52 protein-coding genes and 2 pseudogenes (1 of these 54 only partly in view) are annotated in these 55,203 nt (G+C 73.1%); 32 read left to right on the top strand and 22 right to left on the bottom strand.

Features of this window, described 5'->3' with window-relative positions; genetic code table 11:
- The 3 genes and pseudogenes from ABZ714_RS19625 to ABZ714_RS19635 all read right to left on the bottom strand — a co-directional run.
- A partial coding sequence (locus ABZ714_RS19625) for a transposase (RefSeq protein WP_358826598.1) occupies positions 1-283 on the bottom strand: 283 nt, incomplete at its 3' end.
- A 137-nt stretch (positions 284-420) separates the two neighbouring features.
- A complete protein-coding gene (locus ABZ714_RS19630; RefSeq protein WP_358826527.1) occupies positions 421-861 on the bottom strand; it encodes a hypothetical protein in 441 nt (146 codons plus the stop codon).
- Between the two features lie 140 nt (positions 862-1,001).
- A pseudogene (locus ABZ714_RS19635) lies at positions 1,002-1,404 on the bottom strand (transposase); the annotation flags it as partial.
- On the opposite strand from ABZ714_RS19635, the gene ABZ714_RS19640 reads away from it, so the two are divergent.
- The 6 genes and pseudogenes from ABZ714_RS19640 to ABZ714_RS19665 form a co-directional block, all read left to right on the top strand.
- The gene (locus ABZ714_RS19640; protein ID WP_358826528.1) at positions 1,367-1,741 is read left to right on the top strand and encodes a DUF6000 family protein; all 375 of its coding nucleotides are present in this window, start codon (positions 1,367-1,369) and stop codon (positions 1,739-1,741) included. The pseudogene ABZ714_RS19635 and the gene ABZ714_RS19640 sit on opposite strands and share 38 nt — an antisense overlap.
- 59 nt (positions 1,742-1,800) lie before the next feature.
- Complete coding sequence (locus ABZ714_RS19645; RefSeq protein WP_358826529.1) at positions 1,801-2,076, top strand: hypothetical protein; 276 nt, start codon at positions 1,801-1,803, stop codon at positions 2,074-2,076.
- A gap of 436 nt (positions 2,077-2,512) precedes the next feature.
- The gene (locus ABZ714_RS19650; protein ID WP_358826530.1) at positions 2,513-2,797 is read left to right on the top strand and encodes a hypothetical protein; all 285 of its coding nucleotides are present in this window, start codon (positions 2,513-2,515) and stop codon (positions 2,795-2,797) included.
- Between the two features lie 654 nt (positions 2,798-3,451).
- Positions 3,452-4,567, top strand: coding sequence for a hypothetical protein (locus ABZ714_RS19655; protein ID WP_358826531.1), 1,116 nt, complete (start codon positions 3,452-3,454; stop codon positions 4,565-4,567).
- A gap of 206 nt (positions 4,568-4,773) precedes the next feature.
- Positions 4,774-5,547 carry a hypothetical protein gene (locus ABZ714_RS19660; protein WP_358826532.1) on the top strand — a complete coding sequence of 258 codons (774 nt, stop codon included), beginning with the start codon at positions 4,774-4,776 and terminating at the stop codon, positions 5,545-5,547.
- Positions 5,548-5,926: 379 nt separating this feature from the next.
- Positions 5,927-6,184: pseudogene (locus ABZ714_RS19665) on the top strand (nuclear transport factor 2 family protein); the annotation flags it as partial.
- A 47-nt stretch (positions 6,185-6,231) separates the two neighbouring features.
- Here the strand turns inward: ABZ714_RS19665 and ABZ714_RS19670 are convergent.
- Together ABZ714_RS19670 and ABZ714_RS19675 are read right to left on the bottom strand one after the other, a co-directional pair.
- Complete coding sequence (locus ABZ714_RS19670; RefSeq protein WP_358826605.1) at positions 6,232-6,510, bottom strand: hypothetical protein; 279 nt, start codon at positions 6,508-6,510, stop codon at positions 6,232-6,234.
- 112 nt (positions 6,511-6,622) lie between these two features.
- Positions 6,623-8,095, bottom strand: a complete 1,473-nt coding sequence (locus ABZ714_RS19675; protein WP_358826533.1) for an MFS transporter — start codon at positions 8,093-8,095, stop codon at positions 6,623-6,625.
- 171 nt (positions 8,096-8,266) lie between these two features.
- Between ABZ714_RS19675 and ABZ714_RS19680 the strand changes: the two genes are divergently transcribed.
- Positions 8,267-8,623 (top strand): helix-turn-helix transcriptional regulator, encoded by a 357-nt coding sequence (locus ABZ714_RS19680; RefSeq protein ID WP_358826534.1) that lies wholly within the window; start codon positions 8,267-8,269, stop codon positions 8,621-8,623.
- Between the two features lie 184 nt (positions 8,624-8,807).
- On the opposite strand, the gene ABZ714_RS19685 is transcribed toward ABZ714_RS19680, so the two are convergent.
- Positions 8,808-9,320, bottom strand: coding sequence for a DUF642 domain-containing protein (locus ABZ714_RS19685; protein ID WP_358826599.1), 513 nt, complete (start codon positions 9,318-9,320; stop codon positions 8,808-8,810).
- Positions 9,321-9,673: 353 nt separating this feature from the next.
- Here ABZ714_RS19685 and ABZ714_RS19690 point away from each other — a divergent pair, with 353 nt between their 5' ends.
- On the top strand, positions 9,674-10,507 hold the full coding sequence (locus ABZ714_RS19690) for an aldo/keto reductase (RefSeq protein WP_358826535.1): 834 nt from the start codon (positions 9,674-9,676) through the stop codon (positions 10,505-10,507).
- A 143-nt stretch (positions 10,508-10,650) separates the two neighbouring features.
- Here ABZ714_RS19690 and ABZ714_RS19695 read toward each other — a convergent pair whose 3' ends face one another.
- The gene (locus ABZ714_RS19695) at positions 10,651-11,259 is read right to left on the bottom strand and encodes a hypothetical protein (RefSeq protein WP_358826536.1); all 609 of its coding nucleotides are present in this window, start codon (positions 11,257-11,259) and stop codon (positions 10,651-10,653) included.
- Positions 11,260-11,447: 188 nt separating this feature from the next.
- Here ABZ714_RS19695 and ABZ714_RS19700 point away from each other — a divergent pair, with 188 nt between their 5' ends.
- On the top strand, positions 11,448-11,936 hold the full coding sequence (locus ABZ714_RS19700; RefSeq protein WP_358826537.1) for a GNAT family N-acetyltransferase: 489 nt from the start codon (positions 11,448-11,450) through the stop codon (positions 11,934-11,936).
- 233 nt (positions 11,937-12,169) lie between these two features.
- On the opposite strand, the gene ABZ714_RS19705 is transcribed toward ABZ714_RS19700, so the two are convergent.
- The 3 genes from ABZ714_RS19705 to ABZ714_RS19715 all read right to left on the bottom strand — a co-directional run bounded on the left by ABZ714_RS19705 (position 12,170) and on the right by ABZ714_RS19715 (position 17,415).
- The gene (locus tag ABZ714_RS19705; RefSeq protein ID WP_358826538.1) at positions 12,170-13,015 is read right to left on the bottom strand and encodes a hypothetical protein; all 846 of its coding nucleotides are present in this window, start codon (positions 13,013-13,015) and stop codon (positions 12,170-12,172) included.
- Positions 12,931-13,509 (bottom strand): AAA family ATPase, encoded by a 579-nt coding sequence (locus ABZ714_RS19710; protein WP_358826600.1) that lies wholly within the window; start codon positions 13,507-13,509, stop codon positions 12,931-12,933. Before ABZ714_RS19710 ends, ABZ714_RS19705 begins: the two co-directional genes overlap by 85 nt.
- A gap of 105 nt (positions 13,510-13,614) precedes the next feature.
- Positions 13,615-17,415 carry a helix-turn-helix domain-containing protein gene (locus ABZ714_RS19715; protein ID WP_358826539.1) on the bottom strand — a complete coding sequence of 1,267 codons (3,801 nt, stop codon included), beginning with the start codon at positions 17,413-17,415 and terminating at the stop codon, positions 13,615-13,617.
- Between the two features lie 390 nt (positions 17,416-17,805).
- On the opposite strand from ABZ714_RS19715, the gene ABZ714_RS19720 reads away from it, so the two are divergent.
- A complete protein-coding gene (locus ABZ714_RS19720) occupies positions 17,806-18,252 on the top strand; it encodes a hypothetical protein (RefSeq protein ID WP_358826540.1) in 447 nt (148 codons plus the stop codon).
- Between the two features lie 66 nt (positions 18,253-18,318).
- Here ABZ714_RS19720 and ABZ714_RS19725 read toward each other — a convergent pair whose 3' ends face one another.
- The gene (locus ABZ714_RS19725) at positions 18,319-19,299 is read right to left on the bottom strand and encodes an alpha/beta hydrolase (RefSeq protein ID WP_358826601.1); all 981 of its coding nucleotides are present in this window, start codon (positions 19,297-19,299) and stop codon (positions 18,319-18,321) included.
- 389 nt (positions 19,300-19,688) lie between these two features.
- Here ABZ714_RS19725 and ABZ714_RS19730 point away from each other — a divergent pair, with 389 nt between their 5' ends.
- The 3 genes from ABZ714_RS19730 to ABZ714_RS19740 all read left to right on the top strand — a co-directional run bounded on the left by ABZ714_RS19730 (position 19,689) and on the right by ABZ714_RS19740 (position 21,558).
- A complete protein-coding gene (locus tag ABZ714_RS19730) occupies positions 19,689-20,021 on the top strand; it encodes a PadR family transcriptional regulator (protein WP_358826541.1) in 333 nt (110 codons plus the stop codon).
- Entirely contained in the window at positions 20,021-20,899 is an 879-nt protein-coding gene (locus ABZ714_RS19735) for a hypothetical protein (protein WP_358826542.1), read from the top strand. The genes ABZ714_RS19730 and ABZ714_RS19735 overlap by 1 nt, the downstream gene beginning before the upstream one ends.
- 71 nt (positions 20,900-20,970) lie before the next feature.
- Positions 20,971-21,558 carry a VanZ family protein gene (locus ABZ714_RS19740; RefSeq protein ID WP_358826543.1) on the top strand — a complete coding sequence of 196 codons (588 nt, stop codon included), beginning with the start codon at positions 20,971-20,973 and terminating at the stop codon, positions 21,556-21,558.
- Positions 21,559-21,579: 21 nt separating this feature from the next.
- On the opposite strand, the gene ABZ714_RS19745 is transcribed toward ABZ714_RS19740, so the two are convergent.
- Positions 21,580-22,392 carry an SAM-dependent methyltransferase gene (locus ABZ714_RS19745; RefSeq protein ID WP_358826544.1) on the bottom strand — a complete coding sequence of 271 codons (813 nt, stop codon included), beginning with the start codon at positions 22,390-22,392 and terminating at the stop codon, positions 21,580-21,582.
- Between the two features lie 99 nt (positions 22,393-22,491).
- Positions 22,492-24,126 (bottom strand): ABC-F family ATP-binding cassette domain-containing protein, encoded by a 1,635-nt coding sequence (locus ABZ714_RS19750; RefSeq protein WP_358826545.1) that lies wholly within the window; start codon positions 24,124-24,126, stop codon positions 22,492-22,494.
- 430 nt (positions 24,127-24,556) lie between these two features.
- On the opposite strand from ABZ714_RS19750, the gene ABZ714_RS19755 reads away from it, so the two are divergent.
- The 3 genes from ABZ714_RS19755 to ABZ714_RS19765 all read left to right on the top strand — a co-directional run bounded on the left by ABZ714_RS19755 (position 24,557) and on the right by ABZ714_RS19765 (position 26,188).
- Positions 24,557-24,838 carry an LD-carboxypeptidase gene (locus tag ABZ714_RS19755; RefSeq protein WP_358826546.1) on the top strand — a complete coding sequence of 94 codons (282 nt, stop codon included), beginning with the start codon at positions 24,557-24,559 and terminating at the stop codon, positions 24,836-24,838.
- Positions 24,839-24,851: 13 nt separating this feature from the next.
- Positions 24,852-25,499, top strand: coding sequence for a hypothetical protein (locus ABZ714_RS19760; protein ID WP_358826547.1), 648 nt, complete (start codon positions 24,852-24,854; stop codon positions 25,497-25,499).
- Between the two features lie 170 nt (positions 25,500-25,669).
- A complete protein-coding gene (locus ABZ714_RS19765; protein ID WP_358826548.1) occupies positions 25,670-26,188 on the top strand; it encodes an SMI1/KNR4 family protein in 519 nt (172 codons plus the stop codon).
- A 33-nt stretch (positions 26,189-26,221) separates the two neighbouring features.
- On the opposite strand, the gene ABZ714_RS19770 is transcribed toward ABZ714_RS19765, so the two are convergent.
- Complete coding sequence (locus ABZ714_RS19770) at positions 26,222-26,899, bottom strand: methyltransferase domain-containing protein (RefSeq protein ID WP_358826549.1); 678 nt, start codon at positions 26,897-26,899, stop codon at positions 26,222-26,224.
- A gap of 147 nt (positions 26,900-27,046) precedes the next feature.
- On the opposite strand from ABZ714_RS19770, the gene ABZ714_RS19775 reads away from it, so the two are divergent.
- The 3 genes from ABZ714_RS19775 to ABZ714_RS19785 all read left to right on the top strand — a co-directional run bounded on the left by ABZ714_RS19775 (position 27,047) and on the right by ABZ714_RS19785 (position 29,758).
- The gene (locus tag ABZ714_RS19775; RefSeq protein ID WP_358826550.1) at positions 27,047-27,478 is read left to right on the top strand and encodes a nuclear transport factor 2 family protein; all 432 of its coding nucleotides are present in this window, start codon (positions 27,047-27,049) and stop codon (positions 27,476-27,478) included.
- 623 nt (positions 27,479-28,101) lie between these two features.
- Positions 28,102-29,316, top strand: coding sequence for a Cmx/CmrA family chloramphenicol efflux MFS transporter (locus tag ABZ714_RS19780; protein ID WP_358826551.1), 1,215 nt, complete (start codon positions 28,102-28,104; stop codon positions 29,314-29,316).
- A gap of 220 nt (positions 29,317-29,536) precedes the next feature.
- Positions 29,537-29,758 carry a hypothetical protein gene (locus tag ABZ714_RS19785; protein ID WP_358826552.1) on the top strand — a complete coding sequence of 74 codons (222 nt, stop codon included), beginning with the start codon at positions 29,537-29,539 and terminating at the stop codon, positions 29,756-29,758.
- A gap of 66 nt (positions 29,759-29,824) precedes the next feature.
- Here ABZ714_RS19785 and ABZ714_RS19790 read toward each other — a convergent pair whose 3' ends face one another.
- From ABZ714_RS19790 to ABZ714_RS19800, 3 genes are all read right to left on the bottom strand, one after another.
- Complete coding sequence (locus tag ABZ714_RS19790) at positions 29,825-30,811, bottom strand: aldo/keto reductase (RefSeq protein WP_358826602.1); 987 nt, start codon at positions 30,809-30,811, stop codon at positions 29,825-29,827.
- Between the two features lie 164 nt (positions 30,812-30,975).
- Positions 30,976-31,317, bottom strand: a complete 342-nt coding sequence (locus tag ABZ714_RS19795) for a hypothetical protein (RefSeq protein WP_358826553.1) — start codon at positions 31,315-31,317, stop codon at positions 30,976-30,978.
- Between the two features lie 266 nt (positions 31,318-31,583).
- Positions 31,584-32,939 carry a M64 family metallopeptidase gene (locus ABZ714_RS19800; RefSeq protein ID WP_358826554.1) on the bottom strand — a complete coding sequence of 452 codons (1,356 nt, stop codon included), beginning with the start codon at positions 32,937-32,939 and terminating at the stop codon, positions 31,584-31,586.
- Positions 32,940-33,091: 152 nt separating this feature from the next.
- Between ABZ714_RS19800 and ABZ714_RS19805 the strand changes: the two genes are divergently transcribed.
- On the top strand, positions 33,092-34,432 hold the full coding sequence (locus tag ABZ714_RS19805) for a tetratricopeptide repeat protein (RefSeq protein WP_358826603.1): 1,341 nt from the start codon (positions 33,092-33,094) through the stop codon (positions 34,430-34,432).
- Between the two features lie 96 nt (positions 34,433-34,528).
- Here ABZ714_RS19805 and ABZ714_RS19810 read toward each other — a convergent pair whose 3' ends face one another.
- Together ABZ714_RS19810 and ABZ714_RS19815 are read right to left on the bottom strand one after the other, a co-directional pair.
- Positions 34,529-35,653 carry an amidohydrolase family protein gene (locus tag ABZ714_RS19810; RefSeq protein WP_358826555.1) on the bottom strand — a complete coding sequence of 375 codons (1,125 nt, stop codon included), beginning with the start codon at positions 35,651-35,653 and terminating at the stop codon, positions 34,529-34,531.
- Between the two features lie 172 nt (positions 35,654-35,825).
- Positions 35,826-37,169, bottom strand: coding sequence for a serine hydrolase domain-containing protein (locus tag ABZ714_RS19815; RefSeq protein ID WP_358826556.1), 1,344 nt, complete (start codon positions 37,167-37,169; stop codon positions 35,826-35,828).
- 143 nt (positions 37,170-37,312) lie between these two features.
- Here ABZ714_RS19815 and ABZ714_RS19820 point away from each other — a divergent pair, with 143 nt between their 5' ends.
- Positions 37,313-38,203, top strand: coding sequence for a PP2C family protein-serine/threonine phosphatase (locus ABZ714_RS19820; RefSeq protein ID WP_358826557.1), 891 nt, complete (start codon positions 37,313-37,315; stop codon positions 38,201-38,203).
- On the opposite strand, the gene ABZ714_RS19825 is transcribed toward ABZ714_RS19820, so the two are convergent.
- Positions 38,172-38,735, bottom strand: coding sequence for an ATP-binding protein (locus ABZ714_RS19825; protein ID WP_358826558.1), 564 nt, complete (start codon positions 38,733-38,735; stop codon positions 38,172-38,174). The genes ABZ714_RS19820 and ABZ714_RS19825 overlap by 32 nt on opposite strands.
- Positions 38,736-38,904: 169 nt before the next feature.
- Here ABZ714_RS19825 and ABZ714_RS19830 point away from each other — a divergent pair, with 169 nt between their 5' ends.
- Together ABZ714_RS19830 and ABZ714_RS19835 are read left to right on the top strand one after the other, a co-directional pair.
- Positions 38,905-39,141, top strand: coding sequence for a DUF397 domain-containing protein (locus ABZ714_RS19830; protein ID WP_358826559.1), 237 nt, complete (start codon positions 38,905-38,907; stop codon positions 39,139-39,141).
- A 217-nt stretch (positions 39,142-39,358) separates the two neighbouring features.
- On the top strand, positions 39,359-40,270 hold the full coding sequence (locus tag ABZ714_RS19835) for a helix-turn-helix transcriptional regulator (protein ID WP_358826560.1): 912 nt from the start codon (positions 39,359-39,361) through the stop codon (positions 40,268-40,270).
- 102 nt (positions 40,271-40,372) lie between these two features.
- Here the strand turns inward: ABZ714_RS19835 and ABZ714_RS19840 are convergent, their stop codons facing one another.
- Positions 40,373-41,185: an SAM-dependent methyltransferase gene (locus ABZ714_RS19840; protein ID WP_358826561.1), complete on the bottom strand. Its 813-nt coding sequence runs from the start codon at positions 41,183-41,185 to the stop codon at positions 40,373-40,375.
- A gap of 353 nt (positions 41,186-41,538) precedes the next feature.
- On the opposite strand from ABZ714_RS19840, the gene ABZ714_RS19845 reads away from it, so the two are divergent.
- The 6 genes from ABZ714_RS19845 (at position 41,539) to ABZ714_RS19870 (ending at position 50,742) form a co-directional block, all read left to right on the top strand.
- Positions 41,539-42,591, top strand: coding sequence for an iron-siderophore ABC transporter substrate-binding protein (locus ABZ714_RS19845; RefSeq protein WP_358826562.1), 1,053 nt, complete (start codon positions 41,539-41,541; stop codon positions 42,589-42,591).
- 15 nt (positions 42,592-42,606) lie between these two features.
- The gene (locus tag ABZ714_RS19850) at positions 42,607-43,644 is read left to right on the top strand and encodes an iron chelate uptake ABC transporter family permease subunit (protein WP_358826563.1); all 1,038 of its coding nucleotides are present in this window, start codon (positions 42,607-42,609) and stop codon (positions 43,642-43,644) included.
- Complete coding sequence (locus ABZ714_RS19855) at positions 43,641-44,759, top strand: iron chelate uptake ABC transporter family permease subunit (RefSeq protein WP_358826564.1); 1,119 nt, start codon at positions 43,641-43,643, stop codon at positions 44,757-44,759. The genes ABZ714_RS19850 and ABZ714_RS19855 overlap by 4 nt, the downstream gene beginning before the upstream one ends.
- Positions 44,760-45,209: 450 nt before the next feature.
- Complete coding sequence (locus ABZ714_RS19860; protein WP_358826565.1) at positions 45,210-47,705, top strand: SpoIIE family protein phosphatase; 2,496 nt, start codon at positions 45,210-45,212, stop codon at positions 47,703-47,705.
- 273 nt (positions 47,706-47,978) lie between these two features.
- Positions 47,979-49,235 carry an MFS transporter gene (locus ABZ714_RS19865; RefSeq protein ID WP_358826566.1) on the top strand — a complete coding sequence of 419 codons (1,257 nt, stop codon included), beginning with the start codon at positions 47,979-47,981 and terminating at the stop codon, positions 49,233-49,235.
- A 238-nt stretch (positions 49,236-49,473) separates the two neighbouring features.
- Positions 49,474-50,742: a glycosyltransferase gene (locus ABZ714_RS19870; protein WP_358826567.1), complete on the top strand. Its 1,269-nt coding sequence runs from the start codon at positions 49,474-49,476 to the stop codon at positions 50,740-50,742.
- Between the two features lie 163 nt (positions 50,743-50,905).
- On the opposite strand, the gene ABZ714_RS19875 is transcribed toward ABZ714_RS19870, so the two are convergent.
- Positions 50,906-51,742: a nitroreductase/quinone reductase family protein gene (locus ABZ714_RS19875; protein ID WP_358826568.1), complete on the bottom strand. Its 837-nt coding sequence runs from the start codon at positions 51,740-51,742 to the stop codon at positions 50,906-50,908.
- A 371-nt stretch (positions 51,743-52,113) separates the two neighbouring features.
- Between ABZ714_RS19875 and ABZ714_RS19880 the strand changes: the two genes are divergently transcribed.
- From ABZ714_RS19880 to secD, 3 genes are all read left to right on the top strand, one after another.
- Positions 52,114-52,572, top strand: coding sequence for an NUDIX domain-containing protein (locus ABZ714_RS19880; RefSeq protein ID WP_358826569.1), 459 nt, complete (start codon positions 52,114-52,116; stop codon positions 52,570-52,572).
- A 1,007-nt stretch (positions 52,573-53,579) separates the two neighbouring features.
- A complete protein-coding gene (locus tag ABZ714_RS19885; RefSeq protein WP_358826570.1) occupies positions 53,580-53,993 on the top strand; it encodes a hypothetical protein in 414 nt (137 codons plus the stop codon).
- A gap of 229 nt (positions 53,994-54,222) precedes the next feature.
- Positions 54,223-55,203 carry the start of a protein translocase subunit SecD gene (secD, locus tag ABZ714_RS19890; RefSeq protein WP_358826571.1) on the top strand. The gene runs 1,365 nt beyond the window's last position, so 981 of the gene's 2,346 nt are visible here — the first part of the coding sequence; it begins with the start codon at positions 54,223-54,225; its stop codon lies beyond the right edge, outside the window.

Here is a 55,203-nt window from a genome sequence, read left to right on the forward strand (position 1 = left end):
AGGCGGAGTCGGCCCGGACGATGGTGATCTCGGGGTGCATCAGGCGGAGACCGAAGAGGACTCCTTTCGCGGCGGCGGCATCGCGCAGGCCGGCGCGGACCGCATCCGCGTCCCAGCGGGCAGAGCGCAGGAGCCGTTGCATCGCGTCGGGATGCCGGTGTCCGCAGTGCTCGGCCAGCGACCAGCAGTTCTTGCGCTCCACGTCCGAGAGCAGTCCGGCGACGAACGCCCGGGCCGTGGTGCGTGGTTCGACCCGGGCGAACCGGCCCGCCACCTTGGCCATCACGTCCCCGAGCACCGATCGCCACCGGTCAGGGTCTATTCTGTGGCTCGCGGCCACCGTCCGATCTTGAAGAGTCCACACACCTCACCAAGATCACGCGGTGGCCGTACCGGTGCCCTCCGCCTGCCGCTGGAGCGTCAGTCCCGCCATCTGTCCCGGAACAATGAGGTCAGCCGCTCCGTGAAGTGGTGCCGCCAGAGCCACCACGGAAGCCGTCGGTGGGCAACGAAGGACCACAGGTCGTCATCGGCTTCGTTGCCACGTGGGCAACCGCGCAGGAGATCGAGAGATCGTCGATCGACGGTCCGATGCAGACGGGCGACGTGGGCCAGAGCGATGACACCTTGGCGGCGGACCTCCGGGTCCTGCGACTCCAGCGCCTTGACGACTCGGGGCAGAATCGCGTCCGCGTCCGCATAGTTGAGAGCGAGCGCGATCACAGCCACCCCGACGAGCGGCTCGCTCCGGCTGAACGCGGCATCGACCTCCTCCGGCCGATCGGTCCAGCGCAGCGTGGAGCCGTCCTGCCAGTTCAGGACGGGTGCCGGGTCGACAGGGCCGCTCTCATCAGGGTGCACGGCCCGACCCTACCGAGCCGCACCCGCAGGAGCCCCCGATAAACGAGCCACCACTCGCGCACCCGACCCACGACGCCTCAACGTCCCCATCTCGAAGTGCGACTGGAGTACTAATCCCCGTCCATGCGCACCGGCCTCCCGGCCTGGAGAAGAGGGATCAGCTGGGTGACGTCGTTGCGATTGCCGCCGGTCAGGTGGCGCCGAGCAGAATGCCGGTGGCGTCGGTGATCAGATGATGCTTACTGCCGGTTCTGCCCCGGTCGACAGGGCTTCGTCCGGTCTTGGCTCCTCCTTCAACGCCCGGATATGGGAGCCGTCGACCGCCGCGCGGGAGAAGTCCAGGGCGTTCGCGCTGCGGAGCTCGGCGAGGAGGACCTCGTGCAGCCGGGGCCACACGCCGGCCCCGGTCCACTCGGCCAGGCGACGCCAGCAGGTCATGCCCGACCCGAAGCCGAGCTCCCGCGGAAGGTGTTCCCAGGAGATCCCGGTGTGCAGGACGAACAGGATGCCCTGGAACACCAGCGAACTCCTGCTGGCCAGCGGAGGCCCCTACGGCGGGGTCATACTGCATCACTCTTGCCACTTTCGGCACCAGCGCGGACACCGATCTGGTCTGCAGATACCTGATCGCTACTTGCCTCAACCCGACCTCGTCTGGGACCAGACCTTTGCCCTCAGCACACTGCTTCACCTCGATGCCGTCCTCGGGACCGCGCGAGCATCCCGATACCTTGCCGCCGGTGGCCTGTGGCAGCAGTGGACCGATGCCACGTCGAACATGGTGCGGGATCCGCAGGAGTACCGGCAGGTCGTGGACCAGCTCTGTTCCCTCGCCAGCGAGTGCGCTGAACTCTTCGCCAGAATGGAAACCAGGCGCTGATCCTCCCAGCCTGACCGCTGGACGCCGACCGCTTCGGACCCCTCGGTAGAGTCTGGGCAATGACAGGAAACCAGGGCCGCTGGCCAAAGATCGACCAGGATGGTGGCATCGAGGACGTGACGCTGCTCATCCTGGAATGGCTGGGCGAGCAGGGCGTGAATGCCATGATCAGGGTGGACGCGGAGCGGGTGGCTGATAACGCGCCAGCGTGGACGTTCGCCGCCAGCGGAGGTCCCCTGGAGCACGGCATGCGCGCTGATGGGAGAACCGTACAGCAGTGCATGTCCGCCGCCCTCTCCCAGCTGCGCGAAGCCGGGTTGACTGTTCCGTTTTGATCTTCGTTCGCCAATTGCTTCGATCACGGCGATGCTCTCCTAGCCTCTGTGGTGCCTGCCGGCTGGCGGACGCCCGGCATACCGAGTTCGACAGCGATCGACTGTCTCTTGACGAGTGCGTCGACCTGGGCGAGCTTCTCCTCGGCGCCGGCAAGGCTGACCTTGAGTCCTTCGACCTCGCCGAGCCAGCCCTCGCGTTCGGCTCCGGCGATACGGGCGATGAGGTTGTCGCGGATCTCCTCGATGCGGGAGCGTTGGTCCGGGTCCGGCCTGAGGAGTGCACATCTGACACAAGCGTGCTCATGAACACACGGGCACCGCGCTCGAAGGGTTCGCTAGAGACGGTAGTGGCGGTACGTACTTCTTCCGCGGTGAAGGCGGTGAGGAACGTCCCATCGTCTATGCAGACTCCGAAGGACGTGCCGCTCTGGTTGCCATGGGCCTGCCCGAGCTGGTCCGGCTGCTGCTGACCGTCCCGTGGTGGCACGACTGCCAGGCCTTCACGGACGAGGAGAGCAGGGAACTCGAGGCCGAATACCTGGAAGACACACCAGATCTCGTGGTCCAGCAGAACTACGCAGCCGCGGCCCTTGGCCTCAGCCTGCCGGAACGTGCGGAGGCACTATCCCGTCTACGAGAGATCGCCACCCAGGCGGGAGACGAATTCCTTCCGATCCTCACGTCGCAGGGCCACAGCTACGAGCCGCTCTTCACGCCCTGAGACACAGACCGCGAACTCAGCCACAGCAAAATCCCACCACACAAACCAACAACTTCCGTCCAGCAGCTCGCGCCACGCCAAGGCAGGGCAAGGCGGCTGATGCCGTCATCAACTGGAGTTGCCGCCGGAGGATTCGTGCCGGCCCCGGAAGAACCAGTTGGCCAGTTCGTCGATTCGTTCCAAGCAGTCCTGGTAGTAGATTTCGGGTTTCGGCCGGGGAAAGTTCGTATGAGCGGTCCACTGCGGGCCCCACGTCGCGGTCTCGTAGAATCCGTCGACCAGCCACCGATCCAGTTTCTGGTCGCCCTGGCACTGCTCGCACGCCGATCGCATCGCCCTCTCAAGACGAGTAAGGCGGCCCGGTCCCGCACCAGATCCTCACGTAGCCGCAGCAGGAAGCTCCCTTCCTCCGCGTCGAACTCCCGCTTCAAGACCTCCATGCCCTCGTCCATGAACAAGATCATGACAGGCCCTGAACAAGGTCTCGTGACCAGCCACCCGGTCGACAGGCCGACCACTCCGGAAGCACGGCAGACGGTCATGTGATATCCGGTGTCCGGACTCGGAGCAGGATCTGATCAACGCGGTCCGCCACTCACACTCCCGGAGGGGGCGGGCGGGCCGGGGGTGCTCTGCGTCGGGGATCACGCGTGGATGGCTGATCGCGTTTCTTTCGCTGTTCCCGCGTCGGTGTTCGAGAGGCGGCGGGTGCCCGTGTTGGTCGGGGGCCCTGTGACGGGGAGTTTCGAGGTGGGAGGCGCCCGCGTCGTGATAGGACCGGCCGGAACGCTGGTCATCGTGGAGGCGGGGGACGCACCGGGCCGGAGCGGTGTGTGGAACGCCAAGGAGGTCCGGCTGATCGGGCCGGCGGCGGATGACGTCATGGATCGGCTGACGGGGCCGTTCCACGGCTGGAACGAGAATCAGTGGCCGATTCATCTGGCAGTCCGGTCGGATGAGGAGATCCTGTATCTGGGGACCGCGCGGCTGGGCAGGGCCTTCCTCTCCCAGGGTGTGCTGACCCGGTGTGAGCTGCGCTTGGACATGCCCCTGGCGACGAGTGCCCTCGACCGGGTCCGGCCGCGACTTCCGGAGGCCGGGCTTCCGGGCCTGGAATGGCTCGGGCATGTCGGCGGTGACCGTGCCACGGCGCTGGAGCTGTTCATCACGGGGTGGCATCCCGTGGGCGTGCGCACCTCCGAACCCCTCCCGGTTTCGACGGCCGCGCTGCCCGTCGGGCTGAGGCGGTTTCACCGGCTTGCCGAGGAGCGTCCGGAGGTGCTGGGTGTTCAGAACGGGATCCTGCCCGTGCCGGTGTCGCGCCCGACCTCCTTCGGGGACATGCTCGTCTTCGGGACCGAGAACCAGGGTTGCTTCGACTGGGCTGTGCGACCGGGCGACGGTGCGGAGGATCCGGTCGTCTGGTTCCTCGATCCCGACGAGGAGCCGGTAGCGGAATACGAGCCCCTGAGCGGTTTTCTGATCCAGTTCACCCTCTTCGAGGCGTCCATGGGGGCCGAGTACTCGGCTGAGGCCCGGAGCCTGACGGCCGGGCAGACCGATCGGCTGGTCCGTCCATTGAGTCCGGTGCCGCTCCGTCCGTTCTGGCCGTGGGTACCCACCCGCTTCTTCGTGGCACCGGGACTCGTTCTGCATGTCGGTGACGGAGGCGACGGAACCTTCAGTGTTTGTGCTGGCGCCACGCATCGGAGCGCTTTGGCGCCGCTGGGTGGTCACACCGGTGTCGACTGGGCCGTCTTCGACGGCTGACAGAGCGGGCGTTCCGGTGGGCGGCTCCGCTTCGGCCGCTCTCCGGGGTTCGAGGACTCGCGGTGTGTGGTGTGTGGCGGCTGAGGCGTGGGCCTGTGGGCGGGTTGTGGTGTTGCCGACCTCTGCGGCGAACCAGGTGCGGCGGCCGACGGTGAGGCGGTAGGACAAGGGCCATCGGCGAAGGAAGCGGAGGGATGGTTATGGACGTGGTGTGGCTGGTCGTGGTGGTCGCGGTCGGCTCGGGTGTGGGGGTGCTGTGGCAACGCCATCGGTACCCGGGTGGATGGGCGTTCTCGTTCAGTCGCTTGTACCGGACGGAGCGGCTGGCTTTGGCCAAGGCCCGTGGCGCCGCGCGTGAGGTCGTCCTGCGGGCCGCGCGGGCGGAGTCCGCCGCGCTGGCGGGGGTGACGTCGGCCGATGCCGCCCACGAGGCCCGTCTGCACCGGCTGGAGCAGCGGTTGGCCGGGTTGCGTCACCCCGGGTCCGGGGCGCGGCTGGGCAGTCTGGGGGAACTCGACCTGTTCCAGCACGTGGTGATGGTGAACTCCGCCGTCGGTTCGCGTGCGTTCGAGCTGGCCGGGCTTCATGTGCGTTTCGAACCGGGGCGGAAGGTCCACTCCATCTACCTCACCGACGCCGCGGGGCGAGTGCATCGCGCGAAGTACTCCCTTCAAACCCCTGCCGGGCCTGACGAGGAGCAGTTCGACGAGGTCACGGTGGGTGACTTCGCCGTTCTCGTCCAGAACGCGGTCGCCGATGAGAACATCGCGGATGCCCGCAGGCCCCGGCAGATCGAGAAGACCGAGAAGGAACTCCAGGAGGCCCGGGTGGACACCCGTGCCCTGGACGCGGCACGGGACCGGCTTCGGGACACACGCCAGCGCAACCGGCGTGATCCGCGGCGCAAGAGCGCGGAGTCGGAGCTGGAGACGGCGTCGCGGGTGTGGGAAGGGCTCACCGGTCGCGTGCCTCCCCGCTGATGTCGTGTCCCGGGGCCCGGTACTCGGATTCCGGGCGGGAAGGTGGCGGTTCGGCCTGCTGTCGGTGTACTCGTGGCGGTGCACCACGGGGGTACGGAGAGGTCCGTCCCAGCCGGGGTAGGTCAGGAATGAACAGTCTGCGGGATGGGGCCGGGCCGGCAGGCTGCACTCGTGGCCCTCAACGGTGCCTGGACGCCGGTTGGGCCGAAGCCGCCCCCGTGCAGACCAGGGAGGCTGCCGTTCTCCCGTGCTGGTGGCCTCGGAACCGGCCCCGTCTCCCCCGACTCTAGAGGCAGGGTCCGACACGCCGGGCCTCAAGCGGCAGCCTCAGGCCGCGGTCTCAGGGAAGACGGGCAGGTGGGGCTGGTAGGAAATGGAGATGACTACCGGTGGTCTCGACCCGATGGAGCGTTTCCCGCGGAACGCGCCTGTGAACGTCTGATCTTGGAACTCGTCCGTCGGCTCGACCTCGGCGAGCCGAGGTACGGTCTCCGGCCTCTTCGTTCCCGACGGGGTCTGGGACTGGCCATACGACCGGCGGCGGATCGAAGGCCGGGAGGCTCTGCGCCAGTACTTCGGCTCTCGGCCGGTGAATCGGCGGCTGTCCCGGCGCATGTGCACGAACATCCTGGTCACCGACGATCGAACCGCCGACCATGAACCACGCCCTTGTTCGCGCGACCTCTACACGTCGCGCACCGCGAGCAGTTCGATCGCCGCCCCGGATGACTCCAGCAGGGGCGATGCGGCAGAACGCCGGGGATCCGCCCGGTAGGCAGCGAGATCCTCACTGTCGGGAAAGGTTATGAGGTGCGCCTCGACCTGATCGTCCAAAGTGCGAAGCCGACGCTCAAGACTTCCTCCGTACTCGGCAAGGAGCGGCAGGACCACGCCTTCATAAGCGTCGAACGCGCCCAGGCCCCCTTCAGGCAGCCGCGCGAGCATCAAGTAGGTGACGGCCATGGCTCCCTCGTAGCGGTCCGTGACAGTGATCTTCCGAGCCTACGGGAGTACACGTCTCGACGTCGCCTGTCCGCCCACCGGCTTCGCGGGCGCGGGGGCCGGGTCCCGGTGATCAGCCGGCGGTGAGGACTTCCTCCTCTTTTGATACGGGCGTGGGCGGTGCGGCGGAGCCGCGCTTCAGGGTGAGTGCGACGAGCAGCCCGGCGGCCATCGCCGCCGCGGTCAGCAGTACGACGAGGAATTCGCCGTCGGCTGTGGCGACTCGTAGCGCCTCGCCGGTCTTTCCGTCGGTGCCGAGGTCGGCGATGACCGTGAACACCGCCAGGCCGATGGCGTTTCCGATGTTGAGTGTGGTGGAGGCGATGCCATTGGCAACGCCCTGTTCATGTGCCTGGGTCCCGGTGGCGGAGGCGATCCACATGGACGTCCAGACGATGCCCTGTCCCACGCCCGAGACCACGAGTCCGGGCACGAGCAGTCCGTATCCGGCGTCGGCTCCGAATCCGAAGGCCAGCCCGGCCGTGCCGATCACTCCGATCACGAAGCCTGTCAGCAGCGTGTTGCGTACACCGGTGCGGGTGCTGAATCGCTCACCGAGCTGGGTGCCGGCGGCGATGGCCACCGAGGGAATGAGGAAGCCGAGTCCGGTCTCCAGGGCGCTGTAGCCGTGGACGGTGTGCATCAGCACGGTGAGGAAGTACGGCAGGACTCCGAACGTCGCCATGTAGATGAAGGTGATGGTCATACCGACGGTGAGGTTGCGGTTGCGGAACAGCCGGAACGGCATCAGCGGGTCGGCGCTGCGGGCCTCTACTACGGCGAAGACCGCCAGCAGGATGACGGCGAGTGCGAAGGACCCGGCCACCACGGGGCTGTCCCAGCCCAGTTCGGGGCCCTCGACGAGCGCGAAGACGAGCAAGGTGGCGCCCATGGTGACACTGATCGAGCCGGGGAGGTCGAATGCGCGGCGCTCACCGCGGGCGGGGTCGCGCGGGATCACGTAGAGGGCGGCCAGGGCGACCAGTCCGGCGAGGGGCACATTGACGAAGAACACGGCGGGCCAGCCGAAGTTCTCGGTGAGCACACCGCCGAGGAGGGCGCCGAGGGTCAGACCGCTGGCGCCCGCGCCGCCCCAGACGGCGAGCGCCCGGTTCCGCCTGGGTCCCTCGTCGAATTGTGTGTTGATCAGCGCGAGGGTGGCCGGGAGCAGCAGTGCGCCGCCGATGCCTTGGACCGCGCGGGCGGCGATGATGACCCCCGAGCTGTTCGCCAGGCCGCCGGCCAGTGAGGAGACCGCGTAGAGGGCCAGGGCGAGCACGAACATCCGGCGCCTGCCCAGCAGGTCCGCCGCGCGCCCTCCGAAGAGCAGGAAGCCGCCGGCGAAGACTACGTAGGCGCTGATGACCAGTTGCTGGGTCTGGCCTGGGAAGCCCAGGTCCGAGCCGATTTCGGGGAGTGCGACGAACACGATGTTGAGGTCGAGCGCGTAGATCAGTTGTGCCAGGGCCAGCAGGGCCAGGGTCCGGCCCGAGCGCTTTCCGGCGTCTGTCGGGGTCTGCTCCGGTAATGCGGATGAAATGGACATGGGTGTGCGCTCCCTCTGTCGGGTCCGAGCGGTGTTCCGGGTGGATGCCGCTCCACCCGGAAAGACTGTACGTATCTTTGCGTACATACGAACAGTGGGCAAGCTCGGTCCGGCGCGCACTCCGCTTCGGCACACGGCGGCACAGTTGGACTGTCGCGGTACGGTGGGAGCATGACTCCCCGGCATCCAGACCGTGACCAGATCCGGATCGAGAGCGTGTTGTCAGCCCTGGGGAGCCGCGTGCGACTCGATGCCGTCCGGGTGCTCGACGCGGGCGGAGAGCACAACTGCGGCAGCCTCCTGGGAATCCTCGGCGTGACCGCGAAATCGACCATGACACACCACTGGCGGGTCCTGCGGGAGAGCGGTGTCATCCGGCAGCGGCCGTCCGGCCGGGAGAACCTGCTGTCCCTCCGCCGCGAGGACCTCGACGCGCGCTATCCCGGACTGCTCGACGCCGTCCTGACCGGCGCCCTCCGCGACGACACCGACGACGCGGCCACGTCTCCGGCCCCGGCCCGCCGCTGACCCGGCAACGGCCTCCGGCCACCGCCACCGCCCCACCGCGGTCACCCACAACACCCGCTCACGGAACCGCCAGCGCGCCGCCCTGGTCCGGCCGGCGAGGGCCCCCGGGGCAGGGCCCAGACGCGGCAGCGCGACGGGCACGGTCCGCGGCGCGAGACCGCGGACCGTGCCGGTCAGGCCGGCGTCATGGCGTGGCGCAGGACGAGCAGGGGGTGCCGCCTTCGACGCGGACGCCGTCGATGACGGCGCCGTTCGGGGCCGTCGCGCCGGTGGTGCTTGCGAAGGCGAGGGTCGTGGTGGGGTTGGTGGCGACGAAGGTGGGCTGCCGGCGGACGTAGCCCATGGCGGCGCAGGTCTTGCCGGTGACGCCGACGGAGAAGTCCTGGAAGTTCTGGCCGTCGACGAGGACCTTGCCCGTCTTGAGGGCCGGGGCGTCCAGGGGGTTGTAGGTGATGGTGCAGGTGGCGCCGGGGGTGGTGGTGAACGTCTGGGATACCGCGCCGATGCCGTTGAGGTCGACGGACTGGTCGCCCTCGGCCGCCTGCCGGGTTCCGGCGCCGATCAGGCCGACGGCGCCGTCGGTGACCTGCCAGGGGCCGATGAGCCGTCCCGGGAAGTAGGGGGTGAAGAAGCCGGCGGGCGCGGTGGGGCATTCGAAGCTGCCGTCGTGGAAGCGGGCCGGCTGTGTCGAGGCGATGGTGGCGGTTCCGGCTCAGGCGAGGAGGGCCAGGGCGGTCACGGCGCCAGTGGCGGTGGCGGAGAGCCGCGGGCGGGGCACGAGGTTCCTCCCTGGCACGGATACGAGTGGCGGGGCGCGCGATCGCGAGGGCGCGGGGACCCAGGCTGGGGAGCACGCGGGTTCGCGGGCAGGGCGCGGGGCAGGCCGGAAGCAGCGCCCGCGCGCACGGGAGCGGAGTGGTGTACGTCCCCGCACCCCCGGAGACGTAGACGGTGGCGGCATCGGCGGCGGGCCGGGGTCGCCGGGACGGTTTCTGGTGTCAACTCCATTGTCAGAGTGGCCTGTTGAATGAAGGGGAGTTGTTTATGGCTATGGCCGAGTTTCTTGTCGGTGGCGATCTGGAAGTGCGGCGGCTGGGGTTCGGGGCCATGCATCTGCCGACGGAGCCGGGTTGCGACCGGGAGAACTCGCTCGCGGTCGCGCGGCGGGCCGTGGAGCTAGGGGTCGGTCTGATCGACACCGCGTTCATGTACGGCGCCGGCGCCAATGAGGAGCTCCTGGCCGAGGCTCTGTACCCCTACCCGGACGGGCTGCTGGTCACCACCAAGGTCGGCGTCTCGGTCACGGAGTCGGTCGACTGGAAGCTCGACGGGCGGCCGGAGGTGCTGCGGAATCAGGTCGAGGCGGCCCTGCGGCGGCTGCGGGTCGAGCGGATCGAGCTGCTGCAGTTGCACCGGGTCGACCCGGAGACGCCGCTCGCCGACCAGGTCGGCGCGCTGCGGGAACTGCGGGCCGAGGGCAAGATCGGCCGGATCGGGCTCTCCGAGGTCACAGCCGGGGAACTCGCCCGGGCTCGGGAGATCGTGGAGATCGCGACCGTACAGAACCGCTACAACCTGCTCGACCGTGAGCACGAGCCGGTGCTCACGGCGTGCGAGGCGGCGGGGATCGCGTTCCTGCCGTGGCGGCCCGTGATGTGGGGTGATTCCGGTACGCGGGCGGAGATCGCCGCCGTGGCCGCGGAGGTCGGCGCGACGCCGACCCAGGTGGCGATCGCCTGGCTGCTGGGCCACTCGCCGGTGATGGTGCCCATTCCGGGTACCGCCCGGATTCCGCATCTGGAGGAGAACGTCGCCGCGGAGGGGCTGGTGCTGTCCGGGGCTCACCGCGATCGTCTCGACCGGTTGGCGCCGCTGCCGGGGTAGAGGCGCGCGGACGGTGGCGGGGCGGCGTTCGCGAGATCCGGGGCGGCCGGGCCGGAGGCCGGTCCGGTTGCGGGTGGGAGCCCCGGTCCGCCGTATCCGGCCGGGGTGGGCCGGTCCTCGGCCGGTCGGCTGGTGCGGGTGGGTCAGCCGCGGGTGTCGATGGTGCGGTAGCCGCCCTCGATGACGTCCGCGTCCGGTGATGCGACGGCGCACTTCCCCACTTCGGGGGTGCCCGCCGCCGTGGGGGCGGTGATGCCGATCCGGGTGGGCGCGGTGCCGTCGGCGGGGATGTGGAAGCTGAGCCCCATCCGGGCCGGCGGCCGGCGCTCCAGGAACTCCTGCCAGTACGGTCCGGCCGTGACGATCCGGCCGGTGACCGCCGCTTCGGAGCCGTCGACCCGGACGCAGTCGACCGCGAAGTCGCCCCAGTTGAAGATCGGGGGGCGGCCGTCGGACCGGGGTATGAGGTGCTGGATCCGGAAGGTGCCCCAGGAGTGTGCCGCGGCTCCGTTCTCGCTCCGCGGCCCGACGAGGCCGCGGGCGTCGACGTGGATCCGGATCTCCTCCTCCTTGATGGGGTAGTCCACCCGGGCCCATCCCCTGACGCCCACCAGAGCCGGTGCCGCGGCCGCCGTGACGGCGGGGCGTTCGGCCGGTTGTCCGGTGCCGGCGGCGGCCGGGGGGCCCGCCACGCCCATCAGCGCGACGGCGACGACGAGGGGAACCGCGAATCGCATGGGTGATGTCAGCATCGTGGCCTCTCCGAGGCTCAGCGGGTGTTCGGATATCTCGATCCTCCTGGGCGTCCGGGCCGCCGCCGTCAGACCCAGGAACGAACCACCGCTCCCCCGCGCGGCGGAGCCGCGTAGGCCGGCGCGGCGGCGGAGGCCGAAGGAAATCCCCACACGGCACGCGGGCGGCCGGAGTTAGAGTCGAACTCATGGGCGATCAAATACGGGATGTCGTGGTCCGCAGGGCCGGGCACGGGGATGTGGAGGGGCTGGTGGCGTGCAGCAGCGCGCTGTTCGCCGAGGACGCGGGGACCCGGGATCCGCAGATCGACATCGGGTGGCCCGGGGAGCACGGCGCGGCCCGGTTCACCGAGGGGGTGGACGATCCGGGGCGGCTGCTGCTGGTGGCCGATCACCTCGGTGAGGTCGTCGGACATCTCGCCGGGGCGCTGGTGGAGCCGTCGGCGATGCGGCCGGTGAGGACGGCGACCCTGGTCAGCATGTACGTACGGCCCGCGTTCCGGGGGCAGGCGGTCGGGGAGCGGCTGGCCGGGGAATTTCTGCGGTGGGCCTCGGCGGCGGGTGCCGAGACCGCGGAGGTCACGGCGTACTCGGCGAACGCCGGCGCGGTCCGGTTCTACGAGCGGCAGGGGTTCACGTCCCGGACGGTGACCCTGCGGACGGATCCGGGCCGGTAGCCGCCCGCCCGCAGCAGGCCGCGCGGCGCCTTCTCCCCGGCGGTGGACTCGTCGCGTACCGGCTCACGGTGATGACGAAGGAGTAATTCACCGGGTGATGACCCGGGGGGCGGTCCGGAGCCGCCACCGGCACCCGGTGACCGGTCCGGGCCACCTCGCCCGGTGCCGGAGGTCCGGGGCCCGTGGCCCGGGGAAGTATCGCTCCACCCCCTTCGCGATACAGGCACCGCCGGTCATAACGGTCCCCCGTCCGGCCCGGCAGCGGCACGGCCGCGGTGGGCTCGCCGGCGGCAGGCCGCGCCGCAGTAGCGGCCGGGCGGCCGGTGGGGCGGTGCGGTAGCGGGGTGCGGTAGCGGGGTGCCGCAGGCGGCGCAGCGGACGTCACGGAAGTCGGCCTGTTTCGTTACGGGTTCGGCGGGCCGGAGGGTGTCCAGGTTCCGGTGTACGAGGCGGAGGGCGGCGGCCCGGTCGGGGTGGGCGCCGAGGAGGGCGGCGCAGCCGATGGCGAGGGCGGTGATGTCGTCGGGGCCGAGGTCGGCGCGGATGCCGCCGGTGTGCTGGGCGGCGTGGAGGAGCGCGGTCAGGGTGCGGCGGAATCGCCGGGTCGAGGCGGTGAGCAGGGGGTGGGGCCAGTGTCCTTCGGCGGTGACGGCGTCGCAGACGTGCCGTCGGCCCCGGGATCGTTCGACGACGTCGTGGAGGAAGCCGAAGAGTGCCTGTACCGGCGGGTGGGTGGCGCGGTGGTGGGCGCCGCGGGCGGGCTTCGGGGCAGCGTCGGCGGGCTGATGTCGAGGTGTTGCGGATCGTGCGTCCGGGTTTGCTGACGCCGGCCGGTCGGCCGGCTGGCCGGGGCCGGTGGTCCGGGGGCGGCCGGCGGGCGCCTCGGTGTCGTGGAGCGGGGTGGGGGCGGCAGCGGTTGACGAGTGGGGTCGTCGTGTTCCGTGCGGGGCGGGGTGCGTACGGGCGCGGGGCGGTGCCCGTCCCGTACGCCGTCCTAGGTTCCGGTGGCGGCGCGCAGGCGTTGGAAGGCGGTGGGCGGGGTCCGGGTGCGGAGGTGGTGGATGATCGCCCGGGCGCATTCGTCGGCGGTGGTCTGCGAGGTGTCGCAGACGATGTCGTAGTCGCCGTGGGCGTGGACCTGTTCGATCTGGCTCGCGGCGAGGCCGGGCGGGCGGTCGCCGCGGGCTCGTTCCCGGCGTTCCAGTTCCGGCCGGGGGCAGTGGACGCCGACGAGGACGACGTCCTGGGGGCGGAAGAGGTCCAGGCAGTCGCGCAGGCGCCAGGGTTCGCTCAGGACGTGGTCGACGATGACGGTGTTGCCCGCCGCGGCCATGCCCGCGACGGCGCGGTGGTAGCCCCGCCAGGTGCGGTGGAGTACGGCGGCGAGTTCGTCCGGTGGGAGTTCGGGGGCGGAGCGCATGGCGTGGAAGGCGTCGACCGGCAGGTGGAAGCAGGGCTCGCCGAGGCGGGTGGCGAGGGCTCGGGCGATGCTGCTCTTGCCGGAGCTGGAGGTGCCGTTCAGGAAGACGATGAGGCCGCCGGGCGGTTGCGGGTGGTGTGGTGCCGTGGTGATCGCGGGTCCCCTCCTGTTGTCGCCGGGTGGCCGGGGGGCTTCCCGTGGCGGGCGCGGTGGTTTCCGGTGTGATCGTCAGTAGATCATGGCGGTCCGGCGGGCCGGTCAGTCCTTGTCGGTCTCGGGGCAGGCCGGGGTGTAGCCGCGGCCGGGCAGGTAGTTCCGGTGTTCGCGAGGGGTGAGGTCGCGGTTGACGGCGCGGCAGATCTGGCTGATGGCCTGGGTGGCGGTGGGGAAGGAGACCGCCCACAGGCGGATGGTGCCGTGGGAGCCGCCGGTGGCGAGGGTTCTGCCGTCGGGGCTGAAGGCGAGGGCGGTGAGCGCGGGGTCGGTGGTGATGAAGCTTCGGCGGGCCTGGCCGGTGGCGACGTCCCACAGGTGGACGTAGTCCTGGCCGCTGAGGGCGACGCGGAAGAGGTAGGGAGCGCGGAAGCCGTTCATGGCGAGGGTTCTGCCGTCGGGGCTGAAGGCGAGGACGACGGAGGGCTGGGTGTGGCGGAGCAGGGTGCGGCGGAGGGTTCCGGTTCTCGTGTTCCAGAGGCGGACGGATCCGCCGCCGGTGGCGAGGGTGGTGCCGTCGGGGCTGAAGACGAGGTCTCCGGTCTCGGGGACGTTGAGGGTGTGGCGGGTGGTGCCGGTGGCGAGGTCCCAGAGGCGGACGGCGCCGGCGCCGTCGGCGGCGAGGGTGGTGCCCCGGGGGTCGAAGACGAGCCGGCCCACCGAGGGGGAGGTGAGGGTGCGGCGGAGGGTTCCGGTGGCGGTGCGCCAGATTCTGACGGTGTGGCCGCTGCCGGTGGCGAGGAGGGTACCGTCGGCGCTGAGGGCGATGGCGCTCGGCGGTGGTCCGGGGTGCCGCAGGGTGCGGCGGGTGCGTCCGGTGGTGGTGTCGGTGATCCGGACGAGACCGCGGCGGTCGGCGTAGGCGAGGGTTTTCGCGTCGGAGGCGAGGGTGACGGCGGAGGCGGCGTCGAGGTCGGTGCGGATGTGACGGAGGGTGTTGGTCCGGTTGTTCCAGACGTGGATGCCGGAGGTGCGGGGTGGTTTGGCGAAGCGGCCGGGGGCGAGTCCGGTGGCGGCCACGGCGGTGTTTCCGTCGCGGGTGAAGGCGAGGCCGCCGATGCTCGTTCCGCGGGTGGGGATGGCGTGCCGCTGCTGGTTGAGGGCGCGCCAGAGGCGGACGGTGCGGTCGGTCGCGACGGTGGCGAGGGTGGTGCTGTCCCGGCTGAAGGCGAGGGCGGTGAGGCGGCCTTCGTGGCCCACCATGACGGCGTAGACCATTTCCTCCGATACGTCCCAGAGCCGAACGGTGTTGGTGAGGGTGTCGGCGATGGCGAGGGCTTTGCCGTCGGGGCTGAAGAGGTTCCACTGGGGGCTGCCGGCGAATCCGGGGAAGGTGGCGTCGATCCGGCCGGTGGTGGTGGACCAGATTCTGGTGGCGCCGTCCTGGTGTCCTACGGCGAGGGTGCGGCCGTCGGGGCTGAAGGAGAGGGGGGTGTTCCGTTCCGTTGTCACGTTGTTCCGGGGGCGGGTGGCGTCGCGGGTGAGGACGCGGGCGCGTCCGGTGCGGGTGTCGACGAGGCGGACGGTGCCGTCGGCGGTGGCGGTGGCGAGGGTGGTGCCGTTGAGGGCGAGGGCCGTGACGGGGGCCGGGTGGTCGGCGGGGCGGGGGGTGCGGACGCGTCCGGTACGGGTGTCCCAGAGGATGACGGTGCCGTCGGCGCCGGCGCCGGCCAGGGTGCGGCTGTCGGGTGAGTAGGCGAGGACCTCGACGGTCCCCCGGTGGCCGGTGAGGAGGGCGCGCTGCCGGCCCGTCGCGGTGTCCCGCAGGGCGACGGCGGGGCCGGCGGCGGTGGCGGACGTCAGGCCGTCGGGGGCGATCCGCAGGGCGGTCGCCGGGCCTGCGGGGCCGGGGTGGGTGAGGTCGCGGCGGCCGGTCCTGATCCCGTAGACGCGGGTGGTACGGGCGTCGGCGGCGTAGGTCACGGACTCCAGGTCCGGGGCGAGGGCGGCGAGGGCGGTCGGCGCGGCGTCGACCCGGCGCCGGCTCTCGAACGGGTACTCGGCGATCCGGTAGAGGCTGCCGGTGGCTTCGGCGGTCGGGCCGAGGCGGTAGGCGTGGACGGCGAGCAGGGAGGCGAGTTCGGGGTTGCTCTCGAAGAGGGCGATGGTCTGGGCCGTGAGCTGCCGGGCGAGGGCGGAGGACTGGGCGGCGATGATGTTGTCGCGCTGGCGGGCGATGTCGCGGCTCTGCTGCCAGGCGGTGAGACCGCCGGCCAGGGCGAGGACGAGGAGGACGGCGAGCATGCCGATGAGCCGCCGTAATCGGCGTTCGGCCCGGACCCTGGACCGTACCTCCTGGTCGCGGGCGGTGGTGCCGGCGGTGAGGAAGGCGTGTTCGGCGGGGGTGAGGCCGTCGTGGGGCGGGGGGAACGCCTCCTCGGCGGCGGCGAGGCGGGTGCCTCGGTAGAGGGCGTCGGGGTCGCGGCCGAGTTCCTCCCAGGCGGCGGCGTCGTCGGTGAGTCTGCGGTGGGCGACCAGGCGGGCGCGTTCCTCGTCGATCCAGGACCGCAGGCGGGGCCAGGCGGTGATGAGGGCTTCGTGGGCGAGGTCGGCGGTGTCGCCGTCGAGGGTGACGAGCCGGGCACGGGCGAGGCTTTCGAGGACGGCCGCCGCGCCGTGGGCGCCGATGTCCTCCAGTTCGGACCGGGGCGCGGGACGCCGGGTGTCCTGGGAGCCCTGGCCGGGGGTGATCAGCCGGAGCAGCATATGGCGGGCGGAGCGGCCCTGTTCGGGGGTGAGGCGGGTGTAGGTCTCCTCGGCGGTGTCGGCGACGGCGCCCCGGACGCCGCCGACGGCCTCGTAGGCGGCGAGGGTGAGGGTACGGCCCCGGCGGCGGCGCCATACTTCCTGCAGGGCGTGGGACATCAGGGGGAGGGCGCCGGGTTCGCCCGCGGTCTCCTCGACGATGCGGTCGGTGAGTTCGCGTTCGACGATCAGTCCGGCGGCGCGGGCGGGGCCGACGACGGACTGGCGCAGTTCGGTTCGGGTCATGGGTCCGACGAGGAGATGCGCCTCCCGGAGGACGTCGACGAGTTCGGGGTGTTCGGTGCAGTGGCCGTAGAAGTCGGCGCGGACGGCGACGACGGCGCGGAGTCCGCTGCCGGGGGCGCGGGCGGCGAGCAGCAGGTCGATGAAGCGGGCGCGTTCGGCGGGGTCGTGGCAGAGGGTGAAGACCTCTTCGAACTGGTCGACGACGATCACCGTGTCACCCGGTCGCGGACGGCCGGGTTCCGGTTCGCCGGGGGCGGTGGGGGGCCGCGGGGTGAGGACGGGGGCGTGGGTGGCGGCGGGCCGGGCGCCGGGGGTGAGGATCCGGATGCCGGAGCAGGAGGGGGCGGATTCGCCGTCGGAGGGCTGCCGGAGGCGGGCGATCAGGCCCGCCCGCAGGAGAGACGATTTTCCGCTGCCGGAGGCGCCGGTGACCATCACCAGCCGGTGGGCGGCGAGCAGTCCGGTGAGGCCGGTGACGAGGGTGTCACGGCCGAAGAAGAGGTCGTGGTCGCCGGGTTCGAACCGGGCGAGTCCCCGGTACGGCGCCCCGGAGGCGTCGCGGTGGACGACACGGGCGGTCCGTTCCTCGACGGCGTCGGCGGCCCGTCGCCAGTCGGCCTCCCAGGTGTCGGGGTCGCCGCCGCACACGGTGGCGTAGGCGAGGGCGACGGGGAGCGAGGGGAGTTGTTCGCCCGCGGCGGCCTGGGACAGGGTCGTGACGGAGTATCCCGCGCGGCGTGCCATGTCCCGGTAGGTCATGCGGCCGGCGGATTCCCGCAGCTTCCGTAAGTCGTACGCGAACCGCTGGACCGGGCCCGCTTCCGGGTCGACCGGTACCTCTCGGCGTCCCGCCATGACATACCCCCTTGTCAGTGGCCCGTATGCGCACGAGCCCCCCGGGGCCCATCCGACACTGCCGGGCGGGGTCTCGCCAGACCATTGTTCGGACAGCTCGAAGTCGGCTTCTCGAACAATGTGCAGGACTGTTGCATAGGTGGCGGAGCCGGGGTTCACGGCTCCGCCACGGTGCGGTGAGGACCGGACGGGGGCACGTACGGCCGGGGCGCGGGAGCGTCGTGAGATCACCGGCCGGCGCGAACGGTCGTTCCGCCGTGGGGCGTGTGAGACCACCCGGCCGCCACGGGGGCGGCCGGGTGGAACGCGTGGTGACGGGGCTCGCGGGCGCGGGCGCGGTCGGGCGCGCGGGCCGGGGGCCTCGGGGCCGCTCGGTCCGGGAAGGGGCTGATGGTCGTGAACAACCTCATGGGTCCGGAGACCGTTTCGACGCCGGAGGAGCTGGTCGCGCGGATGCGCCGGTTGAAGGACGAGTCCGGGTTGACGTACCGGCAGATCGCCGCGCGGGCGCGGGATTCGGGGGACGTCCTGCCGTCCAGTACGGCGGCGGGGGCGCTGGCCCGGGGCACCCTGCCCCGGGCGGAGCTGCTGGCCGCGTTCGTCCGGGCCTGCACCCGGGACGAGGAGGCGGTACGGGAGTGGCTGCGGGCCCGGGACGGGGTCGTGGCGGGGGTGCGTGAGGCCCCGGCGGGGGCGGGCGGCGCGGCCCGTACGGCGCGGAGGGCGGGCGGCGCGCCGGGGGCCGGGCGTTCGCGGTGGAGCCGTCCGCTGGCCGCGCTGGCCGTCACGACCGTCTGCGGTACGGCCGCCTGGCGGATTCTGGTCCACTCCGCGTGATCCCCGGGGTGGACGCGGCCCGCGAGGCGGAGTCGTGACGGGAGCCCGGCGGTCCGGCGGGCGGGGTCAGCGGGCCGGACGGGGGCGGTCGTCGCCGTCCGGCCCGGGGGTGAGGACGCGGCGCAGCCAGCGGAGCCGGGCCTCGCGGGCGTCCCGGCTGATCGCGGCCTCGGGGGCGAGGCTGTCGAAGCCGTGGCAGGCGCCGGGCCAGACGTGGAGTTCGGCCCCGCCTCCGGACCGCCAGACGGCCTGGGAGTAGGCCACGACCTCGTCGCGGAGGGTCTCGGCGGATCCGACGTCCAGATAGGCCGGGGGCAGTCCGGAGAGGTCGGTGGCGCGGGCGGGGGCGGCGTGGGGCGGCAGGTCGGGGGTGCCGTACCGGTCGCCGAGGTAGGTCTGCCAGGCGGTCGCGGCGGAGATCCGGTCCCAGGTGTCGGTACCGGCCATCTGGTGGCTGGAGAAGGTGTCGCCCCGGTCGTCGAGCATGGGGCAGAGCAGGAGCTGGCCGACGGGGGCGGGGCCGCCCCGGTCCCGGGTGAGGAGGGCGAGCGCGGCCGCGAGTCCTCCTCCGGCGCTCTTGCCGCCGATGACGATCCGCCGGGCGTCGATTCCCAGCCGGTCGGCGTGTTCGGCGCAGTGGACGAGTCCGGCGTAGCAGTCCTCCAGGGGGCCGGGGTAGCGGGTCCGGGGGGCCAGCCGGTACTCGGCGGAGACGACGGCGAGTCCCAGCGGGGCGGCCCAGGCGCGGAGGACCGCGGGGAGGACGGAGCGGGCATTGCCCATGATCAGTCCGCCGCCGTGCAGGTAGTACAGAAGCGGCCGGGGGCCGGTGAGTCCGGCGGGGCGGGCGATGACCAGGGGGACGTCGGGGGCGCCGGACGGTCCGGGGGCCTGGATCTCCTCGACGGTGAAGAGGCCGTCGGCGCGGAGGTCCCGGAGGGTGGGTGCCGGGCGGGTCGCGGCGTCCCGTTCCTGGCGGGCCGCGAGGTTCTCGGGGGTGACCGGTTCGGTGGTCCGCTCCCCCGGCGCCGCGAGGGCGGCGGACAGTTCGGGGTCGAGGGGCGGCGGCGCGTGGGGCTTTCCCGGCGGGAAGGGGCTGTTCCGGGTCTCCGCCACGGCCCGGGGGCCGGGCGCGGGTATGTCGGCGGGCACTTCCGTTCCTTTCGCTCGGCAACCGGCGACCGGCGACCGGGGTTGGGGCCGGGGGCGTACGGCCGCGGGACTTCCGGCGGGCACGTCCCCGAGGGCCGCCCGGAGCCCGACGGACCGTACGACCGTACTCCGCCGCTCCCGGCGATACGGCTCCGCGGGCGAGGGGCGACGGCTTCCCGCCGGGCCGTCGTAGGCCGCCGTACGGACCCCGGCACGGAACCGGACAAGGGCCGGGGCACGGGCCGGAGTTGAACATATGCCGATGGTCGGCATATGTTGTCGATATGACTGAACGGGCGATGCAGGAGCCGACCCTGCTGGTGCTGACGGCACTGGCCGACCAGCCCCGGCACGGGTACGCGATCATCCAGGAGGTGGCGAAGATCAGCGGTGGCCGGGTCGCGCTGCGGACCGGCACGCTGTACAGCGCCCTGGAACGGCTGGTCGCCCAGGGGCTGATCGAGGTCCGGGCCGAGGAGGTCGTCGACAGCCGGCTGCGCCGTTCGTACGGACTCTCCGCCCGGGGCCGGGAGGTGCTGGCCGCCGAGGCCGAGCGGCTCGCCGCCACGGCCCGGGAAGCGGTACGGCGGCTGGGCCCGAGCGCGGCCGGTGCGTGATGACCCGTCTGATACGGCTCTATCCGCCCGGGTTCCGGGAGGCGTACGGCGACGAGGTGGCGGCGGTCTACCACGAGGTGATCGCGGGAGCCGGGCGCGTCGGGCGGGGGCGTGAGGCGCTCGGCCTGGTGGCGCACGCGCTGCGGCTGCGGGCGGGGCTGGGTCCGGGCCGGCCCGCGGGGCGGCTGTGCGGGGTGGCCGGGCCGCTGGTGCTGGCGGCGTCGGCCGCGTACGCGGGGCTCGAACTCTCCGACCTGGCCGCGTATGCCACGGCCGTCCGCGCGGAGGGCCGCCCGCCCGCCTTCTTCGCCGGGGACACGGCACGGGCGGCGGCCGCCGCGGCCCTGGTGGTCTCCGCCGTCATGGCGCTGGTGGGCCGGTGGGCCGCCGGACGGCTCTGGGCAGCCGCCGCGCAGGCCCTCTGCGGGGTGCTGGTGCTGACGCTCGACGGCGCGACTCCGGACGCGATCGTCACCGGGGGCGCCGGGCTGCTGGCCGCCGCGCTGCTCGCGGCCTGTCCGCCCGAGGTGTTCCCGGCCCGGCGGGCCCGGATCCTGGCGGGTGCGGCCGGGGCGGCGGTGTGGCTGCCGCTGACGGCTCTGGCGCTGGACCGGCTGCCGGTGTCGACGGATTACGCGGTGTGGCCCTTCCTCGTGCTGGGCTGGGCGGGCGGGCTCGTGGCCCGGGAGTACGGCGGCGGGGTCCGGCTCGCGGTCGCGACGGGGGTGTCGGCGGCGGTGCCGTTCGCCGCCGACACCTGGCTCGCCTGGCGTTCCCCGGTCGCGCCGCTCGCCGCGCTGCTGTTGCTGGCCGTCGTCGCCTCGTTGGCGTCCGCCGTCGGACGGGGCGGGATCCCCGTCTCCGCCGGGCGGGTGTGAGCCCGGTTCGGCCCCGGCCGTCCCTCTCCTCTTTTGTTCCCTCCCCGGTGCCGTCGTTCGCGGCATCCTTCATGAAGTGGCTTTCCGTGGACTATCTCTCCGCCAATGTGCCGCGCGCGTTCATAGCGGCGGCGGTCCTGGCCGCCGTGCTGGCCACGGTCGCGGTCTACGCGGTGGCGCGGGGCCGCACCGGCAGGCCCGTGGCCCGGGCGCTGGCCACCGCCGCCGTGGCGGCCGTGCTGATGCTGACGCTGCCGCCGGTCGGCTCCGCCCCGCATACCTCCGTCACCTGTGAGACCTCGTTGGATCCGGTGCGGCGGATCCTCTTCGCCGAGGGGTGGCTCAATGTCGCGTTGTTCGTACCCGTCGGGCTCTTCGGGGCGCTGGCCGTACGGCGCCCGCTCGCCGTCGTCGTATCGGGGACGGTGCTGTCGGCGCTGATCGAGACGGTGCAGGCGCTGCTCCCCCGGCTGGGGCGGGGCTGCGACTCGGGTGATCTGGTGATGAACACGCTGGGGGCGGCGCTCGGCGCGGTGGCCGCCGCGGTCTGCTGGTACGCGGCGGACCGGGCCGGGCGGGTCCGGCGGGCCCGCCGGGTGGCGGAACGGACACCGGGCGGGTGCGGCGGGGAACCCGCGGCCGGGGCGGACGGCCCGTAACCCGGCCGGGGCGGGCACGGGTCAGGGTTTGCGGGCGACCGCCCCGTACATGGCGACATCGCGGTCGTCGCAGTCGGGCGCGTCGGCGTCGGGCCGCCAGTGGTGGACCTGGCACAGGCCGGGGTCGACCAGGTCGAGTCCGGCGAAGAACGCCTCCGCCTCGGTACGGGTCCGGAGCCTCATGGGCATGCCGCGGCGGGCGTACTCGCCGGCGACGCGGCCGACCTCGTCGGGGGCGAAGTCGGCGGTGCCGATGGTCATGGCGAGGAAGCTGCCGGACGGGAGGGGGTCGAGGAGGCGGCGTACCAGGGTGTGGTCATCGGGCGGCATGATGAAGTGGACCATGCCGATCACCATCAGGCCGACGGGTTCTCCGAGGTCCAGGATGTTCTGGAAGGCCGGTGAACCGAGGACCGCCTCGGTGCCGCGCATATCGGCGTCGACATAGGCGGTACGGCCCTCGGGTGAGCTGGTGAGCAGCGCGCGGGCGTGGGCGAGCACGATGGGGTCGTTGTCGACGTAGACGACACCGGCGTCGGGGCGTTCCGCCTGGACGATCTCGTGGAGGTTGGGGGAGGTCGGCAGGCCGGTGCCGATGTCGAGGAACTGGCGGACGCCTTCGGTCCGGGCCAGATGGCGGGCGGCGCGGTGCATGAAGGCCCGGTTGGCACGCATATGGACGGGGAGGGCGGGCCATTCGGCACACATGGCGTTGCCCGCCGCGACGTCGACCGGGTAGTGGTCCTTGCCGCCGAGTATGTAGTCGTAGACGCGTGCCGAGTGGGCCTGGCCGGTGTCGATCCGGCCCGCCGGGCTCTGCTCGTGGTGTGCCATGTGGTGTCAACTCCCCCTGGGTGGTTCGGGTGATCACGGAGTCCAGGCCGTGCGGGGGTCCGGGCGGCCGGGCGGTGGAGGCCGCCCGGTCGCCCGCGGTCATGCGCCGGGGGGCCCGGTTTCGGTGAGGGTGCCGTCGGCGAGGCGCAGCCGCCGGCTGACGCCGATCCTGGTGAGGAAGCTCTCGTCGTGGCTGACGACGACGAACGCGCCCCGGTAGGAGCCGAGGGCGCTCTCCAGCTGGCCGACGCTGACGAGGTCGAGGTTGTTGGTGGGTTCGTCGAGGAGGAGGAGGTGGGGTGCGGGGTCGGCGCAGAGGACGCAGGCCAGGGTGGCGCGCAGCCGTTCGCCGCCGGAGAGGGCGCCCGCGGGCAGATGGGCGCGGGCGCCGCGGAAGAGGAAGCGGGCGAGCAGCGTGAGCCGTTCGGCTTCGGGGCGGTGGGGTGCGGCGGCGGCGAAGTTCTCGGCGACGGTGCGGTCGAGGTCGAGCAGGTCGAGTCGCTGGGAGAGGTAGGCGATGCGTCCGGCGGCCCGGGTGGCGGTGCCGTCGTCGGGGTCGAGGTCGCCGTTGATCAGCCGGAGGACGGTGGTCTTGCCGGCGCCGTTGGGGCCGGTGAGGGCGATGCGTTCGGGGCCGCGGATGGTCAGGCCGACGCCGGTGTCGCCGAGGACGTCCCGGTTGCCGAGGCGGATGCGGAGGCCCTCGCCGAGGAAGAGGTTCCGTCCGGCGGGGACGGTGGTGTCGGGCAGGTCGAGGGCGATCCGCTGGTCGTCGCGGAGCGCGCGTTCGGCTTCGTCGAGGCGGGCTTTGGCGTCGGTGACGCGGGCGGAGTGGGTCTGTCCGGCGCGGCCCGCGGCCTCCTGGGCGCCGCGTTTCATGTTTCCGGCGAAGATCCTGGGCAGTCCGGCGTTCTTGAGGTTGCGGGCGGCGTTGCCGGCGCGCCGGTCGGCGCGTTCGCGGGCCTGCTGGAGTTCCCGCTTCTCGCGTTTGAGTTCCTGTTCGGCGTTGCGGATGTTCTTCTCGGCCACGTCCTGTTCGGCCCGGACGGCTTCCTCGTAGGCGGTGAAGTCGCCGCCGTAGAGGCGGAGTCCGGTGGGGCCGAGTTCCGCGATGCGTTCCATCCGGTCGAGCAGGGCCCGGTCGTGGCTGACGAGGAGGAGGGTGCCGGTGAAGTTCTCCAGGACGTCGTAGAGGCGTCGGCGGGCGTCGAGGTCGAGGTTGTTGGTGGGTTCGTCGAGGAGGAGGACGTCGGGGGTGCGGAGCAGTTGGGCGGCGAGGCCGAGGGTGACGATCTGGCCGCCGCTGAGGGTGGCCAGGGTCCGGTCGAGGGCGAGGCCGCCGAGGCCGAGCCGGTCGAGTTGGGCGCGGGTGCGTTCCTCGATGTCCCAGTCGTCGCCGATGACGGTGAAGTGGGCTTCGTCGACGTCGCCGGATTCGACGGCGTCGAGGGCCCGGACGACGGTGTCGACGCCGAGGACCTGAGCGACGGTGAGGTCGCCGGTGAGCGGGAGGGTCTGCGGCAGATAGCCGAGGGTGCCGCCGACGGTGACGGTTCCGGCGGTGGGCCGCAGCTCTCCGGCGACGAGGCGGAGCAGGGTGCTCTTGCCGGAACCGTTGGGGGCGACGAGGCCGGTGCGGCCGGGGCCGACGGTGAAGGACAGCCCGGTGAAGACGGGGCTGTCGTCGGGCCAGGCGAAGGACAGGTCGGAGCAGACGACGGAGGCGTCGGACACGGTGGATACCTCGTGAGGGGTGCGGGAACGGAGACGGAGCTCCGCAGCGGAAGACGGGAAGGCCGGCGCACCGGCGCGAGGGCGCCGGTGGGAAAAAGGGGGACGACGGGCCGTATCGACGATGCTCCGGGCATCCGTCGACGGCGTCTCGATCCGGGTATCACCCGGAGATGTCGTCGTCTCCTGCCACGCCTGCCATGTCTGCCGCTCCTCGATTGACGGTCACGGGGTTGGCCACCGTATCAGACGGGTGGCCGATGGGGCGGTGACCTGGGGACGGCGGGCCGGGGCGGGGGCGGGCGAAACCCGTTGTCGACGGGGGTGCGGGCCGTGCCACACTCCGCGCCATGACGATCCGCTTTCCGCTTCCGCTCCGCCCGGGCGACCGGATCGGGGTGACGTCCCCGTCCAGCGGGGTGGCGAAGCCGCTGTGAAGCGGTTCCGGCTGGCCGTGGAGGTGCTGGAGTCGCGGGGGTACGAGGTCGTCGGGTCGTGCATGGACGGTACGCGGCATGTGAGCGCCCCGGCCGGGCGGCGGGCCGAGGAGCTGACGGAGTTGCTGACGGACCCGTCGATCCGGGCCGTGGTGCCGCCGTGGGGCGGTGAGACCGCGATCGATCTGCTGTCGCTGCTGGATTTCGGCCGGCTGCGGGCGGCGGAGCCGACGTGGTTCGTGGGGTCTCCGACATGTCGACACTGCTCACTCCGCTGACTCTGCTGACGGGGTGGCGACGGTGCACGGCAACCATCTGATGGATAGGCCGTACCGGGTGCCCGAGGGGCTTTCGTCGTGGCTGGACGTGGTGACCACCGCGGCCGGGCACCGGTTCGCGCAGCGCCCGCCGGGGCGCTACCGGACAGGTGGTTTCGATGATTTCGCGGCCTTCCCCGGGGTTCGGGAGTACCGGCTGGACGGGACGGGGGCGTGGCGCCGTCTCGACGGCGGGGGCGATCTGACGGTGGAGGGGCGGCTGATCGGGGGGTGTGTCGAGACACTGGCCCCGCTGGCGTGGACCCCGTTCCTCGATACGACGGCCTTCGCGCGGGCCGAGGCCCCGGAGGGGCTGCTGGTCTATCTGGAGGCCGCGGACGCCGACGCGTTCACCATGTGCCGTCTGCTGCACGGGGTGCGGCCCGCCGGGTTCTTCGAGCGGGCCCGGGCCGTGCTCGTGGGCCGTAGGGACGTGCCGGACTCCCCCGGGTTCGGCCAGTACGAGGCGGTGGTGGACGCGCCGGGTCCGCTCGGGGTGCCGCTGCCCTCCGATGTGGAGTGCGGGCACGTTCCGCCGTATCTGGCGCTGGTGAACGGGGCGCTCGCACGGGTGGAGTATTCGGCATCGGGGCGGGGCGTGCTGACGCAGAGCCTGGTGTGATCCGGCGGGGACGAGAGGCGGGACTCGGACGCGTCGGGGCCGGCCGCCGCGTCGCCTGCGGGCTTCTCTGGGGTCCGTCGGCGTGCTTGCCGCAACTGGTCCGTGTGCCGCAGCCGGTTGCCGAGGGCCGGGCCCCGGGTGGTGTCAGTGGCGGCGGTTAGCCTGCGGGTATGACGGAACACGAGGGTGGCGACCGCTCCTTCCCGGCGGCGCTGGCCGCGCTGGGCGGGGTGGATTTCGCCGGGCACGGCATCGACTTCGAGATGTACGGCGCCTTCCGCTCGGCGCCGTACACCACCGAGTGGTTGCGGGACTGGACCGGGAACGACGATGCGGACGGCGCCGCATTCCGGGTCTTCGGCCGGGACGGCACGGGCGGGCAGGCCGCGCTGTGGCTGAGACGGCCGGGCCGGGTCCTGGTCGAGCAGCCCGTGGTGTTTCTGGGGTCGGAGGGCGAGTGCGGTGTGGTGGCGGGGTGCCTCTCCGATTTCCTGTGGGTGCTCGCGGACGGTGTGGGACCGGTGGAGGCGGTGTCGTACGACGATCCCGGCGTCCGGGCCGACGCGGGGCCGGCCGGGCCGGCGGGGCGGTTCGCGACGACGGCCCGGCGCGGGGCGGTCGAGGTGATCGCGGGCGCGCGGGCGGAGTTCCCGTCCTTCGCCGACGACGTACTGGCGCTCTGCCGCTGAGGGCCGCCGCCGCGCCGGGGCCGGGGGGCCGGTTCAGTCGCGGCGGCAGACCAGGAAGAGATGTTCCTCGGTGGTGGCGCCGGGCCGGGGCGGGGTGAAGACGTCGGTGTGTTCCCACAGGACGGTCGTGCCCGCCGCGCCGACGACGTCCTTGAAGGGTGCCGCGCCGAAGCTGGTGACCCGGATCGGCTGGTCCAGGAAGACGACGTCGAGGTCTTCCACGTCCAGGGCGACGGTGGCGACGGCGAGATGGCCGCCGGGGACGAGGGCGCGGACGAGCCGGGTGAGCAGCCGGGCCTGTTCGGCGCGGTCCATCTGGAGCAGGGCGAAGTAGACGCAGACGGCGTCGTACGTGCCCTCGGGGAGGTCGAGTTCGCGGATGTCGGCTCGGACGAAGTCGGCGCCGGGGACCCGGCGGGCCGCGAGCTCCGTCATCACCGGCGAGACGTCGACTCCGGTGACGCGGTGACCGGCCCCGGCCAGGGCCTCGGCGGTGGGGCGGCCGGTTCCGCTGCCGACGTCGAGGACACGGCTGCCGGGGGCGAGCCGGGTCAGCAGCTGGTCGAGGGAGGCGCGGCGGCCGGGGGTCTCGGCGAAGGCGTCCTCGTAGGAGGCTCCGATCGCGTCGAACGCGGTGGCGGGATCGCGGGGGCCGTCGGCGGAGAGACCGGCGGGGTCGGCGGGGGAACCGGGGGCAGGGGTGGTGGCCATGTGGGTCCCCGTCCCCACGGGGTCCGCGGTCGAAACGCGGACCGGGGTCGACACCGTCGCACCCCCTACTTAATCAAGTTTGACTAGAACGAGAACGGGCGGCTAGAGTGACGTAGTCAAGTTTGAACAGCACTGTGAGGAGCTCACGTGGCCCAGCTGCCCGACGCCGGATACACCCCGACCGCGGACGACCTCGCCTCGATCGACGCCTGGTTCGCCGATTACGACGCGGCCGCCGCCCGGCGGGACGTCGAGGCGATGGCCGACCGGGCGGTCTTCCCTCTCAACCTCGTCAGTGACAACGAAGCCGGTGACGCCGCCACCGCCCAGTGGGACCGGCGGCAGTTCATCGAGACCATGACCTACGTCATGGGAGACGGCTCGGAGGACATCGGCTTCGAGTCGGTCCGTACGCCCGTCTTCCTGAGCGCCGCCATGGCAGTCGTCTTCACCGACTCGACCATGACCGCGCAGGGCGCGACCCAGCGGCTGCGGTATGCCGACATCCTGGTCAGGCAGGGCGGGAAGTGGGCGTTCCAGACCATGATCCAGGGCGGCTGGGGAGACAATCTGCGCTGATCCGGTGCGGTCGCCCGGCCGGAAGCGGACGGGAAGGGGGTACGGCTCCGGCCGTACCCCCTTCCGTCGTGCTGGTCGTGATCGCCGTGTCGGCGCGGTGTCGCGGTGTCCCTCCCCCACTCCCCCACGCCGCCCCGGCCGCGTCGGCGTCAGCGGACGGAGGCTTATTCGATGGACGCGTCGGAGCACCGTCACTAGGGTGGGTCGTATGTCCAGCCCCGAGGCGTCCAGACTCTAGCCACCGGCTCTCCGGTGGCCTTTCGCCCCGCCGTGTGACCCCGCCGTGCCCCCCTCTTCTCGGGGACGGTGCGCGGGTGTCCCGGTCGCGCGGTCCTCGGAGCGCCCCTCGCCACGGGCTTCTCTCCCCCGGTGTCCCGGTTTCCTTCCGGTGTCCCGGGTTTCCCTCTCACCGGACGACGGCCGTCCGGGTGTCGCCGTGCCCCCGGGTACGGGCGGTGCCGCCGTGCCGTCGCCGGTTCCCTTCCCGTGGTGACACCGCGCGCGTCCGAGTGGGCGTCGGCGGACGGTTGTCGTCATGGCGGCCCCGTCCTCTCCGGCCCGGGGTGGCCGCGCGCGGTGTGCCGCGGCCTGTCGACGACCCGGTCCGGGTTGTGGAGTGTGCTGTGCCATTCGCTGTCTACATGCTGGGGCTCGCCGTGTTCGCGCAGGGCACGTCCGAGTTCATGCTCTCGGGGCTCGCCCCGGGTATCGCCGCCGACCTCGATGTGTCGGTGGCCGCGACCGGGGCGCTGACCTCGGCCTTCGCCATGGGAATGATCGTGGGCGCGCCGCTGATGGCGGTACTGAGTCTGCGCTGGCCCCGGCGGCGGGCGCTGCTGGTCTTTCTCGCCGTCTTCGTCGCCGCACATGTCGTGGGCGCGCTGACCTCGGACTTCGGGGTCCTGCTGGCCACCCGGGTGGTCGGCGCGCTGGCCAACGCGGGCTTCATCGCGGTCGGGATGGCCACCGCGACGGGTCTGGTGCCCGCCGATGCCAAGGGGCGGGCCGTGTCGGTCCTGATCTCCGGGATCACCCTCTCCATCGTCGCGGGTGTGCCCGCGGGCGCGGTGCTCGGTCAGCTGTGGGGCTGGCGTGCGGCGTTCTGGGCGGTGGCGCTGATCTGTCTGCCCGTGGTCCTCGCGATCGTCCGGTCGGTCCCGTCGGAGACGGCGGGGACGCGGGACTCGGCGGGGGCCGCCGTCGACGGTGCCGGGGGACCGAGCGCCCGGCGCGAGCTGCGTGCGCTGCGGCGGCCCCGGCTGCTGGTGACCCTGGCGGTGGCGGCCCTGACGAACGCGGCCACCTTCGCCACCTTCGCCTATCTGGCGCCGGTGATGACGGATGTCGCCGGATTCCCCGAGCACTGGATGCCGGTCGTGCTGGTGGCGTTCGGTGTCGGTTCGTTCGCCGGGGTCACCGTCAGCGGCCGGACCGCCGACCGCCGTCCGATGCGGCTGCTGGTGCCCGGGGGCGCGGGGCTGCTCGCGGGCTGGTCCGTCTTCGCCCTGTCGGCCGGATACGGGCCGGTGGCGCTGGTACTGGTGCTGGTCCTGGGGCTGCTGTCGTTCGCGGTCGGGTCGACGCTGATCACCCTGGCCGTGTACGCGGCGCCCGAGGCGCCGACGCTGGGCGGTTCGTACGCCACGGCGGCGCTGAACGCGGGCGCCGCGATCGGTCCCGGGGTCGCGGGTGCCGCGATCGGTGCCGGGCTGGGCTACCGGTCGGCCCTGTGGTCGAGCGCGTCGCTGGTGGCGCTGGCGCTCGTGGTGGCCGCGACGGCGCGAGCGGTCGCTGCCCGGCGGGGCGGGGCGGCTCCGGCGGAGAGCCGTCCGGTGTGACGGCACCGCTCCGGTGATCCCGCACGGCTCCGCCGACGGCGCGGGGCGGGTGACGGGTCGGGGCCGTTGGGAGGACCGGGCGGGCTGTCGTGGCCCGGGCGGTCCGGGGCCGTCCCACGGTGCGGCGCATGACACGCCTTCAGTTCTTCGGCCGGTGCGCAGTCGCCGTCACCGTCGCCGTGGCCCGCGCGGCTCCCGGGCCGGCCGCGGCCGGCGGCGGATGGGTGGCCACGGCCCGGGTATCACCTCCGGGATCAGCGGTATCGCGGAGGTGCACCCGGGGAGCGGATCCGGTGAGCTGCTCGCCGTACACGACAACAAGCATGCCGGTGGGCCACGGGTGCCGCGGGTGCGGACCGGGGCGGACGCGTCCACGACCGTACTGGGTACGGACGACGAGAATCCGGGCGGCTGGGTGCGGTGGGGTGACGTATGCGGGTGAGGTAGGGGCCGGGCGCGCGCCGCAGGTGGTCGACCTCTACGGCTCCCCACTCCCCCGCGCCCCGGGTCAGAAGGCCGTGTCGAGGCGGGTGCGCTGGTCGGGGGTGAGGCTGAGGTCGACCGCCGCCAGGCTCTCGTTCAGCTGGGCCACGGACGACGCGCCGACCAGGGGGATGAACGGGATTTCGCCGCCGATCAGCCAGGACAGGACGACTTGGTTGCGGGTGGCGCCGGTCTCGGCGGCCACCGCGTCGAGGGCGGCGAGCCGGGCCCGGGTGCCGGGGTGGTCCAGATCGGTGCCGAAGGGGCGGTCGTCCCGGCTGTAGGCGCCGCCGAGGAGCGGGCTGTAGGCGACCATGGCGAGATCCGGCTCGGCGCGGAGGTAGCTGAGGAAGTCTCCGGCGACGACGCCGAACGGGCCGTCCTGGGACGCGGCGTCGGGCATGTCGGTGCGGCGGCGGAGATAGCTGTGGCTGTACTGGAGGACCTCGTAGCCGGGCAGTCCCTTCGCGGCGGCGACGGCACGGGCCCGTTCGACCTTCCACGACCAGTGGTTGCTGACGCCGAGGAGTCCGACGGTGCCTTCGGCGACGAGGGCGGCGAATGCCTCGACGGTCTCGGTGACGGGGGTGACCCGGTCGTCGACATGGGCGTAGAGGAGGGGCAGCCGCTCCATGCCGAGGCGTTCGCGGCTCTGTTCCGCGGCGGTCCTGATGGTCTCGGCGGAGAGTCCCTCGCCGTTGTCGATCCAGCCCGTGCCCGGGGCGAGCGGGCGGGCGCCGAGCTTGGTGGCGATGGTGATCTCGTCGCCGACGCCCCGGCTGCGCCGCCAGCGGCCCAGCAGCCGCTCGCTGGCGCCGCCCTGGCTGTCGTCGAGCCAGTAGGCGTAGTTGTTGGAGGTGTCGACGAAGGTGCCGCCCGCTTCGACGTAGCGGTCGAGGACGGCGAACGCGGTCTGCTCGTCGGTGCGGGTGCCGAACAGCATCGCGCCCAGGCTGAGCACGCTCACGGTGCGGCGGGTGGCGGGGTCGGTGCCGATCTGGCGGTACTCCATGGGGGCCTTCGCTTCCAGTGGGCTCTGCGGGGGCGCGACCGGGCGCGGCCCCCGGCCCGTGCGGTGTTCCCACGGGCTCGTCATGGAGCTTTCCTGCTGGAGTGCGCTCGAAGTCAAGCGCCGCCCGAGTCGCGCCCGAGTCGCCCCCGGGTCGCGTCCGGGTCTCAGCCCTCGTCGGGTTCGGCGTGGACGGCCATGATGTCGGTCTCGTACTGGTCGATGACCTGCTCGGCGCTGCGTCCCGTATAGCGGGCCACCTCGTCGACGGTGGCGACGGCCCAGTTGGCGAGGGAGAGGGCGAAGGCGAGGACGGCGTCGGGGCCCTGGGTGCGGCGGACGCCGAGGAGGAAGGCGAGATTGAGGTAGGGCACCAGCTCGGGTGGCTGCTCGGTGTTCTGTCTGACCAGGGCGATCGTCGTTCGGGTCGCCCTGGCGCGCAGCGGCAGCAGCCGTTCGCGCTCGGTGTGGATCTCGGCGGCCAGCTCCCGGCGGGTTTCCCTGTCCACGCGGTCCTCCCCGTGTGTGCGCGGCGCGTTCCGCCGCGTTGCCACTGGGGGTCACGGTACGGAAGCGGGACGGGCCGGGGAGGGGAAACGGGCGTGGCGCTACCCGGGGGTGGGGACGGGCGCGTATGCGTGCCCGGGAATGGACTGGTGTTCCGTCCCGCCCCGGGCGGCGGGCGGCGCGGAACGGAACACCAGTGGGGAAGGGCCGGTAGGGGAAGTCCGGCCGGAGCGGGACCGGTCGGGGATCACCGGTCCCGGCACGCCGGTCAGAGGCGTACGGTCCAGGTGACGGACGCCTTCATGGTGGCGGCGATCTTCGGGTCCCGGACCGAGGGGGTACGGTCCTCGACGCTCACGGTCAGCCGGTGGGCGCGCAGATCGAGCAGGCGGGGCATCAGTGAGGCGATCCTGACCTGGTCGCGGCCGGCGAACCGGCGCAGTTCCTTGCCGTCGAGGTACCAGCGGACGGTCAGCTGCCGGCCGTCGGCGGGGGCGAGTTCGACCGGGGCGGCCTCGGCGGTGTGGCGGAGCCGGAGGACGCGGTCGGTGGGGGTGACGGCGGTGACGGGCTCGGCGTGGCGGTAGAAGCCCGCGATCATCGCCTCGGTGCCGGGCAGGTTGAACGGCTTGTCGACCGAGCGCATCATCGAGTTGCCGGTGGGCCGGTTGAGGCCCTTGACGAAGTAGCCGCCGCCTTCGTAGGCGCCGACGGTGCCGCCGTCGGGAGACGGCTCGCCCAGCCAGCGGTGCCACTTGACGCGCTGGGCGGCGATGGCGTCGGTGCCGAGGGTGGAGATGTTGACGTCGCCGGGTTCGGGGCCGGTGTACTGCTCGTAGCCGGGGTAGCCGGGGTAGAAGTACTCGTCGGCGAGTTTGCCGAGGGAGTGCCCGGTCTCGTGGATGGCGACGAGCCCGGACCGCGGGTTGCCCGCGGAGGCGGTGGCGATGCCCTCGTAGCCGAGGCTCTGGCTGGGCTCGTTGTAGCCGGCGCCGCCGTACTTGGCGCTGTTGGCGAGGACGACGACGAGGTCGGCCTCGGGTGCCTTGGCGGCGTAGCGGTCGACCTTGGTCTGGTCGACGCAGAGGAGGCGCTCGATGTCGGCGCACCAGAAGTAGGAGCCGATGGCGGTGTCGCGGACGGTGGCCCGGTCCGGGTCGCCGGTGACACCCGATTCGTTGGAGACGGCGTCGACGGCCCAGACGTTGAAGAGGCCGCGGTAGGTGGTGTACGGCTCGACGGCGGCGGTCTGTTCCCAGATCTTGCGGGCGTCTTCGTGGAATCGGGGCAGTTCGGCGGCGGTGTAGCCGTCGCCGAGGACGACGATGTCGAGCCGGTCGTCGGTGGAGCCGGTACCGGCGAGCCGGGTGACCCGGCCGTCGGCGGCGGTCTCGGCGGCCGAGAGCCGGGGGGCCGGGCGGTCGCGGCCGTCGGCCGGTACGAGGGTATGGCCGGAACCGGCGGCGGTGCCCCGTTCCGGGCCGGGTATCTCCACTTCCACCCGCGGGGGTACGGTCGGTCCGTCGGCCGCGACGGCGCCACCCGGCGCGATGGCGAGGGCGGCGGTGACGGCGGCGGCCACTCCGGCCGCCGTCATGGCTCCGCGTCTGATGAACGAGGGCATGGGGCCCCTCCCCTGAGGAAATTAAGCAACGCGTTAAATCCGATGATCGGCACGCTTAAGCTAGGGCTCCGCTGACGGCCCGCGCAATGGTCGCCGACGACGGATACTGGGAGTCCGAGCGATCAGGGGGGTTCGACGTGCAGGGCGGTTCGATGGACGACCAGGACGGGATCGGCCGCCGGGTACAGCGGCTCCGTAAACAATTGGGTCTGACCCAGCGTCAGTTGGCCGAGCCCTCGTACACCCCGGCGTATATCTCCACCGTCGAGGCGGGGCGGGTCAGGCCGTCCGAGGCGGCGCTGCGGTTTCTGGCCGGACGGCTGGGCACCTCGGTCGAGGAGCTGACGACCGGGCGGCCCGCGCGGCTGGCGACGGAGCTGAGGCTCGCCCTCACCGACGCCCAGCGGGAACTGGCGACCGGCTCGGCGGTGGACGCGGCGGAGCTGTTCGAGCGGCTGGCGGCGGAGGCCGGGCGGCTGGAGCTGGCGGCGGAGCGGGCCGAGGCGCTGCTGGGGCGTGGTGACTGCGCGCTGGAGACCGGTGATCTGGAGCGGGCCCTCGGGTGTTTCGAGGAGGCGGAGGGGCTGCTGGCCGACGCGCCGCTGCCGCGGCGGGCCCGCGCGGTCCGGGGGCGCGCGGTGGCGCATCTGCTCGCCGGGGAGCTGCGGTACGCCTGTTATCTGCTGGAGTCGGCGATCGAGGAGCTGGGCAAGAGCGGGCTGGCGGATCCGGAGGCGCTGGTTCTGCTGTACGCGGCGGTCATCGGGCCGTATATCGACATGGGGGCGCACGCCCGGGCCGCGCACGCGGCGGAGCTGGCGCTGTCGCTGGCGCCGAGGGTGAGCGATCCGGCGCTGGTGGCGGGGATGCACCGGCAGGTGGCGCGGACGTTTCTCGCCGAGGGCCGGATCGCGGACGCGGACGCGTCGCTGGCGAAGGCGCAGACGATCTACCGGCAGTTGCGGCTGGGGACGGATCTGGCGCACTGCCACTGGATGCGCGGCTACGTCCATGCGCAGGGCGGGGAACTGGCCCTGGCGGAGCAGGAGTTGCGGACGGCCAGGGACATGCTCAGCGCGCGGCGGGCGGCGCTGTTCACCGCGCAGGTGGAGGTGGAGCTGGCCGATGTGCTGCGGCGGATGGGCCGTTACGAGCAGGCGGCGGAGGTCGCGGGGACCCTGCTGCGGCTGGACGACCGGCACGGCGCGGTGCACGCGGGCGGGGCGCACCGGCTGCTGGGGCTGATCGCGGAGGAACGCGGTGACGTCGAGGCGGCGGAGGAGCACTATGTGAAGGCGCTGGCGCTGCTGGAGCGCAGCGGTGCCAGTGGCGATCTGGCGGATCTCTGCCGGTTGCTGGGGGATCTGCTGCGCCGTACGGGCCGGGTGGAGGCGGCGATGGACGCGTACCGTACGGGTCTCGGGTACCGGGCGGCGCCGGGGACGACGACGCTGGGGCCGCCGCCCGCCGCTCCCCCGCGGCCGGAGGTTTGAGGGAGCGCGACGCCCCCGCCCCGCGCCGGGCCGCGGGGACGCCGTGGCCGCCGCCGGGCGGCCGGGCGGCGGGCGAGGAGCCGGCCCGGCGGGGTTTCAGCGGCCGGGGGTACGGGGGTGGTCGGCGAGGGCGGGCATCAGCCGCAGAGCGTTGTCGCGGTTGATCCGGCGGCGCTGGAGGAGGGTGAGTCCGCTGTCCCGGTCGAGTGCCGGTCCGGCGATGTCGGTGATGGTGGCGGCCGGGCTGGCGGGCCAGTCGCTGCCGTAGAGGATCCGGGTGGGGTCGGCGACGGCGAGCAGGGCGGATGCGGCGGGTTCGCCGAGAGGTGCCGCGGTGTCGTAGTAGAAGCGGTGCAGATAGTCGCGGACCCGGGCGGCGTCGGTCTTCGGGGTGAGGAAGTGGGCGAAGGCCTCCATGCGTGTGGCGATGAAGGGGAGGAAACCGCCGCCGTGCGGGAGGACGAAGGAGAGCCGGGGGTAGCGGTCGAGTGTGCCGTTGAGGACGAGGTTGACGGCGGCGCGGGTGGTGTCGAGGGGGAAGTCGCAGTAGAAGGCGGGGATGCCGGGGACGGCGGGCCTGGCGGGGTCGGTGCCGGGGAGTTCGTGCGGATGGGTGTTGATCACGGCCGAGCGTTCGTCCAGTTCGGCGAGGAGCCGGTCGTGGGAGGGGTCGCCGAGATAGACGCCGCGGGTGTTGGCGCGGGTCTGGACGCCGACGGCGCCGAGTTCGTCGAGGCCGCGGGCGATGGACCAGCGGGAGGTCTCCGGGTCGTCGGGGAAGACCGGGGTGAAGAAGGCGAACCGGTCGGGGTGGGCGGCGGTGAGTTCGGCGGCGGCGTCGAGGGCGACGGCGACGCTCTCCCGGCGCTGGGCCGGGGAGGTGAAGCCGCGGACCGGCATCGCGGGGCTGACGACGGCCTTGGCGATGCCCGCGCGGTCCATCAGGGCGAGGGTCGTATCGAGGTCCCACCGGGTCCACCAGGGCAGTTGGGCGGGGTCCACCAGTCCGGCGCGTTCGGCCCAGGCGAGCCAGGCGGGGGCCGTGTAGTGGTGGTGTACGTCGATCCGGGCGGCGCGGGCGTCGGCGCCGGGGTGGCCGGGGGATCCGGTGGTGTGTCGCGGGGCGGCCCCGGCGGGGTCGGCGGTGGTCGCGGCGGCCGCGGCGGCGGGCGCCATCAGGAGCAGTCTGCGGCGGCCCACGGCCGGGGTCTCGTATGGCATGTCCGTACTGTGGGGCGGGGCCGGGTGCCGGGCCCCGGCACACGCCGGTGCCGGGGGCGGGATCGCTCGAATGCGGGTGCGGACGGAGCGGTCCGGGCGGCCGGGCGGGTGACCCGGGGCCGGTGGGGTTTCGTACGGCCGCGGACGCTCGGGCCCTGTGGCGGCGGCCGGGTCAGTCCGTCGGGGACGGCGACTCGGGCGACTCGGACGGCGGCTCGGGGGCGGACTCGGACGGCGACTTCGACGGCGACTCGCCGGCCGGGGACGACGAGGAGCCGGTGTCCCCGGTCTTGGGCAGGGCGTAGACATGGTCCGGGGTGACGATCTCGGTGATCGCGGTGGCGAAGAGCGTCGAGGGTTCGGCGTTGTCGTGGAGGATGTCGGTGTTCAGGGTGATCACCATGGTCGCCCGGGCCTCGGGCAGATAGACGGCGACGGCCTCGTATCCGGGGAGGGATCCGTTGTGGCCGACCCAGCCGCCGGTTTCGAAGACGCCGAGGCCGTAGCCGGTGCCCTCGATTCCGGTGCTCTGGTAGTCCAGCCGCTCGTCCTGGGTCCCGGGGGTCAGCAGGGTGCCGGTGGCCAGGGTGTGGGCCCAGCTCCGCAGATCCTCCAGGGTCGAGATCATCGCTCCGGCGGCCCAGCCCCAGGAGGGGTTCCAGTCCGTGGCGTCCTCGGTCTTCCCGGTCGCGGTCTGGTTGGTATACCCGTGGGCGTGCGGGGTGGGGAACTCCGCGCCGACGGGGAAGAGGGTGTCGTCCAGTCCGGCCGGGTCGAGGACGTTCTGCTGGATGAAGCGGTTCAGCGGCTGGCCGCCCGCCTTCTCGATCACCAGGCCGAGCAGGATGAGATTGGTGTTGGAGTAGTCGAACTTCTCCCCGGGCTCGAACAGCACCGGATGCCGGAACGAGTAGTCGAGCAGTTCCTGCGGGCCGAAGTGCCGGTACGGGTCGGCGGTCAGCGCCTTGAAGAAGCCGTCGTCCATGGAGTAGTTGAAGAGGCCGCTGCGCATGCCCGCGAGCTGGCGGAGGGTGATGATGCCGCCGTTGGGGACCCCGTCGACGTACTTCCCGATCGGGTCGTCGAGTCCGACGTCGCCCCGGTCGACGAGTTCCAGCAGGGCGGTGACGGTGAACGTCTTCGTCAGGCTGCCGATCCGGGTGAACAGGTCGGGCTCCATGGGGGTGCTGTCGGCCTTGTCGGCGATGCCGAAGGAGCGGACGTAACTGCCCTTGCCCGGCGCCCAGAGGCCGACCGTGACACCGGGTACCGATGTCTCGCGCAGTACGTCGCCGATCGCGTCGTCGAGCTGCTCGGCGACCGACGCGTCGAGGACCGGGAAGCCGTCGGGGGACGGCGGTGGTGTGGTCGCGTACGGGGCCGGGGCGAAGGCCGTGGAGACGGCCGCGGGCCCGGGCGCCGCGTTGGCGAGTCCGGTGGACGCGGGTACGGCCAGCAGTCCGGCCGCGACAGCGGTGACACAGGCGGTACGGAATCGCAAGGACGAGCGGTGCACGACGGCCCTCCTGCCGAAAGGGGGACGGCTTCCCCCAAATTTAGGCCCGTTCGGGTGAGCCCGCACGGCGGGGCGGCGAGGGCCCGGCGCACCGGGGAAAACACCGGGCGGCCGGGGCCTCCGCCGGGCATCATGTCCCGTCGATGACTCCTCCTCCGCAGCCTCCGGCCGACTCCCCGCCCCCGTCCGCCTCCTCCGCCTCCTCCGCCTCCTCCGCCTCCTCCGCCTCCTCCGCCTCCTCCGGGGGATCGTGTCCGTCCTGCGGCGGCACCGTCGCCCCGGACGGCCACTGCTGGGACTGCGGTCACGCCCGGCCGGCGTTCCGCGCCCGGCTGGAGGTCACCACGGCATCGGGTGCGGCGGGCGTCGGCGACCGGGGGCTCCGGCGGGAGATCAACGCCGACGCCCTGGCGCTGGCGACGGCGGGGGCGGCCGGGGAGTGGACCGTGGGGGTCGTGGCCGACGGGGTGTCGATGGCGCCGCACGCGGAACGCGCCGCCCGCCTGGCCGCCGATACCGCCGTCGCCGTGCTGGTACGCCGGCTGACGGGCGGCGAGCTGCCGGAGTTCGCGCTGCGGGCGGCGCTGCTGCGGGCGGGCCGTGCGGTGACGGCCCTGGCGGGCGGTCCCGGCGCCGCCCCGGCCACCACCTGTGTCGTCGGGGCCGTGGGGCCCGAGGGGCTCTTCGCCGCCTCCGTCGGTGACAGCAGGGCCTACTGGGTTCCCGGCACGGGTCCGGTCGTGGCGCTGACCCGGGACGACAGCGGACGGCACGAGGCGCTGACGGCCTGGCTGGGGGCGGACGCCCCGGCGGTCGAGCCGGAAGTGGTGGGGCGGCGGGTACGGGAGGCGGGGCGGCTGGTGCTGTGCACGGACGGGTTGTGGCGCCACTCGCCCCGGCTGGCGGCGGCGCGCCTGCCGCGGGTCCGGCAGGCGGGGACGCCATTGGGCGAGGCAAGGGAACTGGTGCGGTACGCGCTCGACGCGGGCGGTCAGGACAATGTCACCGTGGCGGTACTGCCGGTGGTGTCCTGACCGCGGTAGCCGGCCGGACGCGACCCGGAGCGGCGGGAGCGAGGGCAAGGGATGCCCAGACCGTCTTGCCGCGGGGTGGTGTCGGTTCCCACGACCAGTCGGCGCTGACCTCGGCGATCAGGGCGAGTCCGCTGCCGGGGCCGGGGCGGCCCGCGGACGCGGGGCGGGGCGGACGGGAGCTGGGGTCGGCGACCGCGCAGACCAGTTCGGTGGAGCGGAGGAAGACCCCGAGCCAGACCGGGTACTCGCCGTCCGCGGGCGAGCCGGGATCGACGGCGTGCCGGACGGCGTTGCCGACGAGTTCACCGACGATCAGCTGGGCCTCGGGGATCAGGGCGTCCAGGGACCAGTCGCCGAGGGTGGCGGCGACGAAGCGGCGGGCCTGGGCGGCGTTCGGGGGCTTTCCGTCGAGGCCGCAGGCGGCGAATCCCGCGAGACGGGGGCCGGGGTCCCCGGTGGGGTGGCGCGGGCGGCGCGGGCGTACCGGGCCCGCTTCCCCTCCCCCGACCGGTACGGGCGGCTGGTTCGGCACGGCTCATGTCCCCCTGAACACGGTTCGTCGACTTGGTGTCAACAGCGATTCGGGGGACGAGTATGTCCGGGCCATACCCTCGAATGCAATTGCAGATGGGATTGCATCCAGGATTCCCCGCATTGGAGAGTGGGACGACAGAACACCCGTACGAAGAGGGGCTCTTGCAGTGGAACGGATCTTCAACGGCATGCGGACGGACGCGCTGCCCTCGGTCACCTGGACGAAGAGCAGCCATAGCAACGCCACGGGCAACTGCGTGGAACTGGCCGTTCTCCCCGGGGGCGCGGTCGCGGTCCGCAACTCCCGCGACCCCCACGGACCCGCGTTGATCTACACCCGGGACGAGTTGGCCGCGTTCGTGGCCGGGGCCCGGGACGGCGAGTTCGACGCGATCATCGGCTGAGCGGAACCCGGGCGGGAGTTGCGGGGGCCCTGCCCGGGCGGGCGGTGATGGTGGATACTGGGATTCTTTCCTTCGCGTCCGGCCACCGGATTCCCGGTCGCCGCACGACACCCATTCGCCGTTTTCCTTTTCCGCCACCGCCGTTCCGACCCCCTTTATCCCCCCTTCGCCACCCTTCTCCACCGTTCAGGACTTTCCCGCGCCGCAGGAGCACCCCATGGCATCAGCAGATCCGCACGAGTCGTGGTTCCTCAGGCCCCTGGGCACGGTCGAGAAGAACTCCACGGCACTCAAGCTGATCCTCGGCGGGAAACTGCGCGAACTGCGGCTCGCCGCCGGGTTCGACCCGGCCGACGTGGACGCCCGGCTCGGTTTCTCCCGGTCGAAGACCAGCCGGATCGAACTGGGCCGGCACGGCTGCAAGCGGGCGGACGCCCTGGCACTGCTCCGGTTGTACGAGGTCGAGGGCGAGGATCGGGTCGGGGAGTTCATCCGGCTCGTGGAGCAGTCGCACCGGCCGGACTGGTGGCGCTCGTTCAGCGACGTGCTCTCGGACTTCTTCACCCCGCTGGTCGCCCTGGAGGGCGCGGCCGAGCGGATCCGGACGTACGAGCCCTTCTACGTCCCGGGGCTGCTGCAGACCCCCGCGTACACCCAGGCCGTGATCAAGGCGGGGCCCGGCCGTCGCCCGGCCCGGGAGACGGCTCGCCGGGTGGAGTTGCGGCAGGAGCGGCAGCGGCAGCTCGAACTGCCGGACGCGCCCCGGCTGTGGGCGATCGTGGACGAGTCGGTCCTGCTGCGGACCGTGGGCGGGCCCGCGGTGATGCGGGATCAGCTGGAACACCTGCTGGCGCTGATGGAGCGGCCCCGGATCACCCTCCAGATCGCGCCGCTGGACGTGTCGGCGACGATCGGGATCGGGACCGGGGTGACGTTTCTCCGGTTCGCGCTGAGCGATCTGAAGGACGCGGTGTACATCGAGCATCTGACCGACTCGACCTTCAGCCAGAAGCCGAAGGTCGTCGAGGAGTACCGGACCATGCTGGACCGGCTGGGGGCGTGCGCGCTGACCCCGGTGGAGTCCGCGCGGGTACTGCGCCGACAGCTCGACGTACTCGGCGCGCGCTGAGCGGCCGCCGACCGCTGCCGGGTCCGCCGTCCGGACGCGGTGACGGGCCCGGACGGCGGCCGGTAGGCAGTCGGCAGTCGGACGGAGTCGGCGGGTCGGCGGTCAGGGGATCCGGGCGACCCCGCCCCATTCGATCCATTCGTCGCTCTGCTGGACCGGGGCCAGCTCGTTGTCGGGGCGCCAGGTGGAGACCTCGACCAGACCGGGTTCGAGGATCTCGTAGCCGTCGAGGAAGGCCCGGACCTCGTGCGCCTCACGGACCCGGCCCCAGGAGCCGTCGGTGATGTCGGCCATGAAGTCGGTGACGAACCCGCGGATCTCGGGCCGGTCGCTGACCAGTTGGCAGACGACGAGGAAGCTGCCGGGCGCCAGGCGCCGCGCGACCCGCCGCAGCAGGGCGGCCGGGTCGCTGCGGTCCGGCAGGCAGTGCAGTACGGAGACGAAGAGGGCGGCGACGGGCCGGTCGAAGTCGATCAGCCGCCGGGTCTCCTCGTGGCCGAGGATCCCCTCGGTGTCCCGCATATCCGCCTGGATGACGGCGGTGTACTCGTTCTCGTCGAGCAGGGCGCGGCCGTGCGCGAGGACAATGGGGTCGTTGTCGACATAGACGACCCGGCTCGCGGGGTCGACGGCCTGGGCGATCTGGTGGACGTTGTCCTGGGTGGGGAGCCCCGAGCCGTGGTCGACGAACTGGCGTACGCCGTAGTCGCGGGCGAGGACCTTCACCACCCGGCGGAGGAAGTGCCGGTTGTTGACCGCGAGCACCCGGGTACTCGGCACCTGCTTCAGCAACTCCTCACTGGCGATCCGGTCCGCCTCGTAGTTGTCGCTGCCTCCCAGGTAGTAGTCGTACATCCGGGCCACGCTCGGCACCGTGGTGTCGATGGCGTCCGGCCGCCACGACGTGGTCTGCATTCAGAACTCACCCGCGTCCGTCGAGAGCATGAGCGGTCGGCGACCATCGTAGGGACCGGGCGGGGGCCGCGCGGTCGAATGATCCACCCGGCCGGGGCCCTCCCCCGCACGGTCGGCGCGAAGCCGGACCGGAGCCCGTACGGGACCTGCGCGGAACCCGTACGGGGCCGGGGAGACGGGGTCGCGGACCGGGTCGGCCGAGCCGTCCGCCGACGGAGTGGCGGCGACGATTTTCGGCCAGAGTTGAACATCAAGACAGCCTTAGCTTAGGCTTGCCTAACTCGAACACGCCTCCTGTCGGACCGGCGCCGTTCGCGCTTCACGCTCCACAGCCAACACTTTGAGGAACATCCATGCTCGGGTTCATCCGCGTGCGCCGCCGCGCGCTCGCCGCCGCGGCCACGGCCGCCGCCGTCGTCCTCACCGTCGGCGGTTGCTCGAAGGACAGCGACGGCGAGAAGAAGGACTCCGCCGCTTCCTCGGAGAAGGGCGGCGGCGCGTTCCCCGTCTCGATCAAGAGCGCGCTCGGCACGGCGGAGATCAAGAAGGAGCCGAAGCGGATCGTCACCCTCGGCCAGGGTTCGGCGGAGACCGCGATCGCCCTCGGCACCACCCCGGTCGGCATCGAGGGCTACCCGTGGGGCAGCGACAAGACCGGCTACCTCCCCTGGATCCACGAGGCCGTGACCAAGAAGGGCGACAAGCTGCCCAAGCAGTTCACGGGCGGCGAGGAGCTGGACACCGAGGCGATCCTGGAGCTGGACCCGGACCTGATCCTGGCCCCCTGGTCGGGTATCACGCAGAAGCAGTACGACGTCCTCAAGGACATCGCGCCCACGGTCGCCTATCCGGACCTGCCGTGGAGCACGAACTGGGACCAGCAGATCGAGATCATCTCCAAGGCGATGGGCAAGCCCGGGGAGTCGAAGAAGCTGATCTCGACGATCGAGAAGCAGCTCGCCGACGCGGCGGCCACCCGTCCCCAGTACAAGGACCTGAAGTTCTCGTACGTCTACAACACGGGCCCCGGCACCCTCGGTGTGTTCAAGCCGGAGGAGCAGCGGGTCAAGATGGTCTCGTCGCTCGGTCTGACCGTCGACCCGGTGGTGAACCAGTTCCCGGAGACCAAGGGCACCGACTCGGCGCTGATCGGTCTGGAGAACGCGGGCAAGCTGAAGGACAGCGATCTGCTCTTCACCTTCTACACGGACGAGAAGAACCGCCAGGAGATCGAGAAGCAGCCGCTGTACGCGGGTATCCCCGCGGTCAAGAAGGGCGCCGTCGTCGTCGGTGACAACAACTCCTTCGTGACGGCTTCCTCCATCATCAACCCGCTGACCGTGCCCTGGACGATCGACCGGTATCTGCCGCTGATCGACAAGGCCGTCGCCGCCGCGAAGAAGTAGGGCCGCGCCACCACCATGGCCACGATCTCATCGGCCCCGCCGGGCGGCGCCTCCCGAGAGGGGGGCGCCGCCCGGCGGGTCGTTGCCGGTATGTCCGCGGGGCTGGTGCTGCTCGCCCTCGCGCTCTTCGCCAGTGTGATGTTCGGCAGCCGTACGACCTCCTTCGGGGAGGTCGTCGACGTGTTGTCGGGCACGGCCGACGCCCAGGTCACGGCGGTCGTCGAGAGCCGCTATCCGCGGACGGCGCTCGCCGTTCTGGCGGGTCTCGCGCTCGCCGTCGCGGGCACCCTGATGCAGGGCGTCACCCGGAACGCCCTCGCCGAGCCCGGGCTGCTGGGTATCAACGCGGGCGCGTCGGCGAGCATCGTCACCGCGACCGCGTTCCTGGGCGTGACCGGCAGTACGGCCGCCATGTGGTGGGCGCTGCCCGGGGCGCTCGCGGCGGGGGTGCTGGTGCTGGTCATCGGATCGGGGGGCTCCGGGCGGAGCCAGGTCCGGCTGGTCCTGGCGGGCGCGGTGCTCACCGCCGTACTGATGGCCTATATCCAGGCCGTGACCCTGACCGAGCCGCAGGTCTTCGACAGCTACCGCTACTGGGTGGTCGGCGCGCTCGGGGGCCGGGACTTCGACGTCTTCTGGGCGATGGTGCCGTTCGCGACCACCGGGCTGCTGCTGGCGGTGGTGCTGGCCCGCGGGCTGAACGCGCTCGCCCTCGGCGACGCCACGGCGGCGGCCCTCGGCGCCCGTCCGTGGCTGGTGCGCTCCGGCGGGCTGATCGCGGCGACGCTGCTGAGCGCGTCGGCGACCGCGGCCGTCGGGCCGATCGGATTCATCGGGCTCGCCGTGCCGCATGTCGTCCGGGCCGTCGTCGGGGTCGACTTCCGGCACCAGATCGTCTTCGCCTGTGTCGCGGGTCCGACGCTGCTGCTCTTCGCGGATGTCGTGGGGCGGGTCGTGATGCGGCCGCAGGAGCTGATGGTCGGGGTCGTGACCGCGTTCATCGGCGCGCCCGCACTGCTCGTCGCGGTCCGCCGGATGAGGGGGAACGCATGACCGTACGGGAGGTTCCGGTACGGGGTGCCGGTACGGCGGGCGGCCGGGCGGCCGCGGGCCCCGGCGGCCCCCGGGGGCGGGCCGGGCGGCCGAAGGGGCTGGTACGGGTGGGGCCGGTGGCCGTAGCCGTCCGGCCGCGCGCCGTCGTCGTGGCCCTCGGGCTGCTCGTGCTGACCGTGGTGGCCTCGGCGGCGACCCTGACCCTGGGACGGCTCGGGATCCCGCTCGCCGAACTCGGTACGGCGCTCTCCGGCGGCGCCGAGGGCCGGGACGCGTTCGTCCTCGAGCGGCTGCGCGGGCCCCGGCTGGTGGTCGCCCTCGGCACCGGCTGCGCCCTCGGGCTCTCCGGAGCGCTGTTCCAGTCCGCGACCCGTAACCCGCTGGGCAGCCCGGATGTGATCGGCGTGGCCGCGGGGGCGGGGGCGGGCGCATCGGCGGCCGCGCTCTTCCTCACCGGGACCGTGCCGGTTCCGGTCGGGGCGCTCGTCGGGGCCGTACTCGCGATGGTGCTGGTCTATCTGTCGACGGGTACCGGGTTCCGCAATCCGGGGCGGCTGGTCGTCGCGGGTATCGGCGTCGCGGCGATCTGCCAGGCCGCGACGCAGTACGTCGTCTACGCGATGGAGCGCGACAACGCTTCGGCGCTGACGGCGTACATCAACGGGAGTCTGTCGTCCCGCTCCTGGGAGGACGCGACGACCATCGGGCTGGTCCTGCTGGTGGCCGCGGTGCCGCTGCTGCTGCTCGCCCGGCCGCTGGGCGCGGGCGAGATGGGCGACGACATCGCCCAGGGGCTGGGGGCCGAGCCCCGGCGCGCCAAGACCTGCGCCGTGGTCCTGGCGATCGTGCTCGCGGCGGGGGCGGTCGCCGTGGCGGGGCCGATCGCGTTCATCGCCCTGACCGCGCCGCAGGTCGCCAAGCGGCTGACCCGGCTGCCCGGGCCGCATCTGCTGCTGTCGGGGGTGACGGGGGCGTTGCTGCTGGTGGTCGCGGATCTGTGCGCGCAGCAGCTGCCGCTCTTCGAGAATCTGCCGGTCGGGATCTACACGATGGCGATCGGCGGCGCGTATCTCGGGCTGCTCATCCTGGGAGAACGGCGGCGGGGGCGGCTCTGACGCGGGGGTGTCGGGGGCGGGGGCGGTCCCGGAGGCCGTGTCCGCCGTCGGCCGGCTGCCGGTCGTAGCGGGCTGGACTCGGGGTTCCGCCGCTACGCCTCCGGCGATGGGGGACCCCAGTGCCTCGGCCCGCCGGGGTACCGGCCCACCTCGCCCGGCGACCGGGCGTTGTCGGCGGTCCGCGCGCCGTCGGTGGCTGGTCGCGCGGTTCCCCGCGCCCCTCTCCCCCGCATCGCCCACAGGAAGAGGGCGTCCTCCGGGCAAGGGGACAGTGCCTCCACCGCGGGAGTCCCGACCGCGCCCCCCACCGGCACCCGGCGCGGCCGGTTCGTGAAGGCCGGGATTCGCCAGGACAACACTCCCCCAGGGTGGGGCGGGCACCATAGAGTGGGCGGCCACGGCGGGGGCCGTGGCACTGTGCAGGCCGTGGCTTTGGGGGCGATACGGGCCTTGACCAGGCAAGACTTTGCGTTCTGCGGGGCCGGGTGCGCGGCCGTGTATCTGCTGGGCGAGGACGGGGACCGGCTGGTCCTCGCCGAGTCGGCCGAGGCGGCGGGTGCCGGGTACGGGATGCCCTCGGTGTTTCCGCTGGCCGGACGTTCGCCCGTGGCCGAGACGTTCCGGACCGGCAGACCCGACTGGCTCGGCCCCGCCGCGCTCGCCGCCCGTACCGCCGACGACTCCGCCGGGGACGGCGGTCCTGACTCCTCCTTATCGGAGACGCCAGGCGACGGGCTGCGGGACCGGGTCAAGCTCTGGCCCGACGGAACGGCGCTGGCGGTGCTGCCGCTCGGCGGGCACGGCGGGCGGCGCGGCTGTCTGGTCGTGGCCGGGGTGGTGCCCGAGGGGTTCGACGCCGACCGGCGGTTGCTGCTGGAGCTGTACGCGGACCAGGTCGCGGCCCGGGTCGAGGCGTCCCAGTCGCGGCTGGTGCGCCGGGGCGGGCCGGTGCCGGACGGGGGCACCGGTCTGGTGCCGCCGCGCAGCGGGTCCTTCTCCGTCGATCTCGACACCGGGGCGATGACCGCGGACGAGCAGATGCTCGATCTGCTGGGGCTGCCGCCCGGGGAGTTCGACGGGCGGGCGACGACCCTGGTCGCCTGTGCCGTACCCGACGACGTACCGGCGCTGATGTCGGTGGTGGAGCCGGGGCAGGGGGCGTCTTCGGAGCATCAGCTCGCCTTCCGGGTCCGATGTCTCAGCGGTGAGCTGCGGTGGCTGGGGCTGCGCTGCCGGATCCTTCCGGCGGGCGACGGCGCCCGGGGCCGGATGCTGGGTGTGGTGGCGGACGCCTCATATCTGCGGCCCAGCGCCGACGAGGTGTCGCGGGTGCAGCGGCTGTCGGCGGAGCTGGCGGGGGCGACGACGGTCCGGGAGGTCAGTGAGACGGTGGCGGCGGCGCTCCGGGATCCGCTGGGGGCGACCCGGGTCGCGGTGGCGGAGGTGGAGGCGGAGCGGCTGATCGTCACCCTGCTCGATCCGCCGGAGCCGGACTCGTGGCCCGATCTGTGGCGCTCGGAGTGGCGTTCGGAGTGGCCCGACGCCCCCAGTAACGAGCTGCCGACGCTGCGGCGGGCGCTGCGCGACGGTACGGTCACGGCCTGGCTGCCGGGCGCCGATCTGGAGCCGGGGCTGCTGGACATCGGGCCCGGCGGTCTCGCCGTACTGCCGTTGCAGGCCGACGGCCGGGTGGTCGGGGTGTGTCTGGTGGGGTGGGACGAGGAACATCGTTTCGTCCCGGAGGAAAGGTCTCTGCTGACGGCGACGGCGAGTCTGGTGGGCCGGGCGCTGACGCGGGCGCACGCCCTCGACGCGCGGGCCGAGCTGGCGCGTACCCTGCAGCGGAGTCTGCTGCCGAGGAAGCTGCCGGAGCTGCCGGGCGGGAGTGCCGTGGCGCGTTATCTGCCGGCCACGGTGGGTCTGGAGGTCGGCGGCGACTGGTACGACGTGATACCGCTGCCGGATCACCGGGTGGCGCTGGTCATCGGCGATGTGCAGGGGCACAGTGCGGAGGCCGCCACGATCATGGGGCAGATGCGGACGGCGATCCGGGCGTACGCGGTCGAGGGGCATCCGCCCGATGTGGTGCTGGGGCTGGCGAACCGGCTGCTCACCGGGATGGAGACCGATCTCTTCGCCACCTGCTGCTATGTGGACCTCGATCTGGAGCAGGGTTCGGCGCTGCTGGTCCGGGCCGGGCATACGTCGCCGGTACTGCGGCGTCCGGACGGGGCAGCGGAGGAGGTCGAGGTCCGCGGCGGGCCGCCGCTGGGGGTGCTTCCGGAGGCGCGGTATCCGATGACGGAGGCCGTGTTGGAGCCGGGGACGGTGCTCACGCTGCTGACGGACGGTCTGGTGGAGTCGGCGCGGCTGCCGCTGGACGAGGGGATGGCGCGGCTGCGGGCGCTGCTGTCGGCGGCGGATCCGGTGGATCTGGGGCGGACGGCCGACGAGTTGCTGGCGAACGCTGAGCGCCGGGACGACGATGTGGCGCTGTTGCTGCTGCGGTACGACGGTACGGCCGGGCGGCCGTTGCGGGCCCGCTGGCCGGTGTGGCGGCTGCCGGACGCGGTGGTGCACGCCCGGCGTTTCACCGAGCGGACGCTGCGGACGTGGGGTGTGACGGGTGAGGTGGATGTCTCGCTGCTGATCGTCTCCGAGCTGGTGACCAATGCCGTGACGCATACCCGGGGGCGGATCCGGCTGGATCTGACGCTGAGCGGGGAGCGGTTGCGGATCGGGGTGAACGACGCGTCGCCGCGCGGGCCGGTGCGGTCGGCGTCGCTCGATCTGGAGGCGACGGGCGGCCGGGGGCTGCTGATCGTGGGGGCGCTGGCGTCGGATTCGGGGTCGCTGCCGTTCGCCGGGGGCAAGCGGGTCTGGGCGGAGACGACGGTGGAGCGGGCGGGGGCCGAGGCGGTCGCGGGGGCGGTCTCCCCCGGCTGACGGCCTGTTCGTATGACCGGCCGGACCATCCGGGGGCGGGCCGTCCGGTCATATGATCCGACCGCCTCGGCGGCCATCGGGGCCCTCGCGCGGGCCCGGTCGTACCGCCGGGCCGTAGAGTGGCGGGATGAGACGACGACATTGATCCTCCACTGAGGGTCCTCCGTCCGGACCGGGACGTGCCGGTGCGGCGGCCGGAGTGTGTGACCGCGGACCACCCGCGGGGCTTGCCCGTGCCGTCCGACGCCCGTCACACGCCTCCGGAGTCTCCGTATGCCCCTCTTCTCCTCCGTCCGGTCCGTTTCCGGCCGCCCCGGTGCCGCTCCGCCGCCCTCGCGCGCGGTGCGCCGCCTGGAGCTGCGGCTGTACGCCTATGCCGGGCTGAAGGACCTGGTTCTGCTCTATCCGGTCTATGCCCTGCTCTTCGCCGAACACGGTCTGGACACCGCCGAGATCTCGTCCCTCTTCGTCCTCTGGTCGCTCACCGGACTGCTGGCGGAGGTGCCGTCGGGGGTGTGGGCGGACACGGTGTCGCGGCGGCTGCCGCTGGTCGTCGGGGCGCTGATGACGGGCGCCGGGTTCGCGCTGTGGACGCTGCTGCCGTCGTATCCGGCGTTCGCGGCGGGTTTCGTGCTCTGGGGTCTGGGCGGCGCGCTGGGTTCGGGCGCGCTGGAGGCGCTGGTGTACGAGGAGTTGGAGCGGCTGGGCGAATCCGCGCGCTACCCGGGGCTGATGGGGCGGACCGCCGCCGTGCTGACGCTGGCGACGGCGGTGGCGACCGCGTTGGCGACGCCGGTGTTCGCGGTGGGCGGCTTCCCGGCACTGGGGTTGGCGAGTACGGCGGTGTGCGTGCTGTGCGCGCTGGTCGCGGCGGGGTTGCCCGAGCACCGGGAGAGCCGGGCGGCGGCCGGGGACGAGGGGGAGGGCCGCGGCTACCAGGCGACGCTGCGGTCCGGGCTCGGAGAGGTGCGGCGGGTGCCCGCCGTCCGGTCAGCGCTGCTGACGGTGGTGGTGGTGACCAGCGTCTGGGGGGCGCTCGACGAGTACGTGCCGCTGCTGGCGGCGGCGACCGGGGCGGCGATCCGGGACGTACCGCTGCTGGTGCTCTGCGTCTACGCGGGGGTGGCGATCGGCGGAGTGCTGGCCTCGCGCGCCGGGGGCATCGCGCCGGTCCGGGCGGCGGCCCTGCTGGGGGCGGCGTCGGTGCTCCTCGCGGCGGGCGGGCTGTCGGGGACACCCGCCGGATTCGTCCTGCTGGCCCCCGCGTTCCTGGTGTTCCAGCTGATCGACGTGGTCGCGGACGCCCGGCTCCAGGACGCGCTCCCCGGTTCGGCCAGGGCGACGGTGACATCGCTGGCGGGGCTGGGGGCCGAGGCGTCGACGCTGGTCGTGTACGGGGTGTACGGCGCGGCGGCCGGATTCACCGGCCACGGTGTGCTGTTCGCGCTCTTCGCGTCGGTGTACGCGGTGGCGGCGGCCGGTTTCGCGGTACGCGGCCGGGCCGGTGGGCGCGGCGCCGTCCCGGAGTGAGCGGCGGCCGTCGGGGGCGTACCGGCCGTTGGCCTGAAGGCGTCCACGACGGTACGGGGGCGGCCCGGGCCGCTGTACCGTTGCGGCGCCGTTCAGCGGACGGGGCGGTCCGGCCGGGGGGCCGGATCGCCGTCGGCGGGGTCCCGGTGTGTTCGAACAGGGCGCCGGGGGCCGGGTGGCGGCCGGATCCCGCCGCGCCGCGGCCCCGGGCCTCGTACCGGGCGGCATACTGCCGATCATGCGCGTGGCGGTGATGACGGCGGGATCACGGGGTGATGCGGCCCCCTATACCGGGCTCGGACACGGGCTGGCGAAGGCCGGGCACCAAGTGACCCTGGTGACGCACGGGCGGTTCGCACCGCTGGCGGACGCGGCCGGGCTGGGGTTCCACGCGCTTCCCGTCGATCCCCGGGCCGAGCTGGATTCCGTGGCCGGGCGGGGGCTGCACCGCAGTGGTACGCATGCCGGGAAGCTGCTGCGGATGGTGGCCCTGGCACGTTCGGTCGCCGGGGATCTGACGGACGGTCTGATCGCGGCGGCCGAGGAGAGCGACGTACTGCTGCTGTCGGCGGCGGTCGCCCCGCTGGGTCTGGCGATCGCCGAGGGGCTGCGGCTGCCGTCCCTCGGGGTCTATCTCCAGCCGCACGCGGTCACCGGGGAGTTCGCGCCGCCGATGGCCGGGCCGGGGTCCTGGGGGCGGCCGGTGAACCGGCTGGCGGCCCGGGCGGTGAACGCGGCCGTGGACGCCGTCTTCACCGATGCCGTACGGGACGCGCGGGCCCGGCTCGGGCTGCCGCCGACGGGTGACCGGGGTGCCCGGCGGGCCCGGGAGGGCGGCGACTGGCCGGTGCTGCACGGCTTCAGCGAGCGGGTCGTGCCCCGGCCCGCGGACTGGCGGCCCGGCCTGCGGGTCGCGGGCTACTGGTGGCCGTACGGCCCTCCCGGGTACGCCCTGCCGGCCGAGCTGACCGGCTTTCTGGCGGCGGGCCCCGCACCGGTCTACGTGGGACTCGGGAGTGCGACCGTGGCCGATCCCGCCCGGGTGAGCGCGATCGTGACCGGGGCGCTGCGGGCGGCGGGGCTGCGCGGGGTGATCCAGTCCGGCTGGGCGGGCCTGCGGGCCGACGGCGACGACATGCTGACCATCGGCGAGATGCCGCATGAAGCGCTGTTCCCGCGGATGGCGGCGGTGGTCCATGCCTGCGGTGCCGGGACGACGGCGGCCGGGCTGCGGGCGGGGGTGCCCGCCGTGCCCGTGCCGGTCCAGTTCGACCAGTCGTTCTGGGCGGCCCGGTTGACGGCGCTGGGGGTCGCGCCCGCGCCCGTACCGCTGCGGCGGCTGACGGTTCCGGCGCTCGCCTCGGCGCTGCGCCGGGCCACGGGCGACGAGGGGCCGCGGATCCGCGCCCGGTCCCTCGCGGCCCTGCTGGCCCGGGAGGACGGGGTCCGTCCGGTGCTGGAGGCGCTGGAGGCGTACGCGGAGGACGGTGGTGTCCGGGGCCGGTGACCCGGTGGCGTACCAGGCACGGCCGGGCGCCGGTCCCCTGCCGGTACGGGCCGGGCGCGCGGTTCCCCGCGCCTCGGCGCCCCGTCCGGCGTACGGCGCCGTACGGCGGCCCGCCGGGCGGGCCGGTACGCCCCCCGGGGCGGGGTGCGTACCGGTCGGCCGGCTACTGGGCGAAGAGGGGGATCAACTGCTCTTCCTCGTAGGCCAGATGGGCCTCCAGCTCGGCGGCGAGCCGGTCGACCTCGGCGAGGGTGGCCCGGGGGTCGGGGTTCTCGGCGGTGACGGTCCGCCGCAGCTCCTCCAGCAGGGCGGCGATCTTCTCGTGCTCGGCGGCGAGCCGGGCGACGACCGGGGCCATGGCCGGGAACTGGTCGGCGATCATCGGGAACATCCCCTGGTCCTCGCCGGTGTGATGGTTGTGCAGTCCGGCGCAGAGGGTCAGGCAGTTCGTCCTCAGCTGGACGCCGAGGCTGCTGCCGGAGGCGGCGACCTCCTCGCGGATCAGGCCGATCTCACGCCGCAGTCCGTCGTGGATCCGGGTGAGGACGCCGCCGAAGTCGGTCTCACCGGAGACGTTCGGCGGGCCGTCCTCGATCGCGTCGAGGACGACGACGGGGATCTCCCGGGCGGTCCGGGCCTGGTACTCGGCCCAGCCGTCGTCGGTCTCCGCCGCACGGGCCCAGGCCAGGTCGCGTGCCTCGCCGCGCAGGACGACGGCCTCGGCGTCGTAGGTGAAGACGCCGTTCTCCACGGTGACCCGGGGGTTGGCGACGAGATTGTGGTACCAGGCCGGGTGGCGGGCGGCTCCGGCGGCCGAGGCGATGACCAGTACCCGGCCGTCGCCGTCGGGCAGATAGGCGACAGGGGTGGTGTGCCGGTTGCCGCTGCGGGCTCCGGTGGTGGTCAGCAGCAGCAGGCGGGCGCCTTCGAAGGGGCCGCCGACCCTGCCCCGGTTGGCCCGGAACTCTTCGATGATCTTCGTATTGAACTCGTTGGGCATGCGCTTCTTCCGTGTGCGGTGCGGGACGCCCCGGCGGTCCGCACGGTCCGGGCACGGCCGGTCCGCGCCCGTCGCGGGGGCGGTGGGAATACAAGAGGAAGAAGAGCTGAGGGCGGGGCGCGTGCCCGCCACGGCCTCACTCGGAGGCCGGGCAACCCTTGTGATCGCGGCGTATGGCCGACCCGGTAGTCACGGCCGTGACATTATCCGACCGCCGGGAGAGGCGGCAAACATATTCTCGTTACGCCCCCGGGGGCCGCCGGCCGGGCCTTTCGCACCGACCCGGATGGCCGGGACCGGAGTTGACCGGCCATCGGAACAGGCAGTGGCGGAGCCGGGGGCGGGATCCGGGAGTGCCGGAGAATGCCGGGATGACGAGTCCACGCCTTCGTGTCGCCGGGCAGGTGATCCGGTACCGGTCCGTGCCCGAGCTGCTGGTGTTCGACCACGCCGGCATGCCCGAGGCCGGGACCCAGGTCCCGGCCGGGGGCATCGCGCCCGGCGAGGAGCGGGAGGCGGCGGTCCTCCGCGAGGTCGCCGAGGAGACCGGGCCGCTCACGGCCCCGGTGGTCCGGGAGATCGCCGTGGAGGACGGACCGCATCCCCACACCGGCGCGCCCCGGCGGACCGCCTTCTTCCGTCTCCGGGCGCCCGCCGGGACGCCCGACGCGTGGGAGCACCGGGTCCGGGGCGCGGGAACCGACGCCGGGCTCGTCGTCGCCTGCCGGTTCCTGCCGCTGCCCCTGGAGCACCCGCTCGCCGACGACCAGGACGTATGGCTGGACCGGATCGGCGCGCGCCTGACCACCCGCACCAGGAGGCTCCGGTGACCCGGTGAGACGGCGACAAGGACGGCTTCGGGCTTCCGGCTCCCGATTCCGGGGCACCCTCCGCCCGAACGGCGATGCTTTTCGGCCAGCCTCTTACATGGAGTGAATCCGGCGATATCCCCGGGCCCGGCCGTACCGAGGTGAGACGCACCCGGCCCGCCGGATCCCGCTACGGAACCACGGGCGGCAAGGGAATAGCAGGTCAGGCGGGCGTCGTCGACCGCCGGAGCGGTGCCCGGGCGCCTCGTCCCGCCGAAACGGCCCGGAAAGACACGACGTACCGTCAATTCACCGCACGACGGATTCTGTTCGATTACTCCGGGCCGTAAGGGCGCGGAATCCGGCGCCGCCGCTCGAACAGACCGCCCGGCGGCGATCCGCGACGGAGCCCGCGCGGCACTGAACGGACGATCAGCGGAACGCCTTCCGCCGCCGACCGCGGCGGCGCGGCCGAAGGACGGCCCTCCCGGCGGCCCGGCCGCCCCTTTCCGGGTCCGTAAGGAACACCTCCCCCGCGCCCCGGGCCCGGCCAAAAGATGTTCTTGTTCCGGTGGCGGCACGGGGGGCAGGCTTCCTACGCGCCGGTTGACAGGAGCATGACCCGGATGAGTCCCCGGGTTCCCGTCCGCCGGCGCGCACCGAGGGCCCGCCCCCCAACGGGCCCTGACCCCACCGGGAGGAAGCAGTGCCGACCCGAGTGTCCGTCCCCCCACAGCGGTGCCTCCCGGCCCCTACGGCCCAGGCCGTGACCCGGGCCCGGCGACCGTGACGGCGCTCATCGCTTCCGCCGCCGGTACCGGTCCGGGCGGGGACGGCCGGCCCGTCCCCGCCCTGCCGTTCCGGCCCGGTGTCTGACCGGTCCCCCACCGCCGCCGCCCGGTCGGGCCGGTGGTCCTCCGCCGGCGGGGGACCACCGGCCCGGCCGGCGGTCCGGGTTCCGGACCGGGTCGCGGGGGCACGGGCTAGGCTGTCCCCGGCGGAAGGTCCACGACCGGGAGGGGGTCGGTATGCGGCAGCGGGTACGCGCGGCATTCCCGGCGCTGCTCTCGGCGGTCCTGCTCGGAGTCTGGGCCCTGCTGGCCGTGTTCACCGGCGGAACTCCGGTCTCCGGACCGCCCGTCGCGACGGGCGTGGCGGCCACCCCGGCCTCCCCCGTGCGCTACGAGGGGCCGCAGCGCCACTCGGCGGCCCGGCCGGATCCCCGCCGTACGGCGTTGACCGCCACCGCGGCCGTGGTGGCCACGGATACCGGTGAGCGCCCCGCCGGACCGCCGTTCGCGGCCCCGGGGCCCGTACACGCCGGATGCCCCGCCCAGCCGACCGGACACGAGCCCGTCGGCCCCCGGCGGGAGCGCGCGCCGCCGTGCCGGGACGGTGACTCCACCCGTACCCGCGCGCCCCCTTCCCTCCTCGGCAGCTGAAACTCCGGCGACCGCCCCAGCGGCGGGACGCCTCGGTGTGCCGCGTCCGTACGCGCCGCCCGTAGCCGTACCCGGATCCGTATCCGGGTGACGGCGGGGCCGGGCGCCGGACGTGTGCCCTCCGGTACCGGTCGCGCTCCCGTCCGCCCTCGTGCTGGCGGCGGCCCCGGACCGGCCCCCTTTACTGTGCGCGGGCGCCCGGCGTCCGCGTCCCAGCCGTGGAGCACTCATGTCTTCCCGTCCATCGCCCGCCCGCCGTTCCGCGGGCCGGCCGCGCGCGTCCCGAGGTACCTGGTGGCGCGCGATCGCGTCCCTGGTGGTCGTCGCCGTCTCCGTACTCGTCGCCCTGAACATCGAGCCCCGGCTCGGGCTCGATCTGCGCGGCGGTACCCGGATCGTCCTGGAGACCCGGGACTCCCCCACCGTGAAGGCGGACGCCGCCGCCACCGACCGGGCGCTGGAGGTGCTGCGGCAGCGGGTCGACGCGCTCGGGGTCGCCGAGGCGTCGCTGGCCCGCTCCGGGGAGCGGCGGATCGTGGTCGAGCTGCCGGGGGTACGCGATCCCCGGGAGGCCGCCGCCGCCATCGGCCGGACCGCGCAGCTCACCTTCCATCCGGTGACCGGCGCCTCGGCCGGTCCGGCGACCACGCCCGGGAAGGGCGGAGACGGTGCCCGGGTGCTGCCCGACCCGGACGCGCCGGGCAGCTTTCTGGCCCTGGCTCCGCCCGCGTTGACCGGTAACGGGGTGAAGGACGCCGAGGCCGTGCTCGACAGTTCGTCGGGCCGCGGCTGGATCGTGGATCTCTCGTTCCGGGGCGGTGCCGGGAAGGACTGGGCGCGGATCACCGGCGATGCGGCGTGCGCCGCGCCGGGCGATCCGGCCCGTCGGGTCGCGATCGTGCTCGACGACCGGATCGTCTCGGCGCCCGGGATGGAACGCACGGTGGCCTGCGGCGCGGGGATCACCGGCGGCTCGGCGCAGATCACCGGCGGTTTCGGCGGGGACCAGGCGCGGGAGCTGGCGGCGCTGGTCAAGGGCGGGGCGCTGCCGGTGCCGGTGGAGACCGTGCACCAGAGCACCGTCGGCCCCACCCTGGGCGCGGACGCCATCCGGGCCAGTTTCTGGGCCGCGATCATCGGACTGGTGTGCACCGGTGCGTTTATCGTCCTGGTGTACCGGCTGCTGGGGCTCCTCGCCACGGTCGCGCTG

This window comes from Streptomyces sp. NPDC006798 (genome assembly GCF_040635975.1).
In the GTDB taxonomy this organism is placed as follows: Bacteria; Actinomycetota; Actinomycetes; order Streptomycetales; family Streptomycetaceae; genus Streptomyces.

Excerpts from the sequence above, each read along its gene's own strand:
- ABZ714_RS19715 (WP_358826539.1), bottom strand. The coding sequence starts at position 17,415 with ATGGCGGGACGCCGAGAGGTACCGGTCGACCCGGAAGCGGGCCCGGTC.
- ABZ714_RS19885 (WP_358826570.1), top strand. The coding sequence starts at position 53,580 with ATGCGGCAGCGGGTACGCGCGGCATTCCCGGCGCTGCTCTCGGCGGTC.
- ABZ714_RS19705 (WP_358826538.1), bottom strand. The coding sequence starts at position 13,015 with ATGCGCCCGGGCGATCATCCACCACCTCCGCACCCGGACCCCGCCCAC.
- ABZ714_RS19835 (WP_358826560.1), top strand. The coding sequence starts at position 39,359 with ATGGCATCAGCAGATCCGCACGAGTCGTGGTTCCTCAGGCCCCTGGGC.
- ABZ714_RS19740 (WP_358826543.1), top strand. The coding sequence starts at position 20,971 with ATGAAGTGGCTTTCCGTGGACTATCTCTCCGCCAATGTGCCGCGCGCG.
- ABZ714_RS19870 (WP_358826567.1), top strand. The coding sequence starts at position 49,474 with ATGCGCGTGGCGGTGATGACGGCGGGATCACGGGGTGATGCGGCCCCC.
- ABZ714_RS19655 (WP_358826531.1), top strand. The coding sequence starts at position 3,452 with ATGGCTGATCGCGTTTCTTTCGCTGTTCCCGCGTCGGTGTTCGAGAGG.
- ABZ714_RS19645 (WP_358826529.1), top strand. The coding sequence starts at position 1,801 with ATGACAGGAAACCAGGGCCGCTGGCCAAAGATCGACCAGGATGGTGGC.
- ABZ714_RS19840 (WP_358826561.1), bottom strand. The coding sequence starts at position 41,185 with ATGCAGACCACGTCGTGGCGGCCGGACGCCATCGACACCACGGTGCCG.
- ABZ714_RS19865 (WP_358826566.1), top strand. The coding sequence starts at position 47,979 with ATGCCCCTCTTCTCCTCCGTCCGGTCCGTTTCCGGCCGCCCCGGTGCC.
- ABZ714_RS19790 (WP_358826602.1), bottom strand. The coding sequence starts at position 30,811 with ATGGAGTACCGCCAGATCGGCACCGACCCCGCCACCCGCCGCACCGTG.
- ABZ714_RS19690 (WP_358826535.1), top strand. The coding sequence starts at position 9,674 with ATGGCCGAGTTTCTTGTCGGTGGCGATCTGGAAGTGCGGCGGCTGGGG.
- ABZ714_RS19730 (WP_358826541.1), top strand. The coding sequence starts at position 19,689 with ATGACTGAACGGGCGATGCAGGAGCCGACCCTGCTGGTGCTGACGGCA.
- ABZ714_RS19850 (WP_358826563.1), top strand. The coding sequence starts at position 42,607 with ATGGCCACGATCTCATCGGCCCCGCCGGGCGGCGCCTCCCGAGAGGGG.
- ABZ714_RS19805 (WP_358826603.1), top strand. The coding sequence starts at position 33,092 with ATGGACGACCAGGACGGGATCGGCCGCCGGGTACAGCGGCTCCGTAAA.
- ABZ714_RS19765 (WP_358826548.1), top strand. The coding sequence starts at position 25,670 with ATGACGGAACACGAGGGTGGCGACCGCTCCTTCCCGGCGGCGCTGGCC.
- ABZ714_RS19845 (WP_358826562.1), top strand. The coding sequence starts at position 41,539 with ATGCTCGGGTTCATCCGCGTGCGCCGCCGCGCGCTCGCCGCCGCGGCC.
- ABZ714_RS19745 (WP_358826544.1), bottom strand. The coding sequence starts at position 22,392 with ATGGCACACCACGAGCAGAGCCCGGCGGGCCGGATCGACACCGGCCAG.
- ABZ714_RS19800 (WP_358826554.1), bottom strand. The coding sequence starts at position 32,939 with ATGCCCTCGTTCATCAGACGCGGAGCCATGACGGCGGCCGGAGTGGCC.
- ABZ714_RS19640 (WP_358826528.1), top strand. The coding sequence starts at position 1,367 with ATGCCCTGGAACACCAGCGAACTCCTGCTGGCCAGCGGAGGCCCCTAC.
- ABZ714_RS19700 (WP_358826537.1), top strand. The coding sequence starts at position 11,448 with ATGGGCGATCAAATACGGGATGTCGTGGTCCGCAGGGCCGGGCACGGG.
- ABZ714_RS19680 (WP_358826534.1), top strand. The coding sequence starts at position 8,267 with ATGACTCCCCGGCATCCAGACCGTGACCAGATCCGGATCGAGAGCGTG.
- ABZ714_RS19785 (WP_358826552.1), top strand. The coding sequence starts at position 29,537 with ATGGGTGGCCACGGCCCGGGTATCACCTCCGGGATCAGCGGTATCGCG.
- ABZ714_RS19875 (WP_358826568.1), bottom strand. The coding sequence starts at position 51,742 with ATGCCCAACGAGTTCAATACGAAGATCATCGAAGAGTTCCGGGCCAAC.
- ABZ714_RS19670 (WP_358826605.1), bottom strand. The coding sequence starts at position 6,510 with ATGGCCGTCACCTACTTGATGCTCGCGCGGCTGCCTGAAGGGGGCCTG.
- ABZ714_RS19770 (WP_358826549.1), bottom strand. The coding sequence starts at position 26,899 with ATGGCCACCACCCCTGCCCCCGGTTCCCCCGCCGACCCCGCCGGTCTC.
- ABZ714_RS19650 (WP_358826530.1), top strand. The coding sequence starts at position 2,513 with ATGGGCCTGCCCGAGCTGGTCCGGCTGCTGCTGACCGTCCCGTGGTGG.
- ABZ714_RS19810 (WP_358826555.1), bottom strand. The coding sequence starts at position 35,653 with ATGCCATACGAGACCCCGGCCGTGGGCCGCCGCAGACTGCTCCTGATG.
- ABZ714_RS19735 (WP_358826542.1), top strand. The coding sequence starts at position 20,021 with ATGACCCGTCTGATACGGCTCTATCCGCCCGGGTTCCGGGAGGCGTAC.
- ABZ714_RS19880 (WP_358826569.1), top strand. The coding sequence starts at position 52,114 with ATGACGAGTCCACGCCTTCGTGTCGCCGGGCAGGTGATCCGGTACCGG.
- ABZ714_RS19855 (WP_358826564.1), top strand. The coding sequence starts at position 43,641 with ATGACCGTACGGGAGGTTCCGGTACGGGGTGCCGGTACGGCGGGCGGC.
- ABZ714_RS19720 (WP_358826540.1), top strand. The coding sequence starts at position 17,806 with ATGGTCGTGAACAACCTCATGGGTCCGGAGACCGTTTCGACGCCGGAG.
- ABZ714_RS19675 (WP_358826533.1), bottom strand. The coding sequence starts at position 8,095 with ATGTCCATTTCATCCGCATTACCGGAGCAGACCCCGACAGACGCCGGA.
- ABZ714_RS19820 (WP_358826557.1), top strand. The coding sequence starts at position 37,313 with ATGACTCCTCCTCCGCAGCCTCCGGCCGACTCCCCGCCCCCGTCCGCC.
- ABZ714_RS19695 (WP_358826536.1), bottom strand. The coding sequence starts at position 11,259 with ATGCTGACATCACCCATGCGATTCGCGGTTCCCCTCGTCGTCGCCGTC.